This is a genomic window from Paenibacillus sp. TSM33 (assembly GCF_056099025.1).
The window spans coordinates 115,344-173,014 of record NZ_JBLZXB010000009.1 but is presented as its reverse complement, the minus strand read 5'-3'; the positions used below and the strand labels follow the sequence as shown (position 1 = coordinate 173,014).

General features: G+C 46.8%; 54 protein-coding genes and 1 riboswitch (2 of these 55 cut by a window edge). Of the genes, 18 read left to right on the top strand and 36 right to left on the bottom strand.

What is annotated here, in order from left to right; genetic code table 11:
• Both ACN6NF_RS04050 and ACN6NF_RS04045 read right to left on the bottom strand, forming a co-directional pair.
• Positions 1-45, bottom strand: the 5' end (the start) of a protein-coding gene (locus ACN6NF_RS04050; RefSeq protein ID WP_474315363.1) for a LysR substrate-binding domain-containing protein. Its footprint begins 561 nt before the window's first position; the window shows 45 of its 606 coding nt (coding positions 1-45); the start codon lies at positions 43-45; the stop codon falls past the left edge of the window.
• Positions 42-227: a helix-turn-helix domain-containing protein gene (locus ACN6NF_RS04045; RefSeq protein WP_474315360.1), complete on the bottom strand. Its 186-nt coding sequence runs from the start codon at positions 225-227 to the stop codon at positions 42-44. Before ACN6NF_RS04045 ends, ACN6NF_RS04050 begins: the two co-directional genes overlap by 4 nt.
• A gap of 129 nt (positions 228-356) precedes the next feature.
• Here ACN6NF_RS04045 and ACN6NF_RS04040 point away from each other — a divergent pair, with 129 nt between their 5' ends.
• Positions 357-1,487: a Gfo/Idh/MocA family protein gene (locus ACN6NF_RS04040; RefSeq protein ID WP_474315357.1), complete on the top strand. Its 1,131-nt coding sequence runs from the start codon at positions 357-359 to the stop codon at positions 1,485-1,487.
• A 116-nt stretch (positions 1,488-1,603) separates the two neighbouring features.
• On the opposite strand, the gene ACN6NF_RS04035 is transcribed toward ACN6NF_RS04040, so the two are convergent.
• Positions 1,604-2,230, bottom strand: coding sequence for a Type 1 glutamine amidotransferase-like domain-containing protein (locus ACN6NF_RS04035; RefSeq protein ID WP_474315354.1), 627 nt, complete (start codon positions 2,228-2,230; stop codon positions 1,604-1,606).
• 430 nt (positions 2,231-2,660) lie between these two features.
• Complete coding sequence (guaA, locus tag ACN6NF_RS04030; RefSeq protein WP_474315351.1) at positions 2,661-4,199, bottom strand: glutamine-hydrolyzing GMP synthase; 1,539 nt, start codon at positions 4,197-4,199, stop codon at positions 2,661-2,663.
• 145 nt (positions 4,200-4,344) lie between these two features.
• On the opposite strand from guaA, the gene ACN6NF_RS04025 reads away from it, so the two are divergent.
• From ACN6NF_RS04025 to ACN6NF_RS04000, 6 genes are all read left to right on the top strand, one after another.
• On the top strand, positions 4,345-5,001 hold the full coding sequence (locus ACN6NF_RS04025; protein ID WP_474315349.1) for a DedA family protein: 657 nt from the start codon (positions 4,345-4,347) through the stop codon (positions 4,999-5,001).
• A gap of 398 nt (positions 5,002-5,399) precedes the next feature.
• On the top strand, positions 5,400-6,941 hold the full coding sequence (locus tag ACN6NF_RS04020) for a spore germination protein (protein ID WP_474315346.1): 1,542 nt from the start codon (positions 5,400-5,402) through the stop codon (positions 6,939-6,941).
• Positions 6,938-8,146, top strand: coding sequence for a Ger(x)C family spore germination protein (locus ACN6NF_RS04015; RefSeq protein ID WP_474315343.1), 1,209 nt, complete (start codon positions 6,938-6,940; stop codon positions 8,144-8,146). Before ACN6NF_RS04020 ends, ACN6NF_RS04015 begins: the two co-directional genes overlap by 4 nt.
• 5 nt (positions 8,147-8,151) lie before the next feature.
• Positions 8,152-9,261, top strand: coding sequence for a GerAB/ArcD/ProY family transporter (locus ACN6NF_RS04010; RefSeq protein WP_474315340.1), 1,110 nt, complete (start codon positions 8,152-8,154; stop codon positions 9,259-9,261).
• 31 nt (positions 9,262-9,292) lie between these two features.
• Positions 9,293-9,529, top strand: a complete 237-nt coding sequence (locus ACN6NF_RS04005; protein ID WP_016819308.1) for a hypothetical protein — start codon at positions 9,293-9,295, stop codon at positions 9,527-9,529.
• Positions 9,530-9,544: 15 nt separating this feature from the next.
• On the top strand, positions 9,545-10,663 hold the full coding sequence (locus ACN6NF_RS04000) for a GerAB/ArcD/ProY family transporter (RefSeq protein ID WP_474315338.1): 1,119 nt from the start codon (positions 9,545-9,547) through the stop codon (positions 10,661-10,663).
• Between the two features lie 59 nt (positions 10,664-10,722).
• Here ACN6NF_RS04000 and bcp read toward each other — a convergent pair whose 3' ends face one another.
• From bcp to ACN6NF_RS03980, 4 genes are read right to left on the bottom strand one after another with little or no spacing between them, the layout of a single operon-like run.
• Positions 10,723-11,199, bottom strand: coding sequence for a thioredoxin-dependent thiol peroxidase (gene bcp, locus ACN6NF_RS03995; protein WP_045245112.1), 477 nt, complete (start codon positions 11,197-11,199; stop codon positions 10,723-10,725).
• A 46-nt stretch (positions 11,200-11,245) separates the two neighbouring features.
• Positions 11,246-12,034, bottom strand: coding sequence for an ABC transporter permease (locus ACN6NF_RS03990; protein ID WP_013369444.1), 789 nt, complete (start codon positions 12,032-12,034; stop codon positions 11,246-11,248).
• 4 nt (positions 12,035-12,038) lie between these two features.
• Positions 12,039-12,833, bottom strand: coding sequence for an ABC transporter permease (locus tag ACN6NF_RS03985; protein ID WP_016819311.1), 795 nt, complete (start codon positions 12,831-12,833; stop codon positions 12,039-12,041).
• Entirely contained in the window at positions 12,826-13,866 is a 1,041-nt protein-coding gene (locus ACN6NF_RS03980; RefSeq protein ID WP_474315335.1) for an ABC transporter ATP-binding protein, read from the bottom strand. The genes ACN6NF_RS03985 and ACN6NF_RS03980 overlap by 8 nt, the downstream gene beginning before the upstream one ends.
• A 103-nt stretch (positions 13,867-13,969) precedes the next feature.
• Between ACN6NF_RS03980 and ACN6NF_RS03975 the strand changes: the two genes are divergently transcribed.
• The 3 genes from ACN6NF_RS03975 to ACN6NF_RS03965 all read left to right on the top strand — a co-directional run bounded on the left by ACN6NF_RS03975 (position 13,970) and on the right by ACN6NF_RS03965 (position 17,660).
• Positions 13,970-15,091, top strand: coding sequence for an LCP family protein (locus tag ACN6NF_RS03975; protein ID WP_263559894.1), 1,122 nt, complete (start codon positions 13,970-13,972; stop codon positions 15,089-15,091).
• 82 nt (positions 15,092-15,173) lie between these two features.
• Complete coding sequence (locus tag ACN6NF_RS03970) at positions 15,174-16,490, top strand: glutamate-1-semialdehyde 2,1-aminomutase (protein WP_474315334.1); 1,317 nt, start codon at positions 15,174-15,176, stop codon at positions 16,488-16,490.
• 219 nt (positions 16,491-16,709) lie between these two features.
• Positions 16,710-17,660 (top strand): DMT family transporter, encoded by a 951-nt coding sequence (locus ACN6NF_RS03965; protein ID WP_474315332.1) that lies wholly within the window; start codon positions 16,710-16,712, stop codon positions 17,658-17,660.
• A gap of 100 nt (positions 17,661-17,760) precedes the next feature.
• Here the strand turns inward: ACN6NF_RS03965 and ACN6NF_RS03960 are convergent, their stop codons facing one another.
• From ACN6NF_RS03960 to ACN6NF_RS03895, 14 genes are all read right to left on the bottom strand, one after another.
• On the bottom strand, positions 17,761-18,162 hold the full coding sequence (locus ACN6NF_RS03960; protein WP_474315330.1) for a sensory rhodopsin transducer: 402 nt from the start codon (positions 18,160-18,162) through the stop codon (positions 17,761-17,763).
• A 50-nt stretch (positions 18,163-18,212) separates the two neighbouring features.
• Positions 18,213-19,247: a glycoside hydrolase family 88/105 protein gene (locus tag ACN6NF_RS03955; RefSeq protein WP_474315389.1), complete on the bottom strand. Its 1,035-nt coding sequence runs from the start codon at positions 19,245-19,247 to the stop codon at positions 18,213-18,215.
• 73 nt (positions 19,248-19,320) lie between these two features.
• Positions 19,321-20,433: a rhamnogalacturonan acetylesterase gene (locus ACN6NF_RS03950; RefSeq protein WP_474315328.1), complete on the bottom strand. Its 1,113-nt coding sequence runs from the start codon at positions 20,431-20,433 to the stop codon at positions 19,321-19,323.
• A gap of 19 nt (positions 20,434-20,452) precedes the next feature.
• Complete coding sequence (locus ACN6NF_RS03945; protein WP_474315325.1) at positions 20,453-21,292, bottom strand: carbohydrate ABC transporter permease; 840 nt, start codon at positions 21,290-21,292, stop codon at positions 20,453-20,455.
• Between the two features lie 5 nt (positions 21,293-21,297).
• Positions 21,298-22,206 (bottom strand): carbohydrate ABC transporter permease, encoded by a 909-nt coding sequence (locus ACN6NF_RS03940; protein WP_474315322.1) that lies wholly within the window; start codon positions 22,204-22,206, stop codon positions 21,298-21,300.
• Positions 22,207-22,395: 189 nt separating this feature from the next.
• Entirely contained in the window at positions 22,396-23,688 is a 1,293-nt protein-coding gene (locus ACN6NF_RS03935; protein ID WP_474315320.1) for an ABC transporter substrate-binding protein, read from the bottom strand.
• A 174-nt stretch (positions 23,689-23,862) separates the two neighbouring features.
• The gene (locus ACN6NF_RS03930) at positions 23,863-25,422 is read right to left on the bottom strand and encodes a response regulator transcription factor (RefSeq protein ID WP_474315318.1); all 1,560 of its coding nucleotides are present in this window, start codon (positions 25,420-25,422) and stop codon (positions 23,863-23,865) included.
• Positions 25,400-27,130: a sensor histidine kinase gene (locus ACN6NF_RS03925; protein WP_474315315.1), complete on the bottom strand. Its 1,731-nt coding sequence runs from the start codon at positions 27,128-27,130 to the stop codon at positions 25,400-25,402. The genes ACN6NF_RS03930 and ACN6NF_RS03925 overlap by 23 nt, the downstream gene beginning before the upstream one ends.
• A gap of 166 nt (positions 27,131-27,296) precedes the next feature.
• On the bottom strand, positions 27,297-27,539 hold the full coding sequence (locus ACN6NF_RS03920; protein WP_474315313.1) for a hypothetical protein: 243 nt from the start codon (positions 27,537-27,539) through the stop codon (positions 27,297-27,299).
• 37 nt (positions 27,540-27,576) lie between these two features.
• Positions 27,577-28,443: an inositol monophosphatase family protein gene (locus ACN6NF_RS03915; RefSeq protein WP_474315387.1), complete on the bottom strand. Its 867-nt coding sequence runs from the start codon at positions 28,441-28,443 to the stop codon at positions 27,577-27,579.
• A gap of 173 nt (positions 28,444-28,616) precedes the next feature.
• Positions 28,617-29,618: a UV DNA damage repair endonuclease UvsE gene (gene uvsE / locus ACN6NF_RS03910; protein ID WP_474315312.1), complete on the bottom strand. Its 1,002-nt coding sequence runs from the start codon at positions 29,616-29,618 to the stop codon at positions 28,617-28,619.
• Between the two features lie 139 nt (positions 29,619-29,757).
• Positions 29,758-30,081, bottom strand: coding sequence for a hypothetical protein (locus ACN6NF_RS03905; RefSeq protein WP_016819326.1), 324 nt, complete (start codon positions 30,079-30,081; stop codon positions 29,758-29,760).
• A gap of 100 nt (positions 30,082-30,181) precedes the next feature.
• Positions 30,182-31,270 carry a D-alanine--D-alanine ligase gene (locus ACN6NF_RS03900; protein ID WP_474315309.1) on the bottom strand — a complete coding sequence of 363 codons (1,089 nt, stop codon included), beginning with the start codon at positions 31,268-31,270 and terminating at the stop codon, positions 30,182-30,184.
• Positions 31,271-31,343: 73 nt separating this feature from the next.
• Positions 31,344-32,339 (bottom strand): amidase domain-containing protein, encoded by a 996-nt coding sequence (locus tag ACN6NF_RS03895; protein ID WP_474315308.1) that lies wholly within the window; start codon positions 32,337-32,339, stop codon positions 31,344-31,346.
• A 421-nt stretch (positions 32,340-32,760) separates the two neighbouring features.
• On the opposite strand from ACN6NF_RS03895, the gene acnA reads away from it, so the two are divergent.
• Complete coding sequence (gene acnA, locus ACN6NF_RS03890) at positions 32,761-35,472, top strand: aconitate hydratase AcnA (protein WP_016819329.1); 2,712 nt, start codon at positions 32,761-32,763, stop codon at positions 35,470-35,472.
• A 65-nt stretch (positions 35,473-35,537) separates the two neighbouring features.
• On the opposite strand, the gene ACN6NF_RS03885 is transcribed toward acnA, so the two are convergent.
• The gene (locus ACN6NF_RS03885; RefSeq protein WP_474315306.1) at positions 35,538-35,894 is read right to left on the bottom strand and encodes a DUF1648 domain-containing protein; all 357 of its coding nucleotides are present in this window, start codon (positions 35,892-35,894) and stop codon (positions 35,538-35,540) included.
• Between the two features lie 194 nt (positions 35,895-36,088).
• Entirely contained in the window at positions 36,089-36,925 is an 837-nt protein-coding gene (locus ACN6NF_RS03880) for a YitT family protein (protein WP_474315305.1), read from the bottom strand.
• Positions 36,926-37,431: 506 nt separating this feature from the next.
• Between ACN6NF_RS03880 and ACN6NF_RS03875 the strand changes: the two genes are divergently transcribed.
• Positions 37,432-37,584 carry a hypothetical protein gene (locus ACN6NF_RS03875; protein ID WP_474315304.1) on the top strand — a complete coding sequence of 51 codons (153 nt, stop codon included), beginning with the start codon at positions 37,432-37,434 and terminating at the stop codon, positions 37,582-37,584.
• 207 nt (positions 37,585-37,791) lie between these two features.
• Here the strand turns inward: ACN6NF_RS03875 and thiC are convergent, their stop codons facing one another.
• Together thiC and ACN6NF_RS03865 are read right to left on the bottom strand one after the other, a co-directional pair.
• The gene (gene thiC, locus ACN6NF_RS03870) at positions 37,792-39,636 is read right to left on the bottom strand and encodes a phosphomethylpyrimidine synthase ThiC (protein ID WP_474315302.1); all 1,845 of its coding nucleotides are present in this window, start codon (positions 39,634-39,636) and stop codon (positions 37,792-37,794) included.
• Between the two features lie 187 nt (positions 39,637-39,823).
• Positions 39,824-39,935: riboswitch (TPP riboswitch) on the bottom strand.
• 115 nt (positions 39,936-40,050) lie between these two features.
• On the bottom strand, positions 40,051-40,794 hold the full coding sequence (locus ACN6NF_RS03865; RefSeq protein WP_474315301.1) for an IclR family transcriptional regulator: 744 nt from the start codon (positions 40,792-40,794) through the stop codon (positions 40,051-40,053).
• Positions 40,795-41,092: 298 nt separating this feature from the next.
• Here ACN6NF_RS03865 and ACN6NF_RS03860 point away from each other — a divergent pair, with 298 nt between their 5' ends.
• Positions 41,093-42,130: an alpha/beta hydrolase gene (locus ACN6NF_RS03860; RefSeq protein WP_474315299.1), complete on the top strand. Its 1,038-nt coding sequence runs from the start codon at positions 41,093-41,095 to the stop codon at positions 42,128-42,130.
• Positions 42,131-42,380: 250 nt separating this feature from the next.
• Complete coding sequence (locus tag ACN6NF_RS03855) at positions 42,381-43,757, top strand: Fe-Mn family superoxide dismutase (protein WP_474315297.1); 1,377 nt, start codon at positions 42,381-42,383, stop codon at positions 43,755-43,757.
• 11 nt (positions 43,758-43,768) lie between these two features.
• On the opposite strand, the gene ACN6NF_RS03850 is transcribed toward ACN6NF_RS03855, so the two are convergent.
• The 7 genes from ACN6NF_RS03850 to ACN6NF_RS03820 all read right to left on the bottom strand — a co-directional run bounded on the left by ACN6NF_RS03850 (position 43,769) and on the right by ACN6NF_RS03820 (position 49,308).
• The gene (locus ACN6NF_RS03850; RefSeq protein ID WP_474315294.1) at positions 43,769-44,614 is read right to left on the bottom strand and encodes a lipoate--protein ligase family protein; all 846 of its coding nucleotides are present in this window, start codon (positions 44,612-44,614) and stop codon (positions 43,769-43,771) included.
• Positions 44,615-44,811: 197 nt separating this feature from the next.
• Complete coding sequence (folE, locus tag ACN6NF_RS03845; protein ID WP_013369415.1) at positions 44,812-45,405, bottom strand: GTP cyclohydrolase I FolE; 594 nt, start codon at positions 45,403-45,405, stop codon at positions 44,812-44,814.
• A gap of 54 nt (positions 45,406-45,459) precedes the next feature.
• On the bottom strand, positions 45,460-45,714 hold the full coding sequence (locus ACN6NF_RS03840) for a YneF family protein (protein ID WP_013369414.1): 255 nt from the start codon (positions 45,712-45,714) through the stop codon (positions 45,460-45,462).
• Between the two features lie 105 nt (positions 45,715-45,819).
• The gene (queG, locus tag ACN6NF_RS03835; protein ID WP_474315291.1) at positions 45,820-47,553 is read right to left on the bottom strand and encodes a tRNA epoxyqueuosine(34) reductase QueG; all 1,734 of its coding nucleotides are present in this window, start codon (positions 47,551-47,553) and stop codon (positions 45,820-45,822) included.
• A 96-nt stretch (positions 47,554-47,649) separates the two neighbouring features.
• Positions 47,650-48,087, bottom strand: coding sequence for a ribonuclease HI (rnhA, locus tag ACN6NF_RS03830; protein ID WP_474315289.1), 438 nt, complete (start codon positions 48,085-48,087; stop codon positions 47,650-47,652).
• A 91-nt stretch (positions 48,088-48,178) separates the two neighbouring features.
• Entirely contained in the window at positions 48,179-48,763 is a 585-nt protein-coding gene (gene lepB, locus ACN6NF_RS03825; RefSeq protein ID WP_474315287.1) for a signal peptidase I, read from the bottom strand.
• A 119-nt stretch (positions 48,764-48,882) separates the two neighbouring features.
• On the bottom strand, positions 48,883-49,308 hold the full coding sequence (locus tag ACN6NF_RS03820) for a GNAT family N-acetyltransferase (protein ID WP_013369410.1): 426 nt from the start codon (positions 49,306-49,308) through the stop codon (positions 48,883-48,885).
• A gap of 520 nt (positions 49,309-49,828) precedes the next feature.
• Here ACN6NF_RS03820 and ACN6NF_RS03815 point away from each other — a divergent pair.
• A complete protein-coding gene (locus tag ACN6NF_RS03815; protein WP_013369407.1) occupies positions 49,829-50,443 on the top strand; it encodes a superoxide dismutase in 615 nt (204 codons plus the stop codon).
• Between the two features lie 136 nt (positions 50,444-50,579).
• A complete protein-coding gene (locus tag ACN6NF_RS03810; RefSeq protein ID WP_474315285.1) occupies positions 50,580-51,068 on the top strand; it encodes a DinB family protein in 489 nt (162 codons plus the stop codon).
• Positions 51,069-51,153: 85 nt separating this feature from the next.
• Here ACN6NF_RS03810 and ACN6NF_RS03805 read toward each other — a convergent pair whose 3' ends face one another.
• Together ACN6NF_RS03805 and ACN6NF_RS03800 are read right to left on the bottom strand one after the other, a co-directional pair.
• Entirely contained in the window at positions 51,154-52,593 is a 1,440-nt protein-coding gene (locus ACN6NF_RS03805) for a PTS transporter subunit EIIC (RefSeq protein ID WP_474315282.1), read from the bottom strand.
• A 24-nt stretch (positions 52,594-52,617) separates the two neighbouring features.
• Positions 52,618-54,810, bottom strand: a complete 2,193-nt coding sequence (locus ACN6NF_RS03800) for an alpha-galactosidase (protein WP_474315280.1) — start codon at positions 54,808-54,810, stop codon at positions 52,618-52,620.
• 174 nt (positions 54,811-54,984) lie between these two features.
• On the opposite strand from ACN6NF_RS03800, the gene ACN6NF_RS03795 reads away from it, so the two are divergent.
• Positions 54,985-55,806, top strand: a complete 822-nt coding sequence (locus ACN6NF_RS03795; protein ID WP_474315278.1) for an AraC family transcriptional regulator — start codon at positions 54,985-54,987, stop codon at positions 55,804-55,806.
• A gap of 432 nt (positions 55,807-56,238) precedes the next feature.
• Here the strand turns inward: ACN6NF_RS03795 and ACN6NF_RS03790 are convergent, their stop codons facing one another.
• Entirely contained in the window at positions 56,239-57,126 is an 888-nt protein-coding gene (locus tag ACN6NF_RS03790) for an NmrA family NAD(P)-binding protein (RefSeq protein WP_474315276.1), read from the bottom strand.
• A 231-nt stretch (positions 57,127-57,357) separates the two neighbouring features.
• Here ACN6NF_RS03790 and ACN6NF_RS03785 point away from each other — a divergent pair, with 231 nt between their 5' ends.
• Positions 57,358-57,671, top strand: the beginning of a protein-coding gene (locus tag ACN6NF_RS03785) for a TetR/AcrR family transcriptional regulator (RefSeq protein WP_474315274.1). The gene runs 328 nt beyond the window's last position; the window shows 314 of its 642 coding nt (coding positions 1-314); it begins with the start codon at positions 57,358-57,360; its stop codon lies beyond the right edge, outside the window.

The following is a 57,671-nucleotide window of genomic DNA, read 5'->3' as shown; positions in this document are numbered from 1 at the left end:
GGACTGCATCGTGCCGACGCGCAGTTTTTCCTCCTGAGGTTTCATTCTGCGGGTGTCAGTTCCATACCACGAGGCTTTCTGTAAAATAACGCTGTGCCGTAATAGGCCTCCAGCTTCTTTATTTTAGCCGTCATATTCGATTGCAGATGATTCAGTTTCTGGGCAGCTTCTGTCAGGCTTCTCAGCTCTGCCACCGAAACGAATGCCTGCATATTTTGAATATCCACCGCTTTACCTCCCATCAAATAAAATGATATCTACATCATTAACAAGCATTATTCTTTATGAGTTAAGTGTATTATATTGGGCTTGAGCGTTATTTTCTACTCACATTTTTAAAATTAGGAGGATGGCACATGACTAAACAGAAGATTCGTGCAGGTATCATAGGAGGTTCGCTGAATAACAAATGGGCCAGCCAAACGCATATTCCCGCTTTGCTCAAGCACCCTAATTTGGATATTACAGCCATCGGCACTTCCCGTATGGAGAGTGCACGAACAAGTGCAAAAGGCGTGGGGGCAACATGGGCTTTTGACGATGCCAAAAAACTCTCAGCTTCCGAGGATGTAGATATGGTCGTGGTGAGCGTAAAAGTTCCCCATCATAACGAGGCCGTAATGGCGGCTATTCAAGAGGGAAAGCATATTTTTTGTGAGTGGCCTCTGGGAGCCAACACTGCGGAAGCTACTGAAATGGCTAAGGCAGCAGAACTGGCAGGCATTCATCATACCGTCGGCTTGCAGGCACGGCAGGATTTTGAGGTGCAGACGATGAAAAAGCTGGTGGAAGACGGGACAATTGGTGAAATTGTATCCTGTCATATGCAAGTAGCTACATCCGGTAAAGGAGGACGAACAGATCAGGATACAGCTTATCTGCTGAATAAAGTCAGTGGTGCCAACCTACTGACCATTAACGGGGGACATTCTTTGGATGTGCTGCAATACATCGTTGGTGAATTCCGCGAGCTGTCGGCCATCACATCATCCCGTTATAACAAAGCCATTATTCAGGAAACAGGCGAAATCATTCCCAAGGATACAGCCGATCAAATTCTCGTTCACGGACTGTTGGAAAAAGGAATTCCGGTATCGGTTCACATTCAGGGTGGGGTGAATTCTAAGTTTGAGCTAGAGATTCAGGGGAAAAAGGGCATCTTGCGTTTGAGTCAGAATCCTTCGTTTGGACATGTTCAATTTGGGAATCTGACGCTTGAAAAACTTGTATATGATCCAAGTAATGAGCAGAGTCATGTGCCTAACGGCAATTTTGAAACAATCAATATCGCTCATGAACCTGATAGTATCCTGAATTTTCCAAAAGAGGGGGTAACCCTGAATGTAGCCAAAGCTCATCATGTGTTTGTTGGGGATATTTTGACGAACACCCGTCTCGCCCCCGACTTCAACCATGCCTTAAAACTGCATCAGCTACTGGACCGCATCGAGGAATCGGCTGCAACCGGGAAAAAGATCGTATGGTAAGGTAGAATTATAAAAAAAAGAACCTTCAATACCAAGATAGATGTGGGTTGAAGGTTCTTTATATACCGTTGATGGAGATAACACCCGTGGACATCCCTCCCGAAAAGTTGCTTTTTTTAATAAAGTGATGCATTCTCGACTTTTATACTGTTACCTTCAACCAAAATAACTTCCGTGTTGCTGATTGGACATAAATTTAATTGGCTGCCATATTCCTCAATGATGTTCTCCACCGCTTTTTTAAACGGGATGTTCGTATGGTGGGGGACTGGATAGAATTCAATTATCCCAAGTGCAGCAAAGGAATCCAAAGCAGGCGCCTCCTGCACATTGTCCATAAGTCGGGCATATTCGATATTCGGTGATAAAATCATCGACCCTGCCGATTCGCCCATATATAACTTCCCTGCCTTAACTTCTTCAGCAATGATTTTGTCAGCCCCGGTTCTTCTTAACTCTTGAAGTAAATAAAATGTGTTGCCTCCAGTAATATAAATATAGTCATTTTCTCTAATTTTACTTTCTATTTCATTCCATGTTGCTGTGCTGATTTCGATTTCATCCACAACTAATCCTAAATTCTCTAATGCTTTTTTCCCTGTATTCACATAAAACTTAACTTTCTCTGGAATACTTGCGGTTGGGATGAAGGTGACTTTTCTTCCTTCCAAGTTTTCACCGGTGAAATGGACTAAGCATGGTGCGACATCCTTAAATGAGGACGACAAAAATAATTTTTTCATTTCTTTATTCTCCTTAGAATAGCATTTTATGAAACGGGATATGTAACACTTTAATCTGGGTAAATTATAAAATATATTGGTATCAAAACATGACACCATTAGAGGATACATAAAAAAATGAGCGTTTAATTTCATACTTGATTTAAGCTATTTATTGCTTGAAGCTAATAAAAACATATAAAAAAAGGAGACATTACCATTGAATAATATCTCCTTTTTTCAACTTCATATTCCGTTTTGTAACAACAAATGACTTTAGATCTCCGTCGATTGAGGTTGCCGTGCAGTAAAGCTTTCCGAGCAAAGTTTCGACCTTATCCCCGTCAAAAAAGACTCCAACCGCATAGCGATATTTCGCAGATGCGGTGGAGCCTGATGTTGTATTGGTGAATCCAAAGGGTTCGTGGTTACAAAGCGAGAGTCTCCTCGCTTATTCCCACTCAATCGTTGCTGGTGGCTTGGACGTTACGTCGTACACGATACGGTTGACGTTGTCCACTTCGTTGACGATACGAACGGAGATTTTCTCCAACACATCCCACGGAATACGCGCCCAGTCGGCGGTCATGCCGTCGATCGAGGTTACTGCGCGAATACCTACAGTGTAGGAATACGTACGGGCATCGCCCATAACGCCAACACTCTTCATATTCGGCAGAGCGGTGAAGTATTGCCAAATTTCCCGATCCAGACTCGCTTTGGCAATCTCCTCGCGCAAAATAAAGTCAGAATCACGAACAATCTTGAGCTTGTCCTCTGTTACTTCGCCCAATACACGGATGGCAAGACCCGGACCAGGGAATGGCTGACGCCATACAATTTCAGCCGGAAGTCCGCATTCTTCGCCGACTTTACGCACTTCATCCTTGAACAAAGCATTCAGTGGCTCGATCAGTTTGAACTTCATGTCTTCTGGTAAACCGCCCACGTTATGGTGGGACTTGATGGTTTGCGCCGTTGCTGTTCCGCTCTCTACAATATCTGTGTACAACGTGCCTTGTGCCAGGAAGTCAAAATCATCGAATTTAGCGGATTCTTCTTCAAAGACGTAAATAAACTCGTTACCGATGATTTTACGTTTTTGTTCCGGATCATCCACTCCTGCCAGTTTGGACAAGAAACGCTCACGTGCATCAATTTTGACAACTTTCATATCAAATTTACCAACGAACGTCTCCATTACACTTTCGGCTTCACCCTTGCGCAGCAGTCCGTGATCAATGAACATACATGTCAGTTGGTCGCCGATCGCTCTGTGAATAAGCATGGCTACAACGGAAGAATCCACGCCGCCGCTTAAAGCGCACAGTACTTTCTTATCACCTACTTGCTGACGGATTTCACGGATTTGCTCTTCAATGAACGATTCCATGGTCCAGTTGCCTTCACAGCCGCACACTTCATACAGGAAGTTGCTAATCATCTCATTACCTTGAACAGAATGACGCACCTCTGGATGGAATTGTACCGCATACAGATTCCGCTCCAGATTACTCATCGCGGCAATCGGCGCACTCTCTGTTCCCGCATCCAGTGTAAAGCCGGTTGGCAGATCTGTAACGTGATCGCCATGGCTCATCCATACGGTTTGACGAGAATCCAGCCCTTTAGTCAAACGAGCATCCTCGTTGAATTGCACGTCTGCTTTGCCGTATTCACGCTTGCCCGCACGTTCTACCTTACCGTCCAGTTGATGAGCCATCAACTGCATACCATAACAAATACCAAAGATAGGGATGCCAAGATCATAAATTGCCTGATCTACCTGAGGAGCATTGTCTGTATATACGCTGGAAGGTCCGCCTGAGAAAACAATCCCTTTCGGCGCGAGCTCTCTCAGCTTCTCCGCAGGCGTATTGTATGGAAGGAGCTCGCTATATACGCCGAGGTCCCGAATTCTTCTTGCAATTAACTGGTTGTATTGTCCTCCAAAATCGAGAACTACAACGATTTCATTAGGCTTATTCATTACCGTGCCTCCCTCAATTGTTCGTTTCATTATACGCAACGATAAAACAACACGTCAAGAAATCAACCATAGTTGAGTGGTCATGAAAAGATTGATAAAATAAATTGATTCTAAATTACTTAATCTGCCCGTAGGAGTGTACACGATGGATGTGCTGAAATGGATTGCGCAATTGTTCGAAGAATATGGATACGGCGTCCTTTTTTTCGGCTTGCTGCTGGAGTTTATTGCCTTGCCTTTTCCCGGGGAAACCACGATGGCTTATGCGGGTTATCTCTCCTATACCGGTACTCTGGATTTCAGCAAGCTGGTGCTGCTAGCTTTTTTGGGCACAACCATCGGTATGACCATTACCTACTTTATTGGAAAATGGGCAGGACTCCCCTTTATTCAAAAATACGGCAAATGGGTTTTGTTATCGCCGGACAAGCTTCAGAAAACACAAAAATGGTTTCAACGTTATGGATACTGGCTTATTTTTCTTGGATATTTCATTCCAGGGGTTAGGCATTTTACCGGCTATTTTGCTGGATTTATAGCTCTTTCTTTCCGTAAATTTTCCTTGTATGCTTACAGCGGTGCTTTATTTTGGGTTGTGCTCTTTCTAAGCATTGGCAAGCTGTTTGGTCCGCAATGGGATGCCATGTTCCATTTGGTAGAGCTGTATGCACTACGAATCGCAGCTGCCGTTGGGTTCGTAATCCTGCTGTATTTTATCTATCGGTGGAGAAGCTTCCTGTTTGGATCGCTATACAAATCCAAAAAATCGGTAAAAACCAGCCACAAGGATGACACGGAATAGTCCACTCCTGCCGCCTTACGACTACAGGCCCTTGCATAATATATTGAAATCACGATAGATCCCCAAGCATAGACAATTCGATGATACCTTGGCTCTACGTCGTCAGCATACCCAACAATGGACCCTGTAAATACAATGGGGTCTCCTGCATTAATAATGTTTCCAAATACACGTTTAATAAGCAGACTCGCTGTAGATGACAGGACCAAAAAAGGAACCCCCTCAATTCTCCCCTATCTACCATTTCAACCAACTCCAATACGACAGGATTCACAAATTAGATGTAATACTAATAAGGTTTGCCTAACTTTTAGGATCACTTTGCAACCGCCAAAGCATAAATTCATATATTCAGAGCATACTAAACCAACAAGCTCCAATATCGGAGGATTTTACGTATGCCAAATCAGAATAAAAGTTGTCCACTTACTCATGTATCCTCTAACTTGGAAGATAATGTAAATCATATCGAGAGCTCCTTTGGGAACAGCGGAGATGTAATCATTAAAGAGCTATTATGGATGCAAAAATGGCCAGCAGCTCTTTTTTATATCGATGGTCTGGTTAACACTCAATTGCTCCATGATTCCGTTCTCCGTTCATTGATGCGAGTAAATGAACATCATGTACCGGAGGGCGCAGAACCATTCGACTATTTGAAGAATCAAGTTTTGATTGCAGGTAACTCAGGTAGTGTGGACGAAATGGATGCCTTATTCAACCAGATGCTATCTGGCGGTATTATCATTTTGCTGGACGGATACGCAAAGGGCATATGGATTGATGCGGTCGGTTGGGAGGATCGCAGTGTTAGCGAGCCCCAATCACAAAGTGTCGTACGGGGTCCAATGGAGGCTTTTACCGAAAATTTACGAACCAATACCGCTCTAATTCGTAGGCGAATCCGCGATCCGCGCCTGTGGATGGAAACAAGACAGATCGGGCAAGTCACCCACACCAATGTGGCCGTAATGTATGTCAAAGGCATCGCTGACGAAGGAGTTATTCAGGAACTGAGAGAACGTTTGGACCGAATTGATATTGACGGAATTCTGGAAGGGGGTTACATCGAGGAGGAAATTCAGGATGAAACCTTCACCCTGTTCCCCACCATTTATAACAGCGAGCGTCCGGATTCAGTCGCTGCCAGCCTGCTGGAAGGCCGAATTGCTATTTTGGTGGACGGGACACCCTTTGTTCTGTTGATTCCTGCACTATTTGTGCAATTTTTCCAATCAGCAGAGGATTATTACCAGCGTGCTGATATCAGCACGTTGTTGCGTTTGCTGCGTTTCTTTTCCTTTTTTATCGCTATGCTTGCGCCAGCAGTTTATATTGCGGTAACTACCTTTCATCAAGAGATGATTCCTACAAACTTATTGGTCAGTCTCGCTGCACAAAGGGAAGGCGTACCGTTTCCGGCTTTTGTCGAGGCGATGCTCATGGAAATAACTTATGAAATTTTGCGTGAAGCAGGAGTTCGAATTCCCAAGACTGTCGGACAGGCCGTATCCATCGTAGGTACACTGGTCATTGGACAAGCAGCCGTGGATGCAGGAGTGGTCTCGGCGGCTATGGTTATTGTTGTGTCCATTACAGCGATCTCCAGCTATGTTATTCCGGAAAACGGTCTTTCCATTGCGGTTCGTATTGCCCGCTTTGCTTTAATGATGCTAGCCGCAGCCTTCGGGCTTCTTGGAATATTGATGGGGGTAATCGTACTTTTACTGCATTTGACCAGTCTGCGATCCTTCGGAGTATCTTATATGAGCCCGTTCGGTCCCTATGTGGAAAGCGATTTGAAAGATACGCTGTTTCGCCTACCTTGGCCTCGCATGAAGACACGGCCTCAATCCATCTCTATCCAAAATACGATTCGCCAAAAAACGAAAAAAAGACGGATCAGTAATAAATCAAAAACCAGAAGGGATCAGCCATGAAGCAGACCATACATTTGTTCTTCGTCTGGGGCCTGATTGCATTACTGTTAGGTGGTTGCTGGGATCGCCAAGAATTAAATGAGCTGGGCATAGCTATTGGGATCGGTGTGGATATGGAAGGAGACCAGTATCAGGTAACCGCTCAGGTGGTCATTCCTTCTGCTGTAGCTTCCAAATCATCACCAAGTGCAGGCCCTCCAGTCGTTACTTATCAGACCACTGCACCCACGATTCAAGAGGCCATTGAAAAAATGACGAATACAAGTCCGCGCTCCATTTATTTATCTCATATTCGTATGCTGATTTTAGGTGAGGAGTATGCGAGAAGGGGAATTGCTGATGCGATTGAAGCCATGATGCGAGAGCCTTTTACAAGAAGTGACTTTTATATTGCGATAGCCAAAAACAATAAGGCTTCTACGATGTTAAAGATCCCCACTCCAATGGAAAAGTTGCCGGCAAATAAATTATTTGCTTCGTTAGATACCTTAACCAAAACCTGGGCTCCTGCTACCAAAGTAACCATGGATCAACTTCTTAGCGATCTGGTTAATCCCGACATCCAGTCCACTCTGCCCGCATTGGAAGCTGTGGGAGATATAGAATCGACCAATGAAAAAGGTATGGATGCCACCAAAAGCATATCGCCTGAAACCATATTGCGGTTTTCAGGTAATGGTGTATTCAAAAAAGACCGATTGCTGGGATGGATCAATGACCTTGACAGTAAAGGGCTCAGTTACATCAGGGATAAAGTGGAGTCTACAACGGGGCACACCGATTGTCAGGGAGGAGGTAATATCGCCTTATTAACCTTAAGAAGCAACACCAAAAAAAAAGTGATCATTCGCGATGGAGAACCTGTTATCTCCATATCCGTTACCAACGACAGCACAGTACGAGAGGTCAACTGTAAGCATATGAAGTTAAGCAGTATGGCTGATATTAAAGAAATTGAAGCCGCAAGCAATGAAAAAATTGTTGAAATTATGAAGCATTCCGTAGAGACTGTTCGACGTGAGTTTAAGTCAGACATTTTCGGCTTTGGTCAGCTGATCCACCAGTCCAAACCTGAGCTTTGGAAACGGCTAAAAGAAGAAAAAGAAAATCCATTTATGGACTTACAAATTGAATATAAGGCAAAGACTACGATCAAAAAAATTGGTTCCTTGTTTGAATCGTTCCAAAAAGAAATGAAGGAGTGAGCTTGGTGGAGGAGAAAGGGCGTATCAGCATTACAAATATAGCCGTACTCGTTTTTTTGAGTATTATCGGAGACTGTGTATTGGTGTATCCCTCCCTCATTACTAGCATATCCAAGCAGGATGCCTGGATTAGCTCATTTCTTAGCATCCCTGCAGGACTGGCTGTACTACTGCTACTCCTGCGGGTACATCAGTTGTATCCTGATCTCACCTTTGTTCAGCTCTGCCAGCGAATTTTGGGTCCGTGGCTAGGCGCCCTCATCTCCATATGGTATTTGTTCCATTTAATGATGAATTCAGCGATTTATTTAAGAGAAGTCGGAGATTTTATGAACAGCCAGACCTATGTGATGACACCTCTTCCTGTTATCAATTTACTCTTCATCCTTGTGCTGATGTGGGGGATGTATATGGGGCTGGAGCCTATTGCACGTACAGCTCAAATCTTATTTCCATTATGCTTGGCTTTCGCTTTGTTTTTAATCTTGTGCTTGCTTCCCCAATGTGACAGCCAGCAGCTTAAGCCTATTATGGAACAAGGTATTCCTAAAATTATGGAGGGCAGCCTATTTGCGCTCTCCTACCCATTCGGTGAACTAGCTTTTTTACTGATGATTTTTCCCTATGTGAGCAAAAAACCGGGTCTAAAAAAATCAGTTTTACTCTCAGGACTTACGGCCAGCATTCTATTAAGCGTACTACTCCTGGTTTCTCTCATGGTGCTGGGCCCTTTTGTAACCGAACATAGTGTGTATACCTCTTATACGCTATCTAAAAAGATCAACATAGGAAATTTCCTGCAGAGAATTGAATCCATGATGAGTACTGCCTGGATTATCACTACTTTTGTTAAAACCATTTTACACTTCTATGCCTTTACCTTAGGAATGACTCAACTACTGCGATTAAATAATGTTCGGACCTTTCTTGGTCCTAGCTTCATGATCCTGTTTGGTCTGATTATCGTGTCGGCGCCTAATATTACTTACTATCTGGATACGATCGTCAACGCCTGGATTTATTGGGATTTGACGGATTCTGTTGTCCTGCCTTCGCTACTGCTTATCGTATACAAGTTAAGATCGAAAGGCCGCCACAGCCTGGAACCCAGTTGATCCACACCCTTTAACGAAAGGAGCCTTCACCGTGCTAATCACCACTGTTATTATATGTATCGGTCTAGCCATTGCTGCCAAAGATTTGCCAGGCTTGTATCGAAAACATCGCTTTAAAGATATGTTCGTGTACATCATTATGCTCGGAATAGGCACATGGCTTAGTGTCCTTGCCGCCAAGTCAGAGGTTACGCCAAGCCCGCTGGTACTGATTGAAATCATCTACAACCCTGTTAACGCTTTTGTGTCACATGTATTTGGTTTTTAGAAAGGAGACAGCCACATGTCAAAAAAAACACGTATTAGCGTTCGGCAAGTGACTGTCCTGATGTTTATGAGTTTAATCGGGGATATGCTCTTATTCTATCCGACTATGATTACACATATTGCTCATCAGGATGCCTGGATCAGCTCCATGCTGTCCATTCCGCTGGGCTTAATCATAATTTACGTGCTTATTCGCGTTCATGAGCTCTACCCGAACCTTACACTTATTGAAGCGATTCGCAAAATTTTGGGGCCCGTGTTCGGAACCGTTGTCTCCTGCTGGTATCTGTTTTATTTTTTAATGAACACCGCTCTTATTGCGAGAGAGGTAGGCGATTTTCTGACTACACAATTATTTGTACAAACCCCTCTGCGTGTTCTGCTCGCTATGGGAATAGCCTTAATGGTGCTTACTGCGCTAGCCGGAATTGAAGCTTTCGGTCGTGTTAGCGAGATGCTATTACCAGCATATATATTAATTTTCTCTGGTCTGTTCCTTGCACTCCTGCCACAAGTTCAGCTTTTCAATGTACGGCCTGTTTTGGAAAATGGATTGGCTCCTGTTGCTCAAGGAATGGTTCCAGGCGCGGCAATGCCTTTTGCCGGAATGTCTATTATGCTCATGGTTTTTCCTTATGTAAACAAAAAAGCCCATTTTAAAAAGGACATATTGCTCGCTTCCCTTATAGGCGGAATCGTGATTAGCCTATTTCTGCTGCTCTCCCTGCTTGTGATTGGACCCTTTGTGACCCATTACAGTCCATACATTTCTTCTGTACTCACGACAAAAATTAATGAACTGAATTATATTACACGCGTTGAATCGCTTGTTGCTTTAACCTGGGCACTGGCTGCCTATTTCAAGGGAGTTCTTTTCTTCTACGCCTTCACTTTTGGAACACCCCAGTTGTTCCGGATTTCTAATAGTCGTCCATTCGTCATACCCGCAGGAGCGATTGTGTTTGGTATGACCATTTTGATAACCCCCAATGTGTTTTATTATGTAAGAACTCTTGTTTATCCCATGGCTGCCTGGCATTATACAAACGGCTTGATCATTCCGCTTCTTTTGTGGATTGTTTACCTCTGTCGGCAAAAGTGGAAACATCGGCAAAATACATCCAATAATGAATAAAAAACCTTTTGAAACCGATGCTTAAAAAGCATAACCCGATTCCAAAAGGTTTTTTTAATTTATGCCATATCCTGAATGTATGCCAGCGCGGCATCAATATGTCCTTTTACCCTTAAACCACGCCATTCATGAACTAAAATGCCATTCTCATCAATAAGGAACGTAGAACGAACAATACCCATGTACTGCTTGCCGTACATCTGTTTTTGCTGCCATACACCATACGTTTCAGCCACCTGATGCTCTTCATCAGATAGCAACTGAAAAGGTAGGCCATACTTGGCAATAAACTTGTCATGCTGCTTGAGTGGATCGGGGCTTATGCCCAGAATCACGGTGTTCAAGCCTTTAAACTCCGCATGTTTATCCCGAAAATCGCAAGCCTGGGTCGAGCAGCTAGAGGTCAAATCCTTGGGATAAAAGTACAACAATACCCTACTGCCTCGATAATCCGAGAGCTTGACACTCTTCCCCTCACTCCCAGGCAATTCAAAGTCCGGTGCCGCTTGTCCAATAACGGTCAATGTCGTGGACATCTTATCATCTCCTATCTTGTAGGGGTTCTTACAATATCATCCGCCCTTATGAGCCAGCCCCCCGGTAACGCCGAATCCCCCAGTTCCAGGCCAGTAAGCCCAGTGTCAGAAAAACAATTCCCATCACAGGAGTTAAGAGCGCCATATGGCGCATGTCCTCTCGTTGAAGGAACAGGGAAGCCGGATATACGCCCACAAAAGCAAAAGGCAGTATCCAGGTCAGCACAACCTGAATGGCACGGTTATAGATCGTTACCGGATAACGTCCGTAACCCTGAATATTGTACATGAGCGGGATAATTCCTGTGGGCGCATCCGAAAAGAATGAAAGAGAAGTCAATATGGTGTATATGCCCGTATAGATCGCCACAGCACTTAGGCTCAAAACGATTAGTGCCGGGACAAACCACCACTCCATAGCCAAATCCATCTGTGCGCCGCTGATCCCCATAATAATCAGACCAATCACTGAGCCGACCAACGCGGGCGGGTCCACATTTTCAAGGAAAATTTGGAACAGATTATACGCAGGACGGGTCATCACCCGATCAAGTTCACCTTTTACGATATAACGCTCGCTAAAGTTCCAAAGGTTAACGAAACAACTAAACAGTCCGTAAGGAACCATAAAAAATCCATAAACGAACACGACTTCGCTTTCACTCCACCCACCCAGGCTATTCGTATGCATAAAAATTACTAAAATAAAAATTAGATTCGTGGCCTGAAAGAGCAGATCCGAAATGACTTCTACCCAAAAATCGGCACGATAGGTGAGCCGTGACTTCATGTAATTTTTCAAATATTCGCTAATGAGACCCAAATAGTACATCATCGGCTTACCCTCCCTGCACGAACAGACGTCTGCGCGCCAGCCGCCAAATGATGATCATCGGCACGAGCAGAACGACCAGCCAAATGATTTGAATACCCAGCACATTCCATATGCCAACGCCTTTTACACGTCCCGTAAATACAGAGCCTGGCAAATAAGTAATTGCCTGAAAAGGCATCCATTGGGAAATTGTTGCCAGCCAGCCCGGAAACAAGCTAATTGGCAAAATCAACCCTGAAAACAGGTCTACGACTACGCGCTTCATTCGCATCATGCCCTCATTATTTTCGATAAAAAAAGCCGTCAATCCCGTAATAATATTAATCTGAGTGTTGATCAGAAAGCTGAAAAACAGCATGACCAGAAAACCGATCCAGGCTACCGGATCACTAGGCAGCTTCACGGGAAACAGCAGCATCGCAATCGCCATGCCTGGAATCATAAATAGGAGGAAGCGAAACATTCCCTCGCCAAGCCCCTGCATAAATTTAACAAGTACATAGTTATAAGGTCGGATCATCTGAATAGCAATGCTACCATCACGAATATCCGTCGATATTTCACGATCCAGATTGTTAAAATAAAAGGCTCTCGCCATCCACGATACGGCTACATAGGTCGTCATCTGAGCAGCAGTAAAACCTCCAATACTACCCGCATCGCCATATATCGCTTTGTATGTGAAATAATACACGCCGATATTCATGGAATAAATAAGTATGCCCGAATAATAGTTCACACGATAAGCAAGCATGGTGAGAAATCGAATACGAATAAAATCGGTATATACGCTAAGCATGAACTTTGGCCTCCACTAGCGGATTGCCTTGGCGTTCTGCCGAGCCAGACTGATAGATACTGCGGACGATATCATCCGTGTTGGTTTCAATGATTTTGATATCCGTAATGTCCGTGCGGCCAACTACGCTAGCCAGCACATCCGATACATTAATATGAAGAGGAATCCACACCTTGGCAGCCAAATCGTTATCCATAGTCCACGTCAATGGCATATCGGCTGTCCAAGCCTGTAATTGCTCCAGCCCAGTCGTCTTGCCAAATTGAAACCGTACTTCCCGGCCTGTCCCCCAACGAGCCTTGAGATCATCCAATCCACCATCATAAATGATATTCCCATCATCCAACATAATGACGCGCGAGCACAGCGCTTCAATATCCTGCAAATCATGGGTCGTCAGCAAAATAGTGGTCCCGTGTTCACGGTTCATGTCCTTCAAAAACTCGCGAATTTCGGACTTCACCATAATATCAAGTCCAATGGTCGGCTCGTCCAGAAAAACAATGGACGGATTGTGCAGCAAAGCAGCTACCAATTCACAACGCATCCGTTGTCCAAGACTAAGCTTGCGTACCGGGCGGCTTAGCAAATCCTGCAATTGCAGCCTCTCTACCAGTTCATCCAGCCTGCGTTTGAAGTCCGTAGCCGGAACCTGATATACTTTGCGCAGCAGTTGAAAAGACTCGATCACGCCGATGTCCCACCAAAGCTGGCTGCGCTGACCAAAAACAACGCCAATATTACCTACAAACTTCTCGCGATCCTCATAAGGGACATAGCCCCCCACCTTGAGATGTCCTGATGTTGGCACGAGAATACCTGTCAACATCTTAATCGTGGTGGACTTTCCAGCCCCGTTCTCACCAATATAACCGCATATTTCCCCTTGCGGAATACGAAAGGATATATCTTTGACCGCAGCCACCTCATTGTATTCGCGGGCGAATAAATCAAGGAAGGCACCTTTTAAGCCCTCGCGGTTTTTTTGAACCTTAAATGTTTTGCGCAGATCCTGCACATCAATTGCCAGCATGTTATACCTCTCAATCAGGATTTGTAAAATCCATAGTTAAATTGATTGTGCTCCAAAAAGAAATTATAATGTAATGAACTGAAAAGCGAAAGGGAGAGCATCCATGACAAGCAGAACCAAAAGGACGATATGGTCGGTTCTAGCCGTGGTAATCGTCGCGATTGTCGGCTTTGCCGTGTACTATTTTACATCCATTTATAATCAGCTGGATAATCTGCATAAAGAGGGTGCTAACTCCCCCTTCAAAAATGTAAAGCAGGTCGATCAGGTTCGTACACCAGAACCGCCCAAGTGGGAAGGTACCGATATGGTCAACATTTTGCTGATGGGTGTCGATGGCCGTGGCATCCAGAAAGGGGAAGTCCCCCGATCGGACAGCATGATGGTTGTATCACTGGACCCTGTGAAGAAAAAAATCCACTTGTTCTCTATTTTGCGTGATACGTACGTGGATATTCCCGGCTACGGAAAAAATCGGATCAATACTGCCATTACTCACGGGCCCAACACGGCCATGAAGACAGCTGGTGATCTGCTCGGCATCCCGGTGCAATATTATGTATATACCGATTTCCAGGGTTTTATTAAACTGGTGGATGCTGTAGGCGGCATTGATTTTGAAGTGGAAAAGGATATGCATTATACAAGTAATGCGGATAAGCATGAATACGATATTGATTTGAAAAAGGGCATGCAGCATCTGGACGGCAGCACGGCGCTTCAATATGTGCGTTTCCGTCACGATGCCATGTCCGACTTCTCCCGTTCCGGACGGCAACGTGCATTTTTGGAGGCCGTAGCCCAGAAAATGCAGACCACGACTTCCATTGCGAATCTGCCAAGCATTTTAGAGCAGGTTAACCCGTACATTGATACGAATCTCAGTGTTAACGATATGTGGAAGCTGGCGAATGTGGGGTACCAAAGCAGCTTTGCAGGCAGCGAACAGGTTCCACCGATGAAGCTGCTTGGCGAAGAAAATGTGGGCGGCGCGGCAGTTCTTACCGTCCGCGATCCGGAAGAACTGAAATCATATGTGCAGGATATATTTAATAATCCTCCCACACCAACACAGGAACAAAATAAGGATCAGAACAAAACAAAAAAGCCGGATAGTGCATCGTCTTCTAAGACGGATAAAGCTTCCTTTACAGGGGGCAGTAAAACCAGTAATGAGGATGCTTCCACACAATCAACAACAAAGACAGGACAAAAAGAGCTATAATGATGTATGCAGGGGCAGCCGTGAACGCTGCCCTTTGGCGTGTGTATGCCCTATTTTAATGAACGGAAAGGAAGTTTTGATAATGAAACGGGAAAACTCCGAAGCACTATATAAAGAAGCGCTGGAGCATATTGTCGGGGGCGTTAACAGCCCTTCACGCTCCTTTAAAGCTGTGGGCGGCGGTGCTCCAGTATTCATGAAACGCGCCCAAGGCGCTCATTTCTGGGATGCGGATGATAATCGGTATATCGACTATTTAGCGGCCTACGGCCCTATTATTACTGGACATGCTCACCCCCATATTACCAAGGCCATCAGCGAAGCGGCTGCGAATGGCGTATTGTATGGAACCTCGACGGCATTGGAAATCAAACTGGCCAAGATGCTGAAGGAAGCCATTCCTTCTCTGGATAAAGTCCGGTTTGTGAATTCCGGCACAGAGGCGGTCATGACGACGATTCGTGTGGCTCGGGCCTATACGGGGCGGAACAAGATCATCAAATTTGCCGGCTGCTACCACGGTCACTCGGATCTGGTACTTGTAGCCGCAGGCTCCGGCCCTTCCACACTCGGCATACCTGACAGCGCAGGTATTACAACCAACATTGCGAGCGAGGTCATTACTGTGCCATTCAATGACCTCGACGCATTGCGCCAAGCTTTGGAGCGCTGGAGCGACGATGTGGCGGCAGTCATGGTAGAGCCGATTGTTGGTAATTTCGGCATGGTGATGCCGCAGCCAGGCTATCTGGAAGGGTTGTGCTCGATGGCGCGGGCGAACGGCTCCCTTGTCATTTATGACGAGGTCATTACCGCCTTCCGCTTCCACTACGGCTCAACTCAAACGTATGCAGGTCTGGACAACCATGATGCGATTCAGCCGGATTTGACCGCGCTGGGCAAAATCATGGGCGGCGGTCTGCCGATTGGTGCCTACGGCGGCAGCAAGCAGATCATGGAGCAGGTTGCTCCACTCGGCCCTGCCTATCAGGCAGGTACAATGGCAGGCAACCCGGCTTCCATCTCCTCAGGCATCGCCTGCCTTGAAGTTCTTCAAGGGGAAGGCGTGTATGAAGAGATGGAACGTCTCGCTGTAAGACTGACAGACGGTATTCAGTCTTCCGCTGATCGCTACGGCGTGCCATTGACGATCAACCGCATTCGTGGAGCGTTCTCGACGCATTTCTGTGATCATCCGATCACGAATTACGCACAAGCGCAGGATACAGATAGCGAAGCGTTTGCTTCCTTCTTCCGTCACATGCTGGATCGCGGTATTCATCTGGCTCCATCCAAGTTCGAAGCGTGGTTCCTCACAACAGCGCATACGGATGAAGATGTGGATGCTACGCTGGAAGCGGCGGACGATTCGTTCCGGGCGATGTCACAAGGTAAATAAGCAGAGCAGTAAGCGATAGAAGGAATCAATGATAAGCTGGAAGCATTCTGGAGATATGGGTACCTGACCAACGGGTATCTGACCTTTGGGGCTGCATTCCAGCTTTTTTAACCCTCAACTGTACCGGTACAGTTGTATGTTTTTTGGATTGTATCAAGTTATGCCATCCGGTTATATTGAGATAACAACAGGTTAAGGTCATGATTACGGAGGTTTATTATGCACAGTCGTTCCAGAAATGGAGCCGCCTATCTGGCAGCTCTGAGCTATGCAGCTATACTTGGATTTTCATTTTTATTTGTAAAATTGACGGTGACGGAGGCGAGCCCGCTGGATGTGATCGCCCACCGCTTTGCGCTGTCTTTTATCGCTTTGACCGTTCCAGTGCTGCTCGGTTGGATTAAGCTCAACATCAAGTTGCGTGACATTTTGCGCATTTTACCACTAGCATTGCTCTCCCCTCTGGTGTATTTTCCACTGCAAGCCTTCGGGCTGATGAGTACTTCTTCTTCGGAAGGCGGAATTATTCAAGCTACCGTTCCCATCTTTACACTTCTGTTAGCCTCCTATTTTCTTAAAGAGCGCACAACGGTGGTCCAAAAGATTTCCTTGCTGCTCTCTGTCTTTGGCGTCGTTTTTATATTTGTGATGAAAAGCGGGGCACCGCTAGCATCCAGTAGCTATGGTGGTATTCTTCTGCTCGTACTCTCTGCTATATGCCTATCTGGCTACAACGTGCTGGCTCGTCCATTAACACAAAAGTACAGTCCAATGGAGCTGACCTACGTTACCTCCATTTTGGGATGTATCGTTTTTAATCTGGCGGCCTTAGGCTATCATGCCATGGACAGTTCCATGAGCGCCTATACTGCTCCACTGGTGAAGCCTGGTTACTGGATGGCACTAGTTTATCTAGGCATTCTGTCTACCCTCGTTACCTCGCTGTTATCGAGCTTTGCCTTGAAGTGGATCGAAGCCTCCAAAATGAGTGTGATCGGTAATTTATCCACCCTCATTTCCATGATTGCGGGTGCTTACATTTTGAAGGAACAGCTTGCCTACTATCACATTATTGGGGCTGTAGTGATCATTATTGGCGTGGTGGGCACCAATTTCGGAGGACGAAAAAGCTTCACGCAGATCAAAACAACTTCGGCAAAATCGCAATAATGGATTAAGAGCAGACGCTAGACTGTCTAAAAAAAAGAAATCCCCAAGCTGGGCAATTCCAGCCTGGAGATTTCTTTTTTAACTTCATCGTTTTCGTGGACTAGATTGGATACGCCATGACACTCATTAATGCCAGCTCGGGCTGTGTCGTGTCCAGTCTGCTATATTGTACAATGATAGGCACATCGCTAGTGACCGTAATTGCATAAGGAATACCTGTCGGAATCCGTTCGCCGGACTTTTCCAGCGAGGCTGTTCGGATATGGCGGGTTCGTCTTCCTTCCACCACCTCGATCAATCGCTCTAACGGCTCGCGGTCTTCAAAATAAATGTCTATACTCAGCTTTGCCGCACGTGTTCCACAGTTCAGCACACATATACTCTCATGACTGAGCAGTTCTCCCCGGCTTTCCGGTGGAATATACCCGTCGGGGATGACCCAGAATAAGCTTCCTCGCGGCTGATTAGCCGCCTTTTCCTGAGAAAGTTCAATATCTCCCATGCTATCGGCCTCCTTTACCATAATACTTTCGAGTGCTTATGCCCTTTTTTCTACCCGTACGGATTCTCCTTGGTACGCAGCAGCTGAGCCAGAAAAGCAAGCGCCAATCCCTGGCCCCATCCCTGAATTCGTTTGTAGGGTACGTTTCGGTAGCCATCCATATCGTTCATTACAGCAGTTCCAGCGGATACGCCAGTCACTGTGCCGTCCTCTTTAATACGGGAAAGGATACCATCAATCGCCTTTTGTGTGTATTTGTTAAACAATCGGCCCTGCATAAGCAAAGCCGTAGCAATCCCTGCCGAGCCGGAGGTCTCCAGATAAGAGGTATCATCGTTCAGCACCGTATGCCACAGCCCTTCGGGGGATTGCAGCCGTACCAGTGCATTGAGCTGGTCCCGCAGCGAGCCGTCAATGATCATGTAGGATGGATGCTGCACCTCCACACATTTCAGCGCCTTGGCCATCGTGAGTGCTGCCCATGAATTGCCGCGCGCCCAGTATATTCCCGACATGTGGCTTTGGTTCGCATGATCCCAGCCGTGATAATACAAATTCGTATCCGGGTCCTGCAAAAATTCCTCGTGCCCGTGATATTGCCGGATTCCGTCCTCCCAATACGTCTTGTTGCCCAGCAAATGACCGATCCGCAGCAAATAATAACCAGCCATAAACATCGTATCCACCCATGCTTGCTGCGGAAATACATCATGTAGTGAATTCACGGTGTGCTGGAAAATGCCGTCGGCAAACCGCTCAGCTTTTTTGGTCAAAAATTCTGCCATCTCGATAGCGATATCCAGGTATTTTTGCTCACCTGTAGCCTGATGTAGTGTCAACAAACAATGCCCGACAGAAACGCCGTTCACCGACAGAGGCGGAAGTCCATCCTCAATATTTTCGTCAACCCATTCTTTCAGCTTGTTCAAATGCTGTTCATTCCCAGTCGCTTCATAGGCTTCGCATACTCCATAAAAGGCTACTCCACCTGGCCAATCCCAGCTGTAGTGCATTTGAAACGTGCGTTCCACTACCCGGTCAATCACCTGTTTAATCTGTTCCTCATCAAAACTCAATGCGGGCATTTCCACGTCTCCTCCCTTGGTAAGCTTCACGCTAGTTGCCCTCCTTGCCACCTGTTCCAAAAAAGGTCATACGTCAACGTAAGTACATGCGCAGCGGTTGCAAATCCAGTTCCTTCACAGCCGCTGTCACCATATTTGCAATCCGAACCGCGCCATTCTCATGAAAATGTGTATTATCCTCTAGGCCGCCGGAAAAGTACATATATTCCCCAGGCAGCAGCCACATAAAAAGCTCCTTGCTGTCTTCGGGGCCCAGCTCTTCATATAACTCCTGCGTGCGGGCAGACAAATCAATGAGCGGCACGTTCGCTTCTTCCGCCAGCTCGCGAACCGCCGTTATATAGTCGCCATGTGTGTCGGACAGAGTACCGTCCTCGTTAAAATAGCGACGATGTACAGGCGTAACCAGCACGGGGGTTCCGTCCTTGCTTCTCGCTCCGTCGATATACAGGCGCAGATGCTCCTTGTAGGTCGTAAAAGGGTCCGTGGCTCGTTCCGGATCAGGCTTCTGATCATTATGGCCGAACTGGATGAACAGGAAGTCTCCTGTCTTCATTTCTCCCAACATAGCGTCCAGCCGTCCCTCGTCCACGAAACTTTTGGAGCTTCGCCCCGATACGGCGTGGTTATCCACGCAGACATCATGCTTGAACAGGGCCGGCAAAGCTTGACCCCAGCCTGTGTAAGGATAGCCGGACAGCCCTTGGTCCGTAACCGTGGAATCTCCGGCTAGGAATAGCCGGAGGGTCTGTGGTGCCGGCGCAATCTCCAGCGCATTGAGTCGCGGTGCAGTGCCAGATACGGTGAGGCGCAGTTTGCCACCCCGGACAGGCACCGCAAACATCGCCTCGGTGAACTGACCTGGCAGCGTGTGTACCGGGGGCAGTATATGCTTGCCCTCACCAGCCTGAAGCCGCGTGAGCGTTTCCGCTAGCGGATCGCCAAGCAGTACGGTGACAAGAACTATTCCGTCCGGTACATCTGTAACAAACGAAGCATTAAGTGGAATACAAAAGCTGCTTCGCAGCCGCGTACGTGCATCCTTGGCTGGATTCTGCCTTTGACGGCCATATACATGCTCCGTAGTCTCGAAGCCATAGCCCTGTTCAGTTGTATATATGCAATCCGGGGATACTGCCTTGTAGCCATCCGCAGGCTCCCCCGGACCAAAATCAAACTTCCACATATTTACTCACCCCTCGGTCTTAGCCCTTCAGGCCACTCGTGCTCATTCCTTCTACGATTTGTTTTTGGAAAGCGAAGAATACAGCGATAACAGGTAACAGGCTTAAGATGGACATCGCGAACATTCCTCCCCAGTTGGAGGCCGACTCGCTGTCGAGAAACATTTTGAGTGCAATCGATACGGTATATTTCTCTGGCGAGTTCAGATACAGCACCGGACCTAACAGATCCTCCCACTTCCAGTAGAAAGAGAAGATTGCCGCTGTAGCCAGCGAGGATTTGAGCAAAGGTAAAATAATTCGAAAATACAACCGGAACTTGCCGCATCCGTCAATCGTCGCCGCTTCATCCAACTCTGCTGGAATCGTCCGTATGAACTGTACCATCAGGAAGATGAAGAATGGCATCCCGAAAAAGGATGGCACCACCAATGGTAGGATCGTATTGATCCATCCAAGCTTGGTGAAAATGATATATTGCGGTACCAGTACCACATCCCCCGGCAGCATCAGCGTCACCATCATCAGAGCAAACCACAAGTTACGCCCCTTGAATTTCAAGCGTGCGAAGCCAAATGCGATCAATGAGGAGGATAGCACGGCGCCAATCGTTGAAATCACTACGATCGTGAGCGAATTCAGAATATATGTGCCGAAATTATAACCAGTTGTTCCTTTCCAGCCTGTTACATAGTTCTGCCAAATCCATTCTGTAGGGAAAAGCGAGGAGGCCGTGACGAATATCGTCCGACTTTCTTTAAAAGAGCTGAACAGCATCCAGAACACGGGATACAGCATCAGGAGCGCCAGTGCAGCAACCAGAATGTGATAAATTGGCCATTTGATCGTTTTCCATGCCATTGGTATCAGCGCCCCTTTTCCGTTTCATAGAACACCCAGAATTTGGATGTCATAAATAAAATCGCTGTCAGTATCGCAATCATAATGAGCATGACCCAGGCCATAGCCGCCGCATATCCCATATTGCTGAACATAAATGCCTGCCGAAACAGATACAGTGAATGCAGCATCGTTCCATCCATTGGACCACCCTCACCCTTGGAGATAACATAGGCCGGGACGAAGGTCATAAACGCACTGATCGTCTGCATAATCAGGTTAAATAAAATAATCGGACTTAGCAGCGGCAGCGTAATACTGAAAAATTTTCGTACTGGCGTAGCTCCATCTACACTGGATGCCTCGTACATCTCATGCGGAATATTCTTCAGCCCTGCCAGAAAAATAAGCATGGATGAACCAAATTGCCACACAGACAAGGTGATCAGCATCATTAGCGAAGCATCTGGATCACCAAACCATTTCACCGGGGTTGCCCCCAAGGCCGTAAGCAAGCTGTTAACAATGCCCTCATTACTGAAAATATTGCGCCACATGATGGACACTGCCACGCTCCCCCCGATAATAGAAGGCAGATAGTACATCGTCCGATAGGTGCCAACCATGCGTGACTTGGTATTCAAAATCATAGCCACAAACAAGGCGAAAATCAGCCGCAACGGTACGCCGACCAATACATACGTAAACGTGACCCTGATCGAATTCCAGTATTTTGGGTCGCCTGTGAACATTTTTTCGAAGTTACCCAGACCAATCCATTTGGGTGGAGTGAACAGATTGTAGCTAGTAAAGGACAGATACAGCGAAATAAACATTGGAATTAACGTAAATGCCAGAAAGCCCACAATAAACGGGCTGATAAACGCATATCCGGTCATATTGGCTTTCAAGCTCTGATGATTTCGCAAGCTCATCAAGCCTCCCTTCTGTTGCATTTTAAGAATTTGCGTACGTGTAAACATAAATTTTACGTTGTTATATGAATTATCCTGTGATACCTACAAAGGTTGCTTCTGCGATGGATTCGCCGAATCAACCGTGCGCAATCATGCTTTGCACTACGCACGGTTAACCTAACGAATCGATCCTTCAACCCTGCATTATTACTGCTTGTTATTCGCAAGAATGGTATTCGCATCAGCCCGGAATTTGGCCGCTGCGTCTTCAGGCGTCATCTGTCCGAAATTGACTTGCTCAATGTAATCGGTCAAAGTAGCAATCACTTCCGGTGATCCGACTGGCGGAGGCGGGCTCATTGGGGAAGCTTTTGGCTCCATGGAAGCCACAAATTCAAACACCTGCTTCGTTGCCTCGCTCAACTCCGGTGCTACAGCTTCCTTAATTTTGGCAGAAATCGGTACGCCCCGTTCGCCTTTAATCAATTTGTTCGCTTCTACATCGTTCATCCAGAAATCAATAAACTTTGCGGCCTCATCCTTCACCTGTGAACGGGAAGCCACCGCCCAGTACATCGTAGGCTGCATATATACGCCTTTTTCCATATTCGGTCCAAACATCGGAGCAAGCGCCATTGGGCGATTAACGACCTGTTGTAAGCCCACATACTGATTGGACCACTGCCAAATGCCGATACCTGTTCCTTTTACGATATCCGATTCCTCAAGAATTCCCTTGGTTTGGTTCATGACTTCAGGAGTCGGTGTCGCCCCTTTCTTAATCAGCTCAGCTAAACCACCGAAGAAATCAACAAACAGCTTATCGTCGTCATACCCCAATCCTGTTCCTTCCGTATTGTAGAGAGATTTTCCATGTGTCCGCAAATAGTAGTGGAAGAAAATATCCGCAGCCATAGAGCTGTCAAAGTAAACTTTATTGGAGGCTGCCTTCAAAGCCAGCTCTTTGTATTGATCCCATGTCCAGTCATCAGGAATTTTGTCTATGCCCGCTTTTTTAAGCAATGCCGGATCGTACTGGAAGCCCAGCACATTGACACCTGTGGGAACACCATATTGTTTTCCGGCAATGATCCCGGTTTTGAGTACATTTTCGTTTACATCAGCGACTTGGATTTTCTGATTCAAGTAAGGCGCCATATCTTCCAGCTGGCCGTTCTTTGCATATTGGCTAATATACGAAATGTCCATTTGTACGATGTCCGGCAGTTGGTTGGCTGCCGCCTGCGGGGCGAGCTTCTTCCAGTAGTCATCAAAAGAGGCATATTCCACATCAATCGTCACATTCGGATTTTTTTGCTTATACAAATCGATGACCTTCTGCGTATATTCGTGGCGCGTATCCGATCCCCACCAAGCGATCCGCAACTTTACTTTTCCGTCTGCACTTGTGCCCGAATTGCCTCCGCCGTCCGCTCCACTACATGCCGTCGTCAACACGAGCAGCATCGCTATAACCAGAAACCATCCCTTTTTGCCCACCTATCTCTCCCCTTTTCGCTGTTCTAGAAAGGAGCCTTATGACGAGTAACCATGTACTTACGCTCGTTTGATAGCGTTTACATTTGCTCCTGTTGTTATTTTCCCAAAAGCAGAGAAACATTGGAATACACAAATCAGATTTCAAAGGTTTAAAAAACAGAGGGACTCAGCTGCTCATCCCCGTTCGTGTGATTTAATGTACTCGGAGGGTGTCATACCTGCCCATTTTTTGAACACCTGGCTAAAATATTGCGCGTTCCCGCCGAAGCCGAACCATTCCGCCAGCTCAAACACCTTTACGTCTCCCGTCTCCCGAATATGCTCAGCCGCACGTTCGATCCGGTAACGATTGACGTAGTGCGAAAAGTTTTCGCCTGTCACTTTTTTGAAAATTTTTCCTAAATAGTCAGAATTCATATAGAGCATTTGACCCGCCACACCGTTCAGCGAGAGATCGGATTTTCTATAGTTTTGCTCAATAATAGTGATCATTTTATCCACCGTGGAAGATTGGCGGTATACATTGCTTTTATAATAGATTGCGGTCATTCGTTCGGCGGCTTCCTGTACAAAAGATTTGAGACATGCCAGCGTTTTTTGCTCTGCCAGCACGACCATTCGACTTGTAAACGCCGCACGTTCTTCTTCAGGACATATACGGATCATGGCAGCATATAGCTGTAGTACATATGAACGGGTTACGGAGATTTCCAGCTTCATACGAGACAGGATGCCAAACAGCCGATCCACTTCCTGTACAACTTCCTCCCTATTTCCAGCCTTGATCAGCAGACCAAACTTCTCCTCATCCAGCTCCAAATCTGCCATCTCCCGGGTATCCTCAGCCGCCAAATCTTCCTTCGTAATGAGGCTCCCCTCCCCGGTGTAAAAGCGGTGATTCATACAATGCAATGTCTCCCGATACATCCCCCGCGAATGCTGCATACTATCCGACTCGCTAACCGCAACGGTCACCTCCAGCTTATAAAAACGGTGAAATGTCGCACGTACCGCTTCAATCTGTTTCATAAATTGTGACGCATCATCCCCACTTTCCAGCACAATCAGCAGTTGCCCTTGCATGGTCGTACTGAGCAAGACATGATCCATTAAATCCCCAGCTATATTTTGCAAAGCAAACAAATGCTCCGGCTCGTGGGACTCCTCCACCCGTAGCAGCAGCATTCGAACCTGCTTATCTTGCAACTCCAGACCGAACAAACGCTCATAAAAAGCGATATCACGGCTGCCGTAAGTTTTGTAGGAAATAAACTCCTTCAAAAAATGCTCCTTCACATGCGGTAGCATACGCTGAAAATCAAGCTTCATCCGGTTCACAAACTGCTTGCGTTCCTCCTGTTCCTCTCGCTCCTGTCCCAGCTCGGTCAGAGCCTCATGAATTTGCCGCTCATTGCAGGGCTTCAACAAGTAATGCTTCACCCCGTATTGCATGGCCCGACAGGCATAGTCAAAATCTTTGTAACCAGATAACAGAATAAAACGAACGTCTGGAAAATGCTCTGTCGTTTTGGCAACGAGTCCGATACCGTCCAGTCCTGGCATAGAAATATCGCTGATCACAAAATCAGGCGGGCTCGCCTGGATCTGATCATATGCCTCAATCCCATTACGCGCCGTACCTACCAGTTGTGTTCCTGCTTTGCCCCAATCGACCACCTGTGATATACCTTCCAGAATCATACGCTCATCATCAACCAGTAGCACCTTGTACACGACCCTGATCCCCTTTCACATATGGAATACAGACATGAATTGACGTTCCTGCTCCTGACTCGCTATGCAGCTCTATTCCCCAAGGTGTACCAAATGTCAGGTTAATCCGTTCCTGAATATTCGCAAGTCCAATACCCCGCCCACGGGTTGTGATCTGTCCGCTACGCAGCTTTTCCAAGAAATCCGGGGTCATTCCAGGTCCGTCATCTTCAACCCGCAGGAACAGCGCCCCCTCGCTTTCTCGGACTACAATCGTGATCCGACACGGTTCAATACGCGGCTCCAACGCATAATGGATCGCATTCTCCACCAAGGGCTGAAGCGTTAGCTTCGGAATTTGCGCGTCCATCAATTCTTCCGGGACATCGAGCTGGAAAACGAGGCGCTCATCAAAACGTGTTTTTTGGATCGTTACGTAGCTCCTCACGATATCCAGCTCTTTTTGAAGGGGAATCAGCTGCTCTTCAAAACTGACCGTGCTGCGTAGTAGAAAAGCGAGGGCTTCCACCATTTCTGAAATCCGATCCTGCTTGTTGGCCTTGGCGAGCCAGTTCACAGACTCTAATGTATTGTATAGAAAATGTGGATTAATCTGTGCTTGAAGCGCCTTTAGCTCTGTTTCCCGCAGCAATAGCTGCTTGGCAACATTCTCATTAATAAGCTCGCGGATACGGCGGATCATCTTCTTATACGTCCGATGCAAGAGGCCGACCTCATCCTGTGTGGAAAGGGGGACCGCCCCAAGCGCTTCCTCTTCCAGACGGTCGAGATCACCTTTTTCTATTTTACGCATGTTCTGGATCAACTGAACGATTGGTTGGGTAATGCTGCCTGACAGCCTAGCACCCAGCGCCAGTGCAATAAGCAGCATAATGACAAAAATAGCGCTTACAATTTCTTTGATTATCGTAATACTGCGAAACATATCATCAAAGGGAGTCATATGTAAATACGTCCAGCCCGTGTAAGAGGATTTGATCTGAGCAGCAAAAAAGGTCCCGCCTGTATAGGTCGCAATCCCGTAAAGCTGCTTCCGCCCAAGCTCTGCCTGAATATCGCTCTCACTCAAAAGCGGTGCTTCGGGATAAATCATTCGTCTTCCGTCGGTAATCATCAACTGTCCGTCACGACCTGAGGTCTGCACACGATCCGCTACAATCCGGTCAATTCGCACACGAATCGCAAGCGTTCCGAGCCCATTCAGCGTAAAATTGGAATCGGTAAAGGATTTGAATTGCCGCGCTGCCAGCAAGGAGGAATGTCCTGCCACATACCATGCATTGGAGCCGTCATATTCGTCTGCCAACTCCGACAGGGTGGATCGAAGCTCTTGGGGGATACCTTCACGGTTGCCCGCACTCATGACCTGTCCCTCTTTGTCGATCACCATCATAGAATAGACATAGGTTTCGGAGCCGGCGAAGGCGACAAGTCTATTCGTTATTTTTTTACGCAGTACCATTTTGACATAAGGTGACGTTTCCTTCTCCAATTGCAGCAAATAACGCTGAAGCTGCTCGTCCGTTGTTACCTTAAAAGTAACTTTCTCAACATCCTTTAGCTCATTTTCAATGCCGATTGAAGAAATATTGAGCACTTCGGATGTCTTTTTGTACATTTGATTATCATAAATATGAAATACGTACTTAAGTATGACTGCAACAACTGCAAAATTAACCAGCATGAGCACCGTAATCAGCAGTACCATCTTATGATGGATTCCGGCATTTTTGTAAGCGCTCTTAAAGTAGGTAATCAGTACATGTCGCCCCCTTCGCTCGTCCTGCCTGGTTCAGCCCAAAATGGAGAAAACTCTATATATTATACAAAATACCCCATGCCTTGGTCATTCGGCAAGAGGTATTTGGGTTTGCTTAGCGTTGATCGGTTGCTTTCGATTTGTCCGCCTTGCTCATATATTCGTCATATCGGTCATCAACTTCACGTGCCATACTCCGGTATTTACGCGTCTCCTCGACAATAGGGTCCATTTGAGTCTGAACCCGCACCTCATATTTGGGGCTGAGTCGTTCCCGTTTTTTGGTCTCATTCTCACGAATTTCGCCTTCCGTCAGCAGTTCACTGAGCTGGCGTTCCAATTCTTCGGATTGGCTCATCGCGATTTCCTCCTTCAGGATAATGGTGTACGTTGTATTATAACCCGGTTGCGTCTGCTTCTTTCAGGACTTGAATAAGTTGAGAATGAATAGCTGTATTCGTAGCTACAATATGCCGTACACTCAGGTCATAAGGTTGGCCCAATGTGTCCGTAATGATGCCGCCTGATTCCTGTACCAGCAAAGCACCCGCGGCCACATCCCAGGCATTCAAACCGATTTCGCAATAAGCAGACAAACGTCCCGACGCCACATAAGCCAGATGCAATGCTGCCGATCCGAGCGCCCGAATACCGCGTACCTGTGGTGTAAGGACCTGCGTAATTTTCATATTCAACGGTTGTGCATACGTACGATCCGGCGGGAAACCGATGCACACCAGACTATCTCCCAACGTTTCTTCTTTCGATACTTCCATGCGATTACCGTGGACGTATGCGCCTTTTCCCTTTTCCGCTACAAACATTTCATCACGGGACGGATCATAAATTACCCCGACAATCACCTCGCCACGATGAGCCAAGGCAATAGACACACTGTAGTACGGCAGACTGTGCACGAAATTGGTAGTGCCGTCTACCGGATCAATAATCCATAAATATTCCTCTTCACGGGCAGCCTCTAATGCTCGGGCTGAAGCTTCAGCTCCCGGCTCTACCCCTTCTTCACCTAAAATGGCATGATCGGGAAAATGGGTGAGAATGAGTCTGCGAATCATCTGTTCTGCACCTTTATCTACCTCGGTTACTAAATCGGTCGAAGATTGCTTGGTATTCAATTGTTCAACAGTGCCCAGTCTGCTTTTAATCCATTCCCCGGCTTTGGATGCCGCATTAATAGCCACGGCTGTATAGCTTTTTCCTGATACGATATAGGGAACCTTTTCGTTTTCATGTTCGTTCAACGTGTTCACTCTACTTTCTATATCATTGTTACGTGGTTTACGAATCTGCCCTACAGGCAGTCTCTTAACCATCTCTGTTTCAGTACAAGTTTGCTAGTTTACACATTCTAGTATACACAATAAGCTTCATAAAGTTTCTCCATATGGAAGCTTTATCCGCAAAATACTACTTTCTAAGGCGTAATATCTATGGAAGCCCCATTCAACACTTTGACCCCGTTATCTTCCTGAAGACGCAGTTCATTCATTAATCCGAACAACGCTTCATCCTTAAGTTTGGCTTCAAGCATGACATCAATCCGATCCGTATATCCAGCAATATTACGCAGAAAGGTCAGTAACGGCTCCACCAGAACACCGTCTGCATGACCACGAGGGTCTTTTTCACTTTTGGGACTGGAGGCATGGATTTTGGGCGGCAATGGATGATCAGTAGAAGATCCGGCTTGGGCCAATTCCCCTTTCCAGGTATCCAATATGTCCGGCCATAGCTCCCACGGCTTCTCACCCTCGTTATTGACCCATTGATGATGAATATCGAGAACCATCGGCAAGCCCGTTATTTTGCAAGCTTCCAGTGTTTCCACCGCATTGAACGTTTTATCATCATTTTCCAATGTTAACCGTTCTCTTAATGAAAGATCCAGGGCATTCACTTGTTCTACAAAACGCTGACCAGAGGTCACCTTATCTCCGTATGCACCACCAATGTGAATGTTGTTCTTGGCTTCGGCACTAAGTCCCATGGCCTCCAGCATCGCCACGTGGTACTTCAGATCATTAATGGAGCTCTGCAGCACTTCAGGACGGGGAGTGCTGAGCACTGTAAAATGATCGGGGTGAAACGATACCCTCATCTTATTCGCCTTGACATAGTCCCCCACCTCTGCAAAATCAGTGGCAAGCGCCTGAAATGGGTCCCAGTCCCGCAGATCCTGATGGGTCGCGAGCGGAATCAGCTTGGATGAGAAACGATAGACCTGAATATCACTCGCACGATTATGACGCAACAGCCTCAATGTATTGTGGAGATTTTCGGCTGCAATTCGTTCTAGCTTGCGGATCGCGGCTTCTCGGTCTCCGATCTTGTTAAAGCTGGCCATAGTCATGGTTTTAGAAGGGGATGCATTTTGCACGGTGACTGACATGGCAACATAACCGAACCTTACGATCATAGATGTCCTTCCTTTCAGCAGTTCGCAGTAGATGGCAAGGCCGCTTTCATTATGTGACCTAAACCCCTTTTCTACTGATCATACCCGGAAAAGCATCTGCTGATTCGGTGTTTTGCACAAAACTGAAAGAAACAAACAGCTAGGATTGCTGCTGTGCTCCAAAAAACATTTCATCTGCCAACGCGGTCTGAATTCTTGACTCCTCTTCATTCAGCTTACGAATGAGAGTCATTTCTACCTCGGTCACTTCGTCACCTTGGAAATTGATTTCGGCGATACAGCCCACAATCTGAACGATGGCTACTGCCACGTTGTCCACGCTATAAGCGATGACCTTCTGTCCTGTCGGAAAAACGCGCAGTCCGGATTTAACCATTTTGCCACGTCCATATTCCAGCAGTTCATAAAGTTCTTGTTCGCTCTTGAATTTGCACACCGAATTAAATTCAGTTTGAAAGCCCATGTAGCCGCCACCTTTCATATTTAAGGGTTTAGTTAAATGCTCAAGTACATCAATATATATGAACAAAAAGGAGAGTGATCAGCTCCCCTTCGTTTTTCGTTTATGAGTTCTCATAGTGCAGTGCCGACCTGCGTTCATATCGCTCCAATGCAAGAGCAATCATGCGATCCAGTAGACTTGCATAGGATACGCCGGTTTCTCTCCACAATAATGGATACATACTGAACGGTGTAAAGCCAGGCATCGTATTCACTTCATTAATAAGGATATGTCCATCTGAGCGTCTGACGAAGAAATCTGCACGGGAAATCCCGCAACCTTCCAGAGCGCGGAAAGCTTGCAATGCGGCTTCACGGATACGATCTGCCACTTCCTCGTCCAGTGGTGCCGGAATGAGCATTTCCGATTGACCATCGGTATATTTGGCAGCATAGTCGTAGTAATCACTCGACGACACAATTTCACCTGGTACCGAGGCAATCGGCTCGTCATTCCCAAGTACGCTGACCTCAATCTCACGGGCATCGACGTACTCCTCTACAATCACCTTCAGGTCAAATTGCAGAGCCAGATTTACAGCCTTTTCCAGTTCTTCCCGGTTACTAGCTTTGGAAATACCTACGCTTGAGCCCAGATTGGCTGGTTTGACAAAGCAAGGATAACCTAACTCAGTTTCTATGTTACGCACCAAGTCATGACCGGTTTGTGCCCACTGTGTACTATTAAAATAGCAGTATTTCACTTGCGGCAACCCTGCATGTTCAAACAGCTTCTTCATGACGCCTTTATCCATACCTGCTGCCGAAGCCAGCACGCCTGCCCCGACATAGGGCATATCCGCCATTTCGAACAGACCCTGAATCGTTCCGTCCTCACCAAAGGTGCCGTGCAGTAGCGGAAACAGTACATCCAGCGTCTGCTCCCCGTACAGCTTGCCGAACAATGTATCTAATGCCGCCTTGGTACCGCCCTCAGCGTGCTCCAGCTTCAATTGCTCTACTGTAGTCAGAGGCGTACTTAACAGCGCCCCTCTACGCCAATCGCCAGCCTTCGTAATATAAAAAGGAATAATCTCGTATTTCTCATAATTAAAAGCGTTCATTACCGCATACGCCGTTTGCAGCGATACCTCATGTTCGCCTGATTTACCACCGTACACCAACCCTACGGTCAATTTTTGATTTGCCATGCCTATCCTCCGCTTTCCTGCTTTCGTCATTGTGCCTGATTTGCTTCACTGTACCTGCTATCCATCATCTCATTTAAAAATAGTCGGCGATGTGATAAAAGCGATATACCGTATTGTCCGTCCACGCATACGAATTTTTATAGTCCCAATAACGATGTCTGGAGCTTACCGTATGTGCATTGACTAGCGGCATGCCGCCAGCATCAAAGGCCGTTACCACCGTGCTGTGCTGGAAAGTTCCGTCACCATCCCAATCATAAAAAATGACGTCCCCCAGCATGAGCTGCTCCGGTCGACTCACCTGCTCTGCGGTCAACCCCCAGGAGCTGGAGCCCAAATATCGCTCCAGACTGTTGGAAACCGCCCAGCTATAGCTCCACAGCTCACGTCCGGCGACCCGCCCTTTATACCACCAGCCCGATTCTCTTTTACCAGTATAGTGGATCGGTGCGCCACCTGCAAAGAGGCACTGCGAGATATAATTGGTGCAATCCACATCAAACGCCTCAAACTCCGGGTTAAAGCTATCCCACCACTGATCTGCATAGGCCGCTGCTTCTTCACGGCGATATCGGCTGGGGCGTGCTGATGAACCAAAGCCCAGCACACCACGATTCAGCAGCGGCAGACTTCCTCCCTGATTAAACGACGCTTGTTCAAAAGGAACCTCTCCTCCCGCCGGCTTTCTTTCTGCCGGATCGCGTTCGATTCTCGTCACCTGCCAAGCTTCACCCTCGCGTGTAAACGTCAGGCGCTCCCGTTCAATCCGATCCTCCCGGTGAGTCATCCCGCCCTTCTCATAAAAGAGTCGAACATGCAGTTGTACATCGACCACTGCCTCATCCAAGGTATCCTGCACTATTCGTAGCGGCTTGGCGCGTGTCTCGCTGCGCAGGGGAACAGCGTCCCGTTCGTTGTACCACTGCTCCAATCTGGCCGCACGTGCTGCTCGCTCCATTCGCTGGCCCACCTCCAGGTACTCATCCGGCTGTGGTACACCATTTACCTCACTGCGATTGTACTGATTCACGTAAGCAAAAAGGGCCTGTTTCCATTCCCGCTCCCCCATCCCTATCCCTCCATTTTTCGTCTCGCTATCCTTATTCGGGGATAACCACGCTGATATATAACTTTCATTCTTTCCTCTCTGGTCTGATATGCTCTCTATCTATAAGTATGAATCTCTAAAGCTTGGTATGAACATCGAAACACGAGGAAACCGAACGTTTTATTTTCCAGTCTGACACGCATAATTTAGGTCAAAAAAACTTTACGGAACCGTCTGAAAACGGTATACTTAATCCAAAAGCAATCATTTTGAAATCATGTTTCATCTAATGAAACAAATTACATTCATCTCAACCTCTTAACTTACGATGCACCATTGAAGATGAAATTGAGAACGCAACCAATTAAAACCAAATGTGCAAGACGTCGAAAAAAGACATCCCTATTTTCCCGCAAGCATCCACTTCAAGGAGGTAATACTTATGTCAGGAAAAGATCAATTCTCCATTGCCCGTAGTTTGGAAGTTAACGGGAAGCCTTATCGCTACTACAGTCTTAAGGCACTGGAGGAACAAGGAAAAAGCGGTGTTGCCAAGCTGCCTTTCTCCATTAAAGTGTTGCTGGAAGCTGCGGTTCGTCAATTTGACGGACGCGCTATTACTGAGGAACATGTGCAGCAGCTGACCGGCTGGGCTGAGGATCGTGACACCAACAAGGAAATCCCGTTCATTCCTGCACGTATCGTGCTTCAGGATTTTACTGGCGTCCCGGTGGTTGTCGATTTGGCAGCTATGCGTGATACGGTGAAAAAAGCGGGCGGCGATCCGAAACAAATCAACCCGCTCGTTCCCGTCGATCTCGTAATCGACCACTCGGTCATGGTTGATGCTTTCGGTACCAGTGACGCGCTGGACTACAATATTAATGTAGAATTTGAACGCAACGAAGAACGGTATCGTTTTCTGCGCTGGGCGCAAACGGCATTCAATAACTTCCGTGCGGTGCCGCCGTCCACCGGTATCGTCCATCAGGTTAACCTAGAGTATCTCGCTTCCGTGGCCGCCACCAAAACCATCGACGGTGAAACTGTTGTCTTCCCGGATTCCCTCGTGGGAACGGATTCCCATACAACGATGATTAACGGGCTCGGTGTCGTAGGCTGGGGTGTCGGCGGGATCGAGGCTGAGGCGGGTATGCTGGGGCAGCCGCTGTATTTTGTCACTCCCGATGTGATCGGCTTCAAGCTGACAGGTAGCCTGTCGGAAGGAGCTACCGCTACCGACCTTGCGCTGACAGTCACGCAAATGCTGCGTAAAAAAGGCGTGGTCGGCAAATTCGTAGAATTTTACGGCCCAGGTCTGGCCAACATTAGCTTGGCTGACCGTGCGACCGTGGCCAACATGGCACCCGAATACGGCGCAACGATCGGCTTTTTCCCGGTTGATGCCGAAACACTGGCTTACCTGCGCAGCACTGGACGTTCCGATGAGCAAGTCAGCCTCGTAGAGGAATATTACAAAGCTCAAGGCATGTTCCGCACATCCGATACCCCAGACCCTGTGTTCAGCGATACGCTTGAGCTGGATCTGGCTTCGGTTGTACCGAGTCTCGCAGGACCCAAACGTCCGCAGGACCGTGTTGAGCTAAGCCGCATGAAAGAAACCTTCGAAGGCATTATCCGTACCCCGGTAGACAAAGGCGGCTATGGACTGAGCGATGAAAAGATCGCACAGAAGGTTCCACTGACCCATCCGGACGGCTCCACCAGCGAGCTGGGTACTGGCTCAGTCGTGATTGCAGCGATTACAAGCTGCACAAACACCTCCAACCCAAGCGTAATGCTAGGCGCGGGCTTGCTCGCCAAAAAGGCAGTACAACGCGGGCTCAAAAAGCCAGGCTATGTTAAAACAAGCTTGACACCAGGCTCGCTTGTCGTAACGGAATACCTGCAAAAAGCCGGGCTGATCGAACCGCTCGAAGCCCTCGGCTTCCATGTGGCAGGCTATGGCTGCGCGACCTGTATCGGTAACTCCGGACCCCTTCCTGACGAAGTGAGTCAGGCCATTACAGACAATGATCTGACCGTTGGCGCAGTTATTTCCGGTAACCGGAACTTTGAAGGACGGGTGCATGCGCAAGTCAAAGCCAACTATCTCGGCTCACCGCCACTGGTAGTCGCTTATGCTCTCGCCGGCACCGTTAATATTGATTTGGTGAACGAACCACTTGGTTACGATCAGGACAATCAGCCTGTCTACCTGAAAGATATCTGGCCTACTTCCGAAGAAATCAAGGAAGCGATTAGCCTGTCTCTGAGCCCGGATATGTTCCGTCGCAAATACGAAAATGTATTTACGGCCAACGAAAAATGGAATTCCATTCCGGTTCCTGAAGGCGAATTGTATGAATGGGATGAAAACTCAACTTATATTCAAAATCCGCCATTCTTTGAAGGGCTTCAGGATGGTGTGCAGGATATCAAGGAAATCCGTAATGCCCGTGTACTTGCCTTGCTGAATGATTCGGTCACGACGGACCACATTTCACCAGCAGGCAACATCGCCCCTTCCAGCCCGGCAGGACTGTACTTGAAGGAGCATGGCGTGGAACGCAAGGACTTCAACTCCTACGGCTCCCGTCGCGGTAATCATGAAGTCATGATGCGCGGTACATTCGCCAACATCCGTATCCGCAACAATGTAGCTCCAGGCACCGAAGGCGGTGTGACCAAGTACTTGCCAACGGATGAGGAAATGTCCATCTATGATGCATCCATGAAATATCAGGCAGCCGATCAGAACCTGATCGTCATCGCCGGCAAGGAATACGGCACAGGCAGCTCTCGTGACTGGGCAGCCAAAGGTACGCTGTTGTTAGGTGTTAAAGCCGTCATTGCAGAAAGCTTCGAGCGGATTCACCGCAGTAACCTGGTCGGTATGGGTGTACTGCCGCTGCAATTCCAGGAAGGCTATGGCTGGTCCAGCCTGGGTCTCAACGGTCGCGAAACCTTCGACATCCTCGGCATTGACAATGACGTGAAACCAGGTCAAGAACTTACGGTTGTAGCCAAACGCGAGGATGGCACCAAGTTCGAATTCCCGGTCACTGCCCGTCTGGACAGCACCGTCGACATCGACTACTACCACAACGGTGGTATCTTGCAAACCGTACTGCGTCAAATGATTCAAGCGTAATGATCGAGTGAATAATGAAAATCCCCTCCCAAATGCGGTGTAAACTGCAATGGAGAGGGGATTTTTTACATGCCCGAAGCATTCAGAAGAAAACACATGCCTATGGTCGAGAATACAACAGATATAAGAACTGTAATGAGACCAGGCAGGCTTTTCAACATTTCAGAGCCTTCTTCGCTCTTGAATCGACGTCTGAGAACAGGCTGAAGCAAAAGCATAATCATAAATGATATGAGGCTAAGTCCACATAACAACCATACCTCAGGAGAGGATTTGTCAACAAAACGGTCAGCCACCCCATTAAAACCGTAGTGGATTGCTACATTTCTGGGCATTGTCGAATACATGAAAAGGTAGATGACGAAAGGCAAAGCGGACACAAGAAAGGACAACACATTAAAAATATTTAATCTATTTCGCATGGAAGTTCTCCTTTTAGAGCTGATTCAATTCATATTATACACATATCAGCAATCTATATTTTTATATCCATGGCTAAGTAAAAGAGAAATTATGCGGTTAGCAAAAGACATTCTCACTACTAAATGCAAAAAAGCCGATCCTCTCAGGACCGGCTCTAGCCACGTTCTCTTATATCCTACCTTTGCATGCCAAACTACTTCGAAATATCCAAAAAGCCCTCTCCGAACACGTCCCGCACATCATGAATGGTGATAAATGCAGCTGTATCGATAGCTTTCACAATCTTTTTAAGCGCTGACACCTCTTGTTTGCTAATGACGATATATAAAACTTCTTTTGGATTTTTGGTGTAATATCCGTGGCCTGACAGGACGGTGACTCCACGATCCATTTGTGTAATGACCATCTCGGCAATTTTATCTTGATGCTCCGAAATGATCATGACCGCTTTTTTCGGATTCAATCCTTCAATCATGAAGTCCATCACCTTCGTACCGACGTACAAAATAACGATAGTCAGCATTAATTTCTCTGGACCAATAATAAAATAGGAAGAGAAAGCAACGATTAGATCAAAAAACAGCAAGGCATAGCTGATATTCCAGTCCAGATACTTGTTGGCAATCCGGGCTAAAATAACTGTTCCTGCCGTTGTACCACCGACCCGTACAATTAAGCCAATTCCAACTCCTATCATCACTCCGGCAAATATGGCATTAATCGTCGGCTCATGCGAATCAATCCGCCAGTTGACCGTTAAATGTAAAAACAACGAGTTAAAAGCGACCGCAATTATAGTGTACAGGGTCGTTCTCTTGTCCAAAAATTTATATCCAACAATCAGCAGCAAGCCATTAATCACCAGATTGACGATCGAGGGAGACCACTGAAACAGGTAGTACAGGATGATCGTGACCCCGGTAACGCCCCCCTCGCCAAACTCATTCGGGATCACATACAGATTAACAGCCAGCGCGAATAAAAACGCACCTACAATAATAAATACGATATCTGCCATGCTTTTTTTCATATATGTTCTAATCCTTTCTCTAACATTTCAACGGATGAATTGCCAGATGGATTGGCTGACTCTTCTTACCAAAATACGCTGACAACCAGTTCATGGTATCTACTACCCAACATAAAGTCAATACAACTTTGACACTTTAATTCGCCACCAGACTGCCTTAGTCCAACCTTAGAATTCTGCAGAATTCCGCTAATACAAGGTTATTCGACAAAAAAACACAATCCCGACTACTAAACCAGGAAAACGGGCCTCTAGCCCTTGTTTAGGCCCTAGGCACATTTTCCCCTAAAATGACCATCCTCCTAATACACAATTTGGACACATACGACCATATTCCTGTTTTATGTCAAAAGCGTTTTACTTTGGATAAATGCGGGTATAATGATTGAAACATTACCAAGCAACCTACACGGCATTACGACATCAAGTACATACAAATAGTCCTATACAGACGTCCTAAGCAACTCAATCTGAATTTGACAAAATGGAATTGGAGGAATGACCACATGAATACCATGAACTTAACTGTCCACACCCTGATGCCTTTTCACCACCAATACCAACGTGCCAACCCGGTGAGTATGCAGAAGAAAGAAGATAGCTCGGAGAAGAAGCTCAGCTTTCAGGACATTTTGAATGAAAAAATGGGTAAAAAATAAGTCGCCGTTAATCCGGTAGCATAATCCCGCTTTACATAAGCTGAAAAGCCGTGGTTTCTACATCGACTGTAGAGAACCACGGCTTTTTGTTACTCACGCGTTTCTAAACCTTAGCTCATACGTTCATGGAAATCAACCTCTGACGAGCTTAACTGTACTTTTCGTTGAGGCTTCCCAGTTGATTGACTTTCGTATCGCTACCGATTTTTACTGCCCAGCTTCCCGATACTGCTCTGCCTTCTCTCGCATCCCGGCGGCGACGGCTTCCTCGGCATTCAGTCCCTTATCGGCCGCATAGGCACGAATGTCCTGCGTGATACGCATGCTGCAAAACTTGGGACCGCACATCGAGCAAAAGTGGGCTTCCTTGGCCCCCTCTGCCGGTAGCGTTTCATCATGGTAGGACAAGGCCCGCTCAGGGTCAAGCGAAAGATTGAACTGATCGCGCCAGCGGAATTCAAAACGCGCCTTGGATAAAGCATCGTCCCGCTGCTGTGCCCGTGGATGGCCTTTCGCCAGATCGGCGGCATGTGCGGCAATTTTGTAGGTAATAACTCCCTCGCGGACATCATCCTTGTTCGGCAGACCCAAATGCTCTTTCGGCGTAACGTAGCACAGCATGGATGTCCCGAACCAACCGATCATGGCCGCCCCGATAGCTGAGGTAATATGATCATATCCTGGCGCGATATCCGTCGTCAGCGGCCCTAAAGTATAAAAGGGAGCTTCCTTACAAATCTCCATTTGTAAATCCACATTCTCCTTGATTTTGTGCATAGGGACATGTCCTGGCCCTTCAATCATGACTTGGACATCATGCTTCCATGCGATTTGCGTTAGCTCGCCCAACGTTTCCAGCTCCGCAAATTGTGCTTCATCATTCGCATCATAGATACTCCCTGGACGCAGACCATCCCCGAGAGAAAAGGCCACATCGTAGGCTTTCATAATTTCACAGATTTCTTCAAAATGCGTATACAAAAAATTCTCCTGATGGTGTGCAAGGCACCAGGCTGCCATGATCGACCCGCCCCGGGATACAATTCCCGTCATTCTATTCGCCGTCATCGGTATATATCGCAGCAATACACCCGCATGGATTGTAAAATAGTCCACTCCCTGCTCCGCCTGCTCAATCAGCGTGTCTCGATACAGTTCCCACGTCAGCTTCTCAGCTTCGCCGTTCACCTTTTCTAGTGCCTGATATAGCGGCACCGTTCCAATCGGTACAGGCGAATTCCTGATGATCCATTCGCGCGTCGTATGAATATTACGGCCTGTGGACAGGTCCATGACGGTGTCTGATCCCCAGCGTACAGCCCAGGTCATCTTCTCCACTTCTTCCTCAATGGAGGACGAAACCGCGGAATTCCCAATGTTTGCATTGATCTTCACGTGAAAATGGCGCCCAATAACCATGGGCTCGCTTTCCGGGTGATTGATATTAGAAGGTAAAATCGCTCGTCCAGCCGCCAACTCCTGCCGTACAAACTCGGGCTCTACTCCTTCACGGATCGCCGCAAATTCCATTTCGGGCGTAATGATCCCTTGCCGAGCATAATGCATTTGCGTCACGGTGCGTCCTTGCACAGCTCGAAGCGGACGGTTGGTCACGCCGGGAAATTCCACTGTCTCCCGTTTGGAGCCGGGCTTCAGCCCATTATCCTCCGGCTTAACGGCGCGGCCCTCGTAAGCCTCCACGTCCCCCCGTTCCAGTGCCCAAGCTCGTCGTAATGGTGGCAAGCCCTGATGGATATCCACCTGATAGGCTTCGTCCGTCATCGGACCGCTCGTATCGTACACACGCAACGGCTCATGATGCTCCATGCCCTCCGGCGTATGTGTGGGGTGCAGCGTAATTTCTCGCTCTGGCACGGCAATGTCCGGCCGAGAACCTTGAATATACACCTTACGGCTCCCCGGAAAGGGCTTTATCCCACTAGCTTGCTCCGCGTGGTCCTTCTCCCCCTCTACTTCTCTTATTCCCGTCAACCCTACATCTGCTAATTTCACTCCTGTTTCTTTTGTTCCTTCTGTTTCCGTCGGTTTCATGGTCCATTCCTCCCGTTTCGTTGAAATGACACACCGATCCGGAACCATTCCCAGGGTGGCGCTGATCTATGCAAAAAAGCCGGTTCCCTAGGGAACCGGCTAATCGAACGAGACAGCTATCCAAACCGTGCGCACGTGGAATAATCACATTCCAATGCGCGGCCGTAGATAGCAGCTGCGTATACATTTCAATGGCCGATTACTTCCCTACGCTGGTATGATCCAGATCAGGTGCAAAGGGTCCGGAATCTTGCCCGATTCCATCTCAGCCCGCATTACAGGCTCCCCCAGTAACTGTGATACTTACTATTCGCTTGAACTGGCGGCTATAACAGACAACCCGCCATCTCTATCAGACTACTTTAAATTTATGGCTTTGGCAACCCTCTATGGTTCCCTTTTGTGTTAACCCTGTTACGGGAGCATAAGCCCCATTTCCTTGGCCGCTTCGATCAAAATCGGAGCAAAATCATGCAGCGTCTCAGGCGCAAGTCGACTGACCGGACCGGATACAGATAAAGCCGCTGCCACCTGTCCCTTTCGGTTCACAATAGGCGCGGCCACAGCCGCAGCTCCTGGCTCACGTTCTTCATAGCTGGTCGCATAGCCCTTCTCACGAATGTCCTGGAGTTGGGCTTTATAAACCTCCGGGTCTACCGAAGGTGGCCATTCATCCCCGCTTAGCAGTACCTCCAGCTCCTGTGGCGGCATAAAAGCCGCCAGCACCTTGCTGGAGGCTCCCACAGCCAGCGGCATACGCGCTCCCACAGGCGCAACCCTGCGAATCGCCTGATTGCTCTGCACGGCTTGTATGCGAATACGCATGCTTCCATCCCGCAGGTACAAGCTCACCGTCTCCCCTAAGCGATCACGCAGTCCTTCCATTGCAGGCTGTAACAACACCGCTGGCTCATCGCTTTGGGACAAATGCGTGGACAGCTCCCATATGCGAAAGCCAAGCCGATATTTTTCCGTTTCGGCATTCCGAACGACAAACCCCCGATCCTCCAGCGTAGTCAAAAGACGATGAACGGTGCTTTTATGTAGACCAATTTGGGAGGCAATCTCCGTTAGACCAAGATCAGAATCTGCGGTAAAACACAGCAATATATCAAGTGCACGCTCTACAGCGCGGACGGTTAATTTACGGTCTTCCATCGCGAACCGCTCCTCTTGTATCCATATTCGTTTCACACTATGAAACATGGTTACATAAATTATATAAAATAGTCGCAGCCACTGTAAACCGATGTTTTTGTGACAACCACATTACAGAACAAGAACAAACATCGACAATTCTTTGCATCATTTTTACTTTTCCGGTTCAGGCGTTGACTTTGGATAATCCCCATCATACGATAATAGGTATCTATACGGACATACCCTACTATTTTCAAGTGGAATTATACCTAAATTCTATGATTCGAAAATCAATTTTATATAAGGAGGCTCTTACATGATTTCGACATCCCAGCGCAACGCTCAGCTACAGACCGCTGTTCAGGAGCCGTCCACCCCACTCTTTAATCCCCGTCTGCTGCGGTTCAAGCACATTGTGATTGCTCTGCTGCTGTCGGTTGTATTTTTTCTGTTGTTTTGCTTTATTGCCTTGCATGCTTACATCGCTTGGGTACTTACGAATCCCACTGTCGCACCCTTGTACTCTAATCCGATGCAGGCCAAAGGTATGCCATATGAGGAAGTCAGCTTCCCAGCCAAAGATGGCAGCCGTATGGTACAAGGCTGGTATATTCCGGCAGATCAATCGCGGAAAACGATTATTTTCAGTCATGGTTATGGGGCTAACCGTGAAGAAAGCTGGATTCCCATGTATGATCTGGCGCATTATGCCCATCGTTTGAACTTTAATGTGGTTATGTTCGATTACGGATTCGCTTCACAAAACAGCAAAGCCGTCGCAACCGGAGGTAAGGCGGAATCCCAACAGCTTCTTGGGGCCATCCAGCTTGCAAAGCAACGTGGCTCATCGGAAATTATCGTATGGGGCTTCTCTATGGGAGCAGGAACCGCACTTCAAGCGGGCTTGCAAACCAAAGATGTGGACGCAATGATCTTGGACAGCACTTTCCTACTCGAACCGGATACGCTATACCATAACATTCACAATCAAATTAATCTGCCGAGACATCCATCTTTGGAAATTCTGGAATTGCTGTTTCCAGTCTTAAACGGCACCAGCTTGCATCAGATTCCATATCAGGAGGTTAAAAAGGAGGACTATCCGTTTCCAATCATGTTCGTGCATGGTACACAGGATGAAAAAGCTCCTTACCCCATTGCGGAAAAGCTCGCTGCCAATCAGACCAACCCGCTTTCCAGTGTATGGATTGTTAAAAACGGGATACATGAGCTCATTTTCAGAGAGCACCCCCGTGAATATCTGCGACGGGTCTCGACATTTTTAAGCAGTGTACAGGATCTGGAGGACAAGAAAACCACCGCCGATGCCCACAAACAAACGACTACGAACTAAAATTATTTTTCGAAAATACTCTTCTTCGCTTAAAGAAGCCTGGCTATGGTCACTTAACTCGTGCCGTAGGCGGGCTTCTTTTTTTATTTTCCAGAGTCATTATTGTTCTGTGTAACAGATGTGACCCGAATGAAGTGAGTTCATAGACATATTTCCGATGAGACGGCGAATATACTGGGTACGTATGCATCCAGGACAGATCTGCTAGATCTGCCGGATAGCCATGGTGGGATACGGGAGGTAAAAAACGATGCTGAGTACTTATGGGTCTTTTCTGCCCTTACGTGTGCTGGAGGAAATTCGTCATTGGAAGCAGCAGGAAAGTTGGCATGTGGAAGTGATTAAATCCGCTACGGAAGGGCTAGAGCCTGCTTATGTGCGGCTGCTGGATGATTGGCGAACCGTATTTGAACAAACGGAACGCACCGCCATAGAGCTGCTTGAAGAACAACGAAGCGCGCTTGATCCGGCAGAACAAGCATGGCAACATCAGGAGAAAAAAGCGTCGGCTACCCCCCAAGCTCATACACACCAGCTAGAACCTTCAGCACATTCAAGGGGGTCAGACGCATCAGCAACTGGAGAGAAACCGTTGTCCGAAGTAGCCTTGAATTCACAGCCTGCCTCACAGGAATTAAATCGTCGATTGGACGATTTGTTGCAAACCGCAAACCGTCAATCACAAGAATATGTACGGCAGCTAGGTTTGCTGACTGAGCACAGTCATGCATTACGTCAGCAGCCAAAATCCGCCGGAATTGTAATACACGCAGCACATGAAAGTCAATATTTCCTGATCTCGACAACTCCCTTTCAAGAGCCCGGCTCCATCGCGCGAGCCGCTGGATTGTATCATATAGCGGCAGAGGGTGGGGATTACCCGGAGCAAGCGTTTCGAGAGCGGCAAGCGGGCATAAGAGGAGAAGGCTCAGGGGCCACTAAAGGCGCCCCGGCCGGTCAGGCACAACCTTCGACAACGGAAAAAACCTTAACCGGTCGCCCGGTTCCTGTGGGGGGACATCGGCTCCCACCGCTCCCTTATCCTTATAATGCACTTGAACCGTACATTGATGAAAAGACGATGCGTATTCACCATAACAAGCATCATTTGAGCTATGTGAATGATCTGAACAAAGCGGAAAAAAAGCTGGAAGAAGCCCGCAAAACAGGTGATTTTGACCTCGTAAAGCATTGGGAACGTGAACTGGCATTTAACGGTGCAGGTCATTATCTGCATACCCTTTTTTGGACGATCATGAGTCCTCAAGGCGGTGGAAAACCAAGCGGGCCGCTGGCGGAACAGATTAAAAAGGATTTTGGCAGCTACGATGCCTTCAAAAAGCAATTTAGTTCGGCAGCCGAAAAGGTCGAGGGCGGCGGCTGGGCCATCCTGGTGTGGAGTCCGCGCGCCGGACGGCTTGAAATATTGCAGGCCGAAAAACACCAAAACCTGACTCAATGGGAGTCCATTCCGCTGCTGGCGATCGATGTGTGGGAACACGCATATTACTTAAAGCATCAGGCGGAACGCAATAAATACATCGAAGATTGGTGGCATGTCGTCAACTGGCCTGAGGTAGAAGCACGCTACGCTCAAGCCTCCAAGCTGAGATGGCAGCCATTCTAAGCTAGAACAAACTACACCTGCAAATCGTATCGCTCTCTGAGCGCTGCTATTTGTCCAGTCAATTCTTCCGGTTGCACCAGCGAGCCATCGGCAGGCAAAATGGCAGTCCGGCTCTCGACTACACGGCGCAGTGATGCCGTGTACGCCTCGACAGACGGCACTCCAGCCAGTTCTGCCAGGCTGCCCATCGTTGCCGGATTCACCCGGGGATAATCCGGCTGCTGCACGCCTGCTGGCGTATCCCCGGCCGCCGCCCTATAAAACTGCTGCACCGCCTGTGCGCGCTCTGCTCCACGGCCCTCGATCATCACGAAGGCTGTGATGATATACGCCTTGGCTTGGCGCCGCTGCGCAATGCCACAGAACTTGCGCCCTCGGACGCTCACATCGTAATCCCCGGGACAGAAGGACCCGATGATTTCTCCAGTTTGCGCCTCGACAGACCACGGGGCCAGCGCATCGGCAATCAGCCCTGCCATGAGCTGAAAATCCTCATGCAGGCTGATGGCTCGCTGCGGATTCGGCAAGATCAAGGACAGGTTCAGTACCCCCCTGTCCAGCATGACGGCTGCTCCGCCTGAAGGGCGCACGCATACCGACGTGCCTGAGCTGCGCACTTGCTCCATCGCCTGTGGAGCGTTGGGCAGCCTGCGGTCCCGGTGACCAATCACAAGCGCCGCCGGATGTCGCCATACATGCAAAATGGGCGTAGCTCCTTTCCCTACTTGCCGACAAGCCAGCTCCTCCCAAGCCAGCGGACACAATACGTCTTCCTGAGTAGTCGTCAGTGGCGCTTCCAACCATTGCAACTCAGGCAATCCTGTTGTTGTTTCTGTTGAGCTATGTATATGATCCATACGTTATCCCCTATCTTAAAAATAACTATTTCCATAGGCTAATCGTAATTTTCAAGGCAGCTATGCTGCTATTTTTTATGTCATCTTCTCACAATAGCTATTCCATTGTCACTATTACCGATGTTAACAAAAAAAGGCGGCTACGCCTATGCGTAAACCACCTTTTTTTTATCATTAACCATTGCAATTCTGTTCAATTATTCCTTGATCAGGGACAAGAACTCTGCGCGTTGTGCTGCATTATCACGGAACGTACCGCGTACGGCAGATGTTACCGTTTTGCTGCCAGGCTTTTTGACACCTCTGGCACACATGCACAAGTGTTCGCCTTCCACGACCACCATAACTCCGTGAGCGGAAACCGCTTCATTTAGAATATCAGCGATCTGCGACGTAATACGCTCCTGTACCTGTAATCGGCGGGTCACCGCCTCCACCAAACGGGCTAGCTTGCTTAGTCCTACAATTTTACCGCTGGGTACATAGCCGATATGCACTTTTCCGAAGAAAGGAGCCATATGGTGTTCACACTGACTGTAGTAGACAATATCCTTCACGATTACAAGCTCCTCGTGATTCTCGTCAAATGTCACACCCAGCGCATCCCGTGGATCAACCTCATAACCCGCAAATATTTCCTCATACATGCGCGCAACGCGTGCCGGTGTTTCCAACAAACCTTCACGCTTGGGGTCCTCACCGATCAGTTTTAAAATCTGCTCCACATGGTATTCGATTTTATCCCGGTTATCCGCAGCTTTGCGGTTAATATAATCTTTTACGCCAGCCACAGTAATCCTCCTCTATGCAGCAACCTCATGCGGCATCCGTGCTCACGTTGCTCATTATTTCCGACGGCCCTGATTTTTACGCGCACCAGGCTGATTTTTGGAGAACTGTTGGTTCTTCATCATCTGCTGGGCTTTTTGCATCTGTTTCCCATTCAGGTTGTAGCCCATCTGTTTGGCCATTTTTTGCAGCGTTTCAGGGTCGTTCTGCATCTTTTCAAGCTGTTTGCGAAGATAATAAGCACCGATGAAAAATCCCCCGACCAAGCCAACAATCAGGGTAATAATCGGAATGACAATATTCCACACCACGAAGTCGTCACCTCTGTATATTTATATGAGACATCTTAAATTACACGAACCTATCATAGCAAAACATGGGACAGCTAGCAAATTACTTTTTGCAAACATATGTCCTTATTCCTTCTCCAAATCCAGCAGCTTCATTTTGACTGGCAAGCCTCCGGCATAGCCAACCAAACTACCGTTTGCACCCGATACACGGTGGCATGGAAACAGGATAGGCAATGGATTTTTGTTATTGGCTTCGCCGACAGCACGTATCGCCTTGGCTCGTCCAATCGATTCTGCAATATCTTGATAGGACACACTTTGTCCGTACGGAATATTTTGCAGTGCGCGCCATACCTGCTCTTGAAAAGGAGTGCCTCTCAAATCATAGGCTATACTGAATTCCCGTCGTTCTCCCGCAAAATATTCACGCAGTTGTTCTGCAGCTTCGCGCAGCTTTTCCGGCTCCTGTACATAGACATATTCCCCGACCCATGTCCGGGCCCATTGCTGAAGTAATGCTTCCTTCGCATAAAAAGAGCCATAGTCAATTCGGCATAGCCCTCGATCCGTAGCACACAGCGTCAGAGTGCCCACAGGCGTCTCCATTTCGTCATAATAAATCTTAGTTGGACCCTGTGAATCCTCCGTCTTTAATTCAGCAGAAGTTTGCTGCTCTGCCTGCTCTTGTTCCGCTAGCTTGGAATGCGCCTGCGCGATCATTTCGCGTACTTGCTCATGTTGTTCCTTCTCTGATGCTTGCTTGATCGCTGTCATAGCGTTTTCCCCTCCTATTCGACTCAAAGCCCACGCCGCCGTGCCTCGCAGCTCGGGACGCGGATCATCCAATAAAACCTCCGTCAATTTGGGCACCGCGCTAACATCCTTGAAATTGCCAAGACCAATGACTGCATTGCGTTGAATCGGCTTCTTCCCCCGCCAAGCCGCTGCACTTTGACCAAACCGGTCTTTGAATTCACGATTGCTCAAATCCAGTAACGGTAACAGCAACGGCTTTACAATTTCAGGATCGGGTGTAAGCTCGGGATGATGATCCCAGTTAAGGCCTCGATTTTTGGGACATACGATTTGACACGTATCACATCCATACAGCCGATTCCCTATTTTCAGCATAAACTCCTCGTCCAAAAAGCCCTTGGTTTGCGTCAAAAAGGACACACACCGCTGGGCATTCAGCTGTCCCGGACCTACAAGCGCGCCGGTAGGACATGCATCCAAACATTTGGTGCACTCTCCGCAACCATCCGTAACCGGTTCATCGGGCTGGAAGGGAATGTTCGTCAACAGCTCCCCCAGATAAATCCATGACCCCAGTGTGGGTGAAATCATCATGGTATTTTTGCCGCTAAAGCCAATTCCTGCGCGTTCCGCAACGGCTCGGTCCGACAATTCTCCGGTATCCACCATGTTTTTCAACAATGCATCAGGTACCCGCTCACTTATAAAAACCTCCAGCTTTTCCATCGCTTCGCGCAGTACCAGATGATAATCTTTGCCCCAGGCTGAACGCGCCATAATACCACGGTATTTTCCCTTGTCCGACTTCGGCGGGTCCTTCATTTTCGAAGGATACGCCACCGCAATGGCAATCAGGGATGCGGGCTGCGAGCCATACAGCTCTGGATAGATGCGCTTATCAATATCGGGCTCCTCAAAACCGGATTCATAGCCTTTAGCACGGTGCTCTTCCAATATAGCTTTCAGAGACAGAAAGGGATCGGCGGATGCGAACCCGATGGAGTCGATCCCCAGCCCTGGAGCTGCCTCAATAATTTCCTGCTTGAGCGAAGCCCAAGTCGAAGCCGTTCCGGTCGCCGTCCGAGTAAGTTCGCGTTGCATCCGATACTCACCTCTCTTTCACAATTCTTCATGACAGATAGGAGAATGTTGTATCATTCTCCTATCTCAAATTTCAACAGAAAACAGCAGCAGATGCTACCGTAAATTTTTAACAGCACTGGTCGCCAGAAAATCACAGCGATTATTCAGTTCGTTGTCACTGTGACCCTTCACCTTCACATATTCAACCTCATGCTTACTCATCAGTTCCCACAGCTCTTCCCATAGTTCCTTGTTCTCCACCGGCTGATTTTTACTGTTGCGCCAGCCATTACGGAGCCAATTCTTAATCCAGCCTTGCTTGAAGCAATTGACGACATAGGCAGAGTCACTGTGTACTTTTACACGACATGGCTCCTTGAGCAGCTTCAGAGCTTCAATCACCGACTTGATCTCCATACGGTTGTTCGTCGTCATCTTTTCGGCACCCGAAAGCTCCTTACGATGCTCTCCATACAGCAAAACGATCCCCCAGCCCCCTGGGCCCGGGTTCCCCGAACAAGCACCGTCGGTATAAACCATCACTTCTTTCATCGTCCTCTTCCTTTCCTGATTGGGAATCGCTGATCCGTTATAACTCTGATCGGTTCGCACGCATTCCGTATTGATTTCAGACTATCGTTGCTCATAGCCACTTCCACTCAGAGACCGGCCAAAATATAAGCTCTGCACGTCCCAGTAAATCTTCGGACTTAATGCTGCCAAAATACCGACTATCCTTGCTCGCAGCCGTATGGCGATTATCTCCCATGACAAAAAAGTGCTCTGGCTCCACCGTAAAAGGACCGTAATCACCATCCTCCACGTCCGAGTTGGTGTACGGCTCATTTAGCAGCTCACCGTTCACATACAAATGATTATGCTCAATCCGAATGATATCTCCGGGAATACCGATGACTCTTTTCACTAAAAATCTTGGGCTGGATAGTTTGGAATCGGGATCTTTTAAAATCACAATGTCCCCTCTCCCCGGATCATGAAAATTATAAACCAGCTTATTCACGAACAAATGCTGGCTTTCCATTAGCGTCGGCTGCATTGAATGTCCTCTAACCGTGGACAAATTAAATACAAACAGGTTCAAAAGCAGCAAGACGACCATTGCAATCAGTAGAGTGACTAACCAATCGCGTATGTAACCAGAGCGACCTGCCTGTTTGGACGTTTTCGGTGAAGGAAGCAGGTCTGACGAAGGAGTCAAAGCGTCCATAGTTAACCTCCTCAACCCTGTTATAAATAGAAAAGCATATCCCGTACCCGATTGCAACGGTTACTCAGATATGCTCTAAATGTAGATATTATATTTCGTTTCTGTATATCGATTGCCGATTAATGAGGTGCCAAAATACTCAGCTTCTGAAACGCCTGTAAAATCTGGCTTGCTCCGTAGCCCATAGCTTCGTACAACGGCATAGCCGCACTGTTATGCTTGTCCCCAGCTACCCAAATACGGCTAACCTTGCGTTGCTGAAAACGCTGCTCCATGGACTCCACAAGTGATTTCCCGATTCCCATTCGACGATGATCCGGGTGAATAGCAATACGATAATAACAACCATGATTCTGATCAATCGTGCCAATCAGGGCACCAACGATCTCTCCCTCTTCTTCGGCAACAACGATCAAACCGGAATCCCACGAAAGCTGACGGGCAAAAGCACCCACCGTCTCTTTGTAGCACTCCTCTGACAAGGCAATTTGCATGAGCTCCGTTACTGAATTCACATCACTTAATTGAAAGGAACGAACGTGCATAGTAATATCTCCCTTTTCGTAAGCATAATAAATAAATTGAGACAGCACCGTCATTTTTACATAAATCCATAAAGCGCTTATCATGGTGTTAATCACTAGGCATTATGATAAAAATGCATACGATCTGCTATATATGAAATGAAGAACAGGAAAAGGGTGTACGCCCTCAAGTTCGTCATGTCATAGACATGACAGTTTATAGCAGACGACAAAAAAGCCCAAAATTCTGCTTCCTTGACCATTAAACCATACTTTTTGACGGAATACATCCCTTTTTCTCATGTAAGCGCTGTATATAAAGCGTTTACATTTTAATGTTCACAATTTACCTCTTATTACCTATGTATCATGTATTCTAATCGTGTTTTTGGACATGCTAGCTACCAGGCCCTATTGCCCAGTTTGCTATTTTACAAACAAAAATGTTGAAAAAATAGGCTGAATGCGGTTTAATATAACTATCGAGGGTATTATTACATAGGAACACTTACCCAACCATATAACCAGGAGGGATTTTATTATGGCATTTCAATTACCAGAACTTCCTTACGCAAAAGACGCATTGGAACCACACTTTGATGCACTGACAATGGAAATTCACCATGATCGTCACCATAACACATATGTTACGAATTTAAATGCAGCTCTGGAGAGCGCTCCTGAACTGCAAAGCAAAAGCCTGGAGGATCTGATCTCCAATCTGGACAGCGTTCCTGAAAGCATCCGCACTGCGGTTCGCAATAACGGTGGTGGACACCACAACCACAGCCTGTTCTGGGAAGTTATCGGTCCTAACGGCGGCGGACAGCCAACAGGTGCAATTGCTGAAGCCATCAACAATGAACTGGGCGGCTATGACAAGTTTAAAGAAGACTTCACTAAAGCAGCTACAACTCGTTTTGGTAGCGGCTGGGCTTGGCTGGTTGTCGGCAAAGACGGCAAATTGGCGATCACTAGCACTCCAAACCAAGATAGCCCGCTGTTCGAAGGTCTGACTCCGGTCCTTGGATTGGATGTTTGGGAGCACGCTTACTACCTGAAATATCAAAACAAACGCCCAGACTACATTGCAGCTTTCTACAATGTAATCAACTGGGATGAAGTCAACAAACGTTACGCTGCTGCAAAGAAATAAGCCAGTAGCAACATTCTTATCCTAAATCATGAGGGCTGTCTCAAAAGTAGATTTTCTACGAATGAGACAGCCCTTTTGGCATTCTGTGGTAAACTGGTGGAAATCATTTTTTATTACAGTCCCTGGAGGGTAATGGATGCAAACTTTTTTTCGTTATAACTGGATGGTTCGGGAACAATGGTACCGCTGGTGTGAAGAGGTGCCGCAGGAGGAACTGCTGAAAGAACGCATCGGCGGGGTTGGCGGCATTCTAAAGACGCTCTTTCATATCGTTGATGTAGAATGGAGCTGGATTCAAATCCTTCAAGGCAAACCTGATTTTCAGGAAGACTTCTCTCAGTATAATACGCTGGATAAAGTCCGCGAGCTGGATGCAAAGTTTCGACTCGATGTGGAGCCGTTCGTACTCGCCTGGCATGAAGGTCTGGAACGAAGAAGGTTTGAAGATCACCTCCCAGACGGCAGGATTGTGATTGATGCCTGGGGCGAGGTAATGCGCCATGTCATTGCCCACCAGATTCATCATATTGGGCAGTTATCCGTATGGTCGCGCGAGCTTGGCAAGCCTCCGGTATCAGCCAATGTGATCGACAAAGGGCTGATTGAGAGCGATCCTTCCATATAAGTACGATATCCGCAACTAAAAAGGAGTAGAAAAGAGCCTTTAAGCTCCTTCTACTCCTTTTTAAGCATAAACTTCGATTCATTTTTTAGAGTACTGCTTTTAACCTCTTGCTCTTGATCATACCGTAAGCCAACGTAAATAATGCTCCGCATAACAGGGCAATCACATGAGCGACAAGATAATTGATATGACCATGGTTATCTGACGCTGCAATTGCAAAGCCAGGAAGAGCCGTGGTTCCGAATCCTATGGCTGTCAGCTTGCTTAAATATACATATGCCCCTGCAACCATTCCTCCAAGGCAACCAGCAATTAAAGGAAATTTATACTTTAAAGTGACCCCGAAGATGGCTGGTTCCGAGATTCCAAAAAGTATAGACCCGAATGCAGAGTAACCCAGTTCTTTAACCTTGGTGTCTTTGCGATTCAAAAGAACATACCCCAAAACGGCGCCTCCTTGAGCCATCAAAGCTACCGATGCCAATGGATTGATAAAATTTCTGCCTGTATCGGTTAACAACTGTGCTTCTACCGCGCCCATAACATGGTGCAAACCCGTAATAACGATGATCTGCTGAATACCTGCAAAAAACATAAAGCCGAATATGCCTAGGTTTTGCGTCATCCAGAGCAACGAAACAGTCACTAGACTGGCCAACTCTCGCCCAAGAGGGCCGATAATCGTAAACAATAGCAAAGAAGAAACAAAGACCGTCAGCAAAGGAGCCAAAAATAGTTTAATCATGTCTGGAACCTTTTTGTTAAAAAATTGATCCAACTTGGCTACCACATATCCCATCATTAGTGCAATAATAATACCACCCTGAAATCCAACCAACTGTACGGGAAGTCCGAAAAGACTGATCGATTCTGGATTTTGACTTCCTTTAGCTACCTCAAAGGCGTCCGCCAAGGCTGGATGAAGCATGATCGCACCCAGCACAAGCCCCAGAATAGGACGACCGCCATATCTCTTGGTTGCAGAATAAACAACAAGCAGCGGCAGGATGGTGAAAATACCCGTGGAAACGATTTGAACAAATCGATTAATCCCTTGAAAAACGGGATACATCTCCACAATCGATTTAGGGCCAAATAACCCTTTTTGACCTAACAGACCGGTTATCCCCATTAACAATGCAGCGGCAAGAATTCCAGGCATGATCTCAATAAAGACATCTGACAGCGATTTAATGGCTTTCTGAAAAGGATTTTGCTTTTGTGCGGACTTCGATTTGACATCACTTAATGACATATCTTCCGTTCCGGTCATTTTGGAGAACACAGCATAGATATTATTGACCAACCCTGCTCCAAAAATGATCTGCAGCTGATCCCCTGCTATGAATACGCCTTTAACCAGATCAATATCCTCAATCTTTTTTAATTCCGCTTTTTCATTGTCCTCAAGGACAATTCTTAGTCTTGTGGCGCAATGGGCCACACCGATAATGTTCTCTTCACCACCGATATATTTTAAAATTTCTTGAGAAATTTGCTTATACTGCTTTTCTTTTGCTTCCATCTAGTAAAACCTCCTCTAGCTGAATCAGATGTCTTCTTTAACAAATCTCCAGAACATGCCTAGGAAATCCTGCTTTACCCTGGCAAGCGTTATGCCGACATGCATTAATTCATCACCGCCAAACAGCTCACCGGTCTGTACATTTCTATAAATGTAGTCTGGATTCAGGCCTTTGAATTTTAACGTTTTAATCGCAGCAGCCGGTTGGGATAAAACCTTGAAATAGCTGGCCGCCATTTCCGTTTGATCCTCTGACACAAAGCTCCATGCGGCTTCATTTCCATCAAATGGATTAATAATTCTGTAAAACTTGCCAAATTGAATGAGCGATCTCATTTCTTTATACAGAGCTATCTGTTGTTTTACCAGTTCTTTTTCTTCAACGGTTAATACCGTCAGATCCAGCTCATATCCTAAATTCCCGGCCATGGCGACATAACCTCTGGTCTCCAATGGAGTTATTCTACCCACTTGATGGTTAGGTACCGTAGAGACATGTGCGCCCATCGTAATCGGAGGATAGACAAGACTTGTTCCCCATTGAATTTTCAATCGGCAAATGGCATCCGTATTATCACTTGTCCAGGTCTGAGGCATGTAATAGAGCATACCAGCATCAAAACGGCCTCCCCCACTAGAACAGCTCTCGAATAAAACATGAGGAAACTTCGATGTAAGCTCTTCCATAATACTGTAGAGTCCCAGAATATAACGATGCGCCGTCTCCCTTTGTCTCTCAGATGGTAAAGCGGCCGAACCCACATCTGTCATATGACGATTCATGTCCCATTTCACATAAGTAATGGGAACATCCGATAAAATGTCGGAAACCGACTTAACGATGTACTCACACACTTCCTTCCTCGATAAATCCAACATAAGCTGATTTCTGCCCAACGTATACGGACGATCAGGAACATGGATACACCAATCGGGATGATTTCTGTATAAATCGCTGTCTATGGATACCATTTCAGGTTCAAACCACAAACCAAACTCCATACCCAGATTTCGTATGCGATTGGCAAGATCCGGCAAGCCATCTGGAAGTTTGCGACGATCCACCACCCAATCGCCTAATGAAGTATTGTCATCATCACGCTTTCCAAACCATCCATCATCCAATACAAACAGCTCCACTCCTACACTTTGAGCTTCCTTCGCCAACTGCTCAATCTTGTCGGCATCAAAGTCAAAGTAGGTGGCTTCCCAGTTATTAATCAGGATCGGCCGCTCCTTGTCACGAAATGGTCCACGACATAATCTGTTCCTGTATAAATCATGATAAATTCTCGACATACCACCCAAGCCATTTTCGGTGTATACCATGACGACTTCTGGCGTTTGGAAGGATTCCTCTGGTTCAAGCAACCATGTAAAATCAAAAGGATTAATCCCCATCGTAACTCTAGTGTTCCGATAGGAATCTACCTGAGTCTGGGCCGTAAAGTTCCCGCTGTACACCAGATTAAAGGCGTATACTTCACCCTGCTCTTCATCTGTCCCTTCCCTTACAAGTGCCATAAAGGGTGCCTGATGAGGGCTGCTGGCTCCACGGCAGCTGTCTACCATTTGAATCCCGGGTAAAATTTTTCGTCTTGCTATATTTTTTTCATTATTATGCGCACCATACAAAGTAATGAGTTCGTACTCATCATCACGAAAATCCACACTAGCACTTAACGCTCTAAGCAGTTTTAGCTGCTGCCGACCTTCATTATCAAAACGGACTGAACGGGTAATGACATCCCACTTTTGATATAGGCTATAGGATAGTACAATCTTTACATCAATTAATGGATCTTCAAGGATGATTTCCAGTGTTTCTACTTCACCATCATCCTCCGCATACGTAGAAGGAAGCCCTTTCAATTTTGCTTTGCCTTGGTAAACCCGATGTTCTTTATACCGAAAATCTGTCACTGTAGAACCATTCTCCAATTGAAGCTGATACGCAGGAATCCTGAAATCACTATTTCCAAATGACGGATATTCCTGTGGGATGGTATCCAGTGAAAAGGCTCGATCCGCCCCATCCGGATTGGGTGAAAATCCTCTGTCCATAAAGATGATTTTATTGCTACCCCGGTAGCTCTGAATTCTCTTCCCCCAATACAGATGGGCTAAATAACCATCTCGTATAACCTGCATGACATAACTCGTATTGCTGCCTTGTAAATGGAATAAAAGCTTCTCTTTATCGATGATTATAGCCATAGTGACCCCCTTGTAACGCCAATAGTAATATTTTCAAAAAGTATAAATTATGTTGTTTCCTTGTTTCTTACACCCTAATCATAATGGAATAGTTTTAATAATTATATGGAATAATGTAGACTCTATATGAAACGGTGTGATAATATGCAGAGATGAATTAAGGGGTGAAACCAAATGAGTTCGCATTTTTCCAATCATTCCTATAACAACTTGGATCTCAATCTATACACATGTGGCAAAGAAAGCTGTACCAGCAAACACTCTTATGGTCCAGCCATTCGAAGCGGGTATATGGTGCATTTTATTTTAAAAGGAAAAGGAATCTTTAAAGTCAACGATAAAATCTACCATTTGGAGAAAAACGATGCTTTCTTTATTGAGCCGAAGGTTTTAATTTACTACGAAGCGGATGAAATCGACCCATGGGAATATGCCTGGATCGGTTTTAATGGGATGCAAGCCAAAGAATATCTAAGCCGGACCTGTATCAATAGGGACAATCCCATTTTCCAGTTCGAAGCGGAAGGTAGTCTTGCCCGCTGTATGGAGAGCATCGTGGTTTCTTCTACGCTGAAATCCAACAAAGACCTGTTGCTTGCATCCAAGCTGTATGAATTTCTGTATCTGATGTTTGAACTTTATCCTAATCAGGAAGTCAACAATGTGGTAAGACAGCAGCGATATATTAAAGAAGCGCTTCTCTTCATTCAACAAAACTATTCACATTTCATTACCGTAAGTGACATTGCCAAGTACATTTCAATTGACCGTTCATATTTGCATCGTTTATTTAAACAGCAACTCAATAAGTCACCGCAGGAATTTTTATTGCACTTGAGGATTGAAAAATCATGCTCCCTCTTAAAAAACACTTCCCTTAAAATCGGAGATATTGCTCGATCAGTAGGGTATAAAGATGTACTTCTATTCTCCAAGATGTTCAAAACGGTCAACAAGGTGACTCCATCCGAATACCGAAAAAATCACCAAAAATAACACGCTTTGTTCGTAACTAAGTTAGGCATTTTCATTCCAGAAACAAAAAAATAGCGGCAGCATGGAGTAACCTTAAGTCCATACTACCGCTATTTTCAAAAGAAAATAAAGTTCTAGACAAAAAAATAAAGTATTAGACTGACGTTGCTTCATTAGGCTAACGGGCAGGTTAGTTTAAAGTCATTCGATATGAACCTATCACAGGTAAGGATTTTTTTGTGCGCATTTATCAATAAAGAACAAAGCTCGCTATCACTTCAGCGAGCTTTGTTCTTTATATGTCAAAACCAAGTCAGAGTAAAACCCTGTTCGAGGTCTGAGATTAGAGCAGGATGAACAGGCTGCCATCCCAAGATCTCCGGGTCAAGTTATCGAAAGAAGTAGCGCACTTAGACGCATTCTCACCCGCAGGTTAACAGTATTCTGGACTGTTTAAACAGATTTATTATACACGTCTGCAAAAACTTTCGCAAAGTCTCCGACCTTGACTTTACCAAGGTGGTAGTCGGTTGCACGGAGGCTGGCGTAGAACTCGTCGGCGTTCTCGCAGGCGCGGTTCATTTGGGCAAACCCGTTGGCAGTGTTCTCGTGGAAGCCGATTTTTTTCATATTCTCAGCAAGAGTTTCAACGGGGATTTGTTGGTATTTGGCTTCGATACCTTTCTCTGCAAGGGCGTTGAGCCAGTCGTTGCCTGTGGCCCAGTCACTAACTATGAACTTCGCGCTTTTACCCGCTGGGGTGTGAGAAATCATGGCGTAAACGACGTTTGCAATATCAACGGGGCTGACCCAGCCTTGTGGGATGTCAACAGAAATTGGGCTAAAAATAGTCTGCTGGGTTTTGAGGCTTTGCATGTCGGCAAAAAGATTGCTGTAAAAGCCGACAGGCCGGATGTGGACAACGTTCACGCTTTCAAGCGAGTTTAGCACGTCTTCTACAAAATGATAGCTGTAGAGAATGCCGGCGTTTGCGTTGTCGGCGCCGACTGAGCTGAGGTTGACGACATTTTTTACGCCTGATTTTAGCACAGCGGCCTTATAATTTTCAGCAAGATCAATAGCGGTCTGCCACATGTCGGTGCCAGAGGCATAATTGATGCCCGAAATCATGAGGTAAACGACGTCACTACCTGCGAAGGCCTGCGCGAGGAATTCGACGTCGAGGTTTGATCCGACTGCTGGTTTAGCACCAAGCGCTTCGATGTCGGCGATACGATCTTTGGAGCTTGTGATGACGGTGACATCGTGACCGTCTGCGATTAGGGATGGCAGGTAGTTGCGGTTGATATTGCCGAGTGAGCCGAGAACTGTGATTTTCATTGTGTATTCTCCTTTTTTAATAATGTGATTTCGAGAAATGTATATCGCTTTTGAGACCGTTATCCCTTCCTCGATTGGCTATTCATTACAAGAGAGATTATACAACGACAAATTAACTAAGTAAACTAAATTAATAAAATTAGTTAATTTAATATTTTTATTCAATATTGTTTGTTGATACAGCTATTTTGATATAATATGATTTGATGAGCATTAGAGGAGGCTTCAATCGTGAGAAAACCCGTGAGCGCAGATCAATATCTAAATAAAATCAAACCTGTAATTAGAAGAACCAGATTCAGCCAACTGAAAATTGACGATATCGCAAAACATATGGATATTAGTAAAGTGACGCTTTACAAGCACTTTTCATCCAAAGATGAAATCATCGAACAGGTTGTAGAGTATGGAATTCAGTATTTGCAGCAGGCTGACACCGTTGTATATGATGATTCCGTTTCATATATTGATCGATTTCAAAAAACGTTTCTGGAATCATTAATAGGTGTTATTTATTTATCCGATTTGTTCCTGCAAGACCTCAA

Excerpts from the sequence above, each read along its gene's own strand:
- ACN6NF_RS03975 (WP_263559894.1), top strand. The coding sequence starts at position 13,970 with ATGACAAGCAGAACCAAAAGGACGATATGGTCGGTTCTAGCCGTGGTA.
- ACN6NF_RS03900 (WP_474315309.1), bottom strand. The coding sequence starts at position 31,270 with ATGGCAAATCAAAAATTGACCGTAGGGTTGGTGTACGGTGGTAAATCA.
- ACN6NF_RS03875 (WP_474315304.1), top strand. The coding sequence starts at position 37,432 with ATGAATACCATGAACTTAACTGTCCACACCCTGATGCCTTTTCACCAC.
- ACN6NF_RS03855 (WP_474315297.1), top strand. The coding sequence starts at position 42,381 with ATGCTGAGTACTTATGGGTCTTTTCTGCCCTTACGTGTGCTGGAGGAA.
- ACN6NF_RS04020 (WP_474315346.1), top strand. The coding sequence starts at position 5,400 with ATGCCAAATCAGAATAAAAGTTGTCCACTTACTCATGTATCCTCTAAC.
- ACN6NF_RS03925 (WP_474315315.1), bottom strand. The coding sequence starts at position 27,130 with ATGGTACTGCTGATTACGGTGCTCATGCTGGTTAATTTTGCAGTTGTT.
- ACN6NF_RS03865 (WP_474315301.1), bottom strand. The coding sequence starts at position 40,794 with ATGGAAGACCGTAAATTAACCGTCCGCGCTGTAGAGCGTGCACTTGAT.
- queG (WP_474315291.1), bottom strand. The coding sequence starts at position 47,553 with ATGCAACGCGAACTTACTCGGACGGCGACCGGAACGGCTTCGACTTGG.
- ACN6NF_RS03820 (WP_013369410.1), bottom strand. The coding sequence starts at position 49,308 with ATGCACGTTCGTTCCTTTCAATTAAGTGATGTGAATTCAGTAACGGAG.
- ACN6NF_RS04040 (WP_474315357.1), top strand. The coding sequence starts at position 357 with ATGACTAAACAGAAGATTCGTGCAGGTATCATAGGAGGTTCGCTGAAT.
- guaA (WP_474315351.1), bottom strand. The coding sequence starts at position 4,199 with ATGAATAAGCCTAATGAAATCGTTGTAGTTCTCGATTTTGGAGGACAA.
- ACN6NF_RS04035 (WP_474315354.1), bottom strand. The coding sequence starts at position 2,230 with ATGAAAAAATTATTTTTGTCGTCCTCATTTAAGGATGTCGCACCATGC.
- ACN6NF_RS03955 (WP_474315389.1), bottom strand. The coding sequence starts at position 19,247 with ATGCCCGCATTGAGTTTTGATGAGGAACAGATTAAACAGGTGATTGAC.
- rnhA (WP_474315289.1), bottom strand. The coding sequence starts at position 48,087 with ATGAAAGAAGTGATGGTTTATACCGACGGTGCTTGTTCGGGGAACCCG.
- ACN6NF_RS03805 (WP_474315282.1), bottom strand. The coding sequence starts at position 52,593 with ATGGAAGCAAAAGAAAAGCAGTATAAGCAAATTTCTCAAGAAATTTTA.
- ACN6NF_RS03965 (WP_474315332.1), top strand. The coding sequence starts at position 16,710 with ATGCACAGTCGTTCCAGAAATGGAGCCGCCTATCTGGCAGCTCTGAGC.
- acnA (WP_016819329.1), top strand. The coding sequence starts at position 32,761 with ATGTCAGGAAAAGATCAATTCTCCATTGCCCGTAGTTTGGAAGTTAAC.
- ACN6NF_RS03800 (WP_474315280.1), bottom strand. The coding sequence starts at position 54,810 with ATGGCTATAATCATCGATAAAGAGAAGCTTTTATTCCATTTACAAGGC.
- ACN6NF_RS03970 (WP_474315334.1), top strand. The coding sequence starts at position 15,174 with ATGAAACGGGAAAACTCCGAAGCACTATATAAAGAAGCGCTGGAGCAT.
- ACN6NF_RS03950 (WP_474315328.1), bottom strand. The coding sequence starts at position 20,433 with ATGTGGAAGTTTGATTTTGGTCCGGGGGAGCCTGCGGATGGCTACAAG.
- ACN6NF_RS03885 (WP_474315306.1), bottom strand. The coding sequence starts at position 35,894 with ATGCGAAATAGATTAAATATTTTTAATGTGTTGTCCTTTCTTGTGTCC.
- ACN6NF_RS03810 (WP_474315285.1), top strand. The coding sequence starts at position 50,580 with ATGCAAACTTTTTTTCGTTATAACTGGATGGTTCGGGAACAATGGTAC.
- ACN6NF_RS04015 (WP_474315343.1), top strand. The coding sequence starts at position 6,938 with ATGAAGCAGACCATACATTTGTTCTTCGTCTGGGGCCTGATTGCATTA.
- thiC (WP_474315302.1), bottom strand. The coding sequence starts at position 39,636 with ATGAAACCGACGGAAACAGAAGGAACAAAAGAAACAGGAGTGAAATTA.
- ACN6NF_RS03985 (WP_016819311.1), bottom strand. The coding sequence starts at position 12,833 with ATGCTTAGCGTATATACCGATTTTATTCGTATTCGATTTCTCACCATG.
- ACN6NF_RS03790 (WP_474315276.1), bottom strand. The coding sequence starts at position 57,126 with ATGAAAATCACAGTTCTCGGCTCACTCGGCAATATCAACCGCAACTAC.
- ACN6NF_RS03815 (WP_013369407.1), top strand. The coding sequence starts at position 49,829 with ATGGCATTTCAATTACCAGAACTTCCTTACGCAAAAGACGCATTGGAA.
- ACN6NF_RS03905 (WP_016819326.1), bottom strand. The coding sequence starts at position 30,081 with ATGGGCTTTCAAACTGAATTTAATTCGGTGTGCAAATTCAAGAGCGAA.
- ACN6NF_RS03850 (WP_474315294.1), bottom strand. The coding sequence starts at position 44,614 with ATGGATCATATACATAGCTCAACAGAAACAACAACAGGATTGCCTGAG.
- ACN6NF_RS03980 (WP_474315335.1), bottom strand. The coding sequence starts at position 13,866 with ATGCTGGCAATTGATGTGCAGGATCTGCGCAAAACATTTAAGGTTCAA.
- ACN6NF_RS03880 (WP_474315305.1), bottom strand. The coding sequence starts at position 36,925 with ATGAAAAAAAGCATGGCAGATATCGTATTTATTATTGTAGGTGCGTTT.
- ACN6NF_RS03795 (WP_474315278.1), top strand. The coding sequence starts at position 54,985 with ATGAGTTCGCATTTTTCCAATCATTCCTATAACAACTTGGATCTCAAT.
- ACN6NF_RS04000 (WP_474315338.1), top strand. The coding sequence starts at position 9,545 with ATGTCAAAAAAAACACGTATTAGCGTTCGGCAAGTGACTGTCCTGATG.
- lepB (WP_474315287.1), bottom strand. The coding sequence starts at position 48,763 with ATGGACGCTTTGACTCCTTCGTCAGACCTGCTTCCTTCACCGAAAACG.
- bcp (WP_045245112.1), bottom strand. The coding sequence starts at position 11,199 with ATGTCCACGACATTGACCGTTATTGGACAAGCGGCACCGGACTTTGAA.
- ACN6NF_RS03940 (WP_474315322.1), bottom strand. The coding sequence starts at position 22,206 with ATGAGCTTGCGAAATCATCAGAGCTTGAAAGCCAATATGACCGGATAT.
- ACN6NF_RS04025 (WP_474315349.1), top strand. The coding sequence starts at position 4,345 with ATGGATGTGCTGAAATGGATTGCGCAATTGTTCGAAGAATATGGATAC.
- ACN6NF_RS03895 (WP_474315308.1), bottom strand. The coding sequence starts at position 32,339 with ATGGGGGAGCGGGAATGGAAACAGGCCCTTTTTGCTTACGTGAATCAG.
- ACN6NF_RS03920 (WP_474315313.1), bottom strand. The coding sequence starts at position 27,539 with ATGAGCCAATCCGAAGAATTGGAACGCCAGCTCAGTGAACTGCTGACG.
- uvsE (WP_474315312.1), bottom strand. The coding sequence starts at position 29,618 with ATGATCGTAAGGTTCGGTTATGTTGCCATGTCAGTCACCGTGCAAAAT.
- ACN6NF_RS03860 (WP_474315299.1), top strand. The coding sequence starts at position 41,093 with ATGATTTCGACATCCCAGCGCAACGCTCAGCTACAGACCGCTGTTCAG.
- ACN6NF_RS03960 (WP_474315330.1), bottom strand. The coding sequence starts at position 18,162 with ATGGGAGATATTGAACTTTCTCAGGAAAAGGCGGCTAATCAGCCGCGA.
- ACN6NF_RS03945 (WP_474315325.1), bottom strand. The coding sequence starts at position 21,292 with ATGGCATGGAAAACGATCAAATGGCCAATTTATCACATTCTGGTTGCT.
- ACN6NF_RS03990 (WP_013369444.1), bottom strand. The coding sequence starts at position 12,034 with ATGATGTACTATTTGGGTCTCATTAGCGAATATTTGAAAAATTACATG.